This window comes from Phyllobacterium sp. T2-21, assembly GCF_055378485.1.
In genome coordinates this window covers 558,829-616,499 of record NZ_AP027912.1, presented here as the reverse complement: position 1 = coordinate 616,499, position 57,671 = coordinate 558,829, and the positions used below count along the sequence as shown (strand labels likewise).

The following is a 57,671-nucleotide window of genomic DNA, read 5'->3' as shown; positions in this document are numbered from 1 at the left end:
GCATTTGTCAAAGCCAAAACGACGCGAGATTGCCGTTCGGCCGAACTATGCATTTGCGAGATGACCGGACGAACAAGCTGTGTTAGGAACGCCGACGCCTACAGGCTCGAGATGAAACACCAATTTTCCTTGTGATTGATCGTACTCATGTCCCATTCCGCATTGCCCAAGCCCGCCACCGCCCGCCGTTCCAAGGCCCTGTCCGGAGATATCCGGATTCCCGGAGACAAATCGATATCGCATCGCTCCTTCATGTTTGGCGGCCTTGCCTCGGGCGAGACCCGCATCACCGGGCTGCTGGAAGGCGAGGACGTGATCAACACCGGCCGGGCCATGCAGGCCATGGGTGCGAAAATCGCGCGGGAAGGCGATGTGTGGATCATTCAGGGCACCGGCAATGGCTGCCTGCTGCAGCCGGAAGCGCCGCTCGATTTCGGCAATGCCGGCACGGGTGCCCGCCTGACCATGGGGCTTGTCGGCGTCTACGCGATGGAAACCACCTTCATTGGCGATGCCTCCCTGTCCAAGCGCCCCATGGGCCGCGTGCTCAATCCCCTGCGGGAAATGGGCGTTCAGGTGACCGCATCAGACGGCGACCGCATGCCGCTGACACTGCGCGGCCCCAAGGTTGCCGCCCCCATCACCTACCGGGTTCCGATGGCTTCGGCACAGGTCAAATCAGCCGTGTTGCTGGCGGGCCTCAACACACCGGGCATAACGACGGTCATCGAACCGGTCATGACGCGCGACCATACGGAAAAGATGCTGCAGGGGTTTGGCGCCAATCTTTCCGTCGAAACCGACAAGGACAATGTCCGGCACATCCGCATCGAGGGCCAGGGCAAGCTCACCGGCCAGATCATCGACGTGCCCGGCGATCCGTCGTCGACGGCGTTTCCGCTGGTGGCGGCACTGCTCGTGCCCGGTTCCGATATCACCATCCGCAATGTGCTGATGAACCCGACCCGTACAGGCCTCATTCTGACCTTGCAGGACATGGGCGCCAGCATTGAGATCCTCAATGCCCGCCTTGCCGGCGGCGAGGATGTCGCGGACCTGCGCGTGTGCGCCTCCGAGCTGAAAGGCGTGATCGTCCCGGCTGACCGGGCGCCCTCGATGATTGATGAATATCCCGTGCTCGCCGTCGCGGCGGCCTTTGCCACCGGCGAGACCGTGATGAACGGCCTCGAGGAATTGCGGGTCAAGGAATCGGATCGCCTGTCGGCCGTTGCCAACGGCCTCAAGGCCAACGGCGTCGATTGCACGGAAGGCCCGGAAACCCTGAGCGTGCGCGGCCGCCCGGATGGCAAGAACCTCGGCGGCGGCACGGTCGAGACCCATCTCGATCATCGCATTGCCATGAGCTTCCTCGTCATGGGCCTCGTCGCGGAAAAACCCGTTACCGTCGATGACTCCACCATGATTGCCACAAGCTTTCCGGAATTCATGGACATGATGAGCGGCATGGGTGCCGAGATTTCCGTGCAGGAAACACCAGCCTGATACCGATGAGCGCGCTTTTTTCCGCCCTGACGGTTTACGCCCTTTATATGATGTCGAGCGTTCCGTTCGTCGTCTGGGCGGGACGAAGCGCCTATCGCGGCACAATTTCCAGTGGATCATCGCAGCCATGGCCCGGCATTTTGAGTTCGATCATGCGGGTCGTTCTTCCTTTGCTTCTGATCTTCCTCTATGCGTGGAATGTCTCCGATGGTTCCCGGCCGGATGTTTCCGTGCCTGAGACTGCTGGAACAAGCGATTGGATGCCCTATCAGTTTCTGCTTCTGCCGCCCGCGTTCGGATCAATCGTCGGTTATGGCATAGGCTTCCTCATGGGCGCAAAGGCAAGAAACAGAGAGCGATGATCGAACCTGCTGTCCATTTGCAGACTGCGTTGACAACGGCTCCCCTGCAGGCAGGGAGTGCCTGATGTTTTTCCTGCTCACCTCCCTGGTCATTGTTGGCGTTGCCTACGCCATTGAACGGTTTGCGCTGAAAATCCGCTTCGGGCTCTTCGCCCTGCTGTTCTGGCTGTTCGTCTTCCAGTTTGCCCTGATATTCGCCATCGATGCGCTGCTGCAGAACATGTCCGCCTATCTGCCGGCATGGCTTTCCGCACTGGCGACCACGGTCGGCGGGTTCGCGTTCGTCACGATCGGCATCACGCCGCTGATCACGCTCGTCCTTGCCGCGGCTTATCTGCTGTTTGCCCTTGGCAACTGGCTGTTTGACCGCGATGAAAAGGACGATATCCACGCGCCGGCGCCGTCTTTCACCATCGCCATCGACGGACCGGCTGCATCGGGCAAAGGCACGCTGGCCCGGCGGATCGCCGATTATTACGGCTATCATCATCTTGATACCGGGCTGACATACCGCGCGGTTGCCAAGGCGCTGCTCGACCAGAACATGGCGCTCGACGACGAATTTCTGGCGGAAAAGGCGGCACGCGGCATCGATCTGTCGAAACTCGACCGGGCAGCCCTGTCCACGCATGATGTGGGCGAAGCGGCTTCCAAGGTTGCCGTCATGCCCGCGGTCCGGCGGGCGCTGGTTGCCGCCCAGCAGGCGTTTGCCCAGCGCTCCCCCGGCACCGTACTCGACGGGCGCGACATCGGAACGGTGGTCTGCCCGGACGCGCCGGTCAAACTTTACATCACCGCCTCCCCGCAAGCACGGGCGAAGCGGCGGTTTGACGAAATCAAATCCTCGGGCGCGGCTGTCCAGTATGAGGAGATTCTGGCCGATCTTACCCGCCGCGACGCCCGCGATATGGGCCGCACGGACTCGCCATTGAAGCCCGCTGCCGACGCGCACTTGCTAGATACGACGGAAATGGATATAGAGACCGCGTTTCTTGCTGCCAAAAAACTGATTGATCAGGCTTTGGTGGGAAACAGGCATTAAGCCAGCATCTGCTACCAGTCCATGCACCGGATTGCCCGCATAGGGCGGATTGGCCCGCAGATGAACCGCAACACGAACCACCGGTGCTGTGTCCGATGACGATGTCCGGACACACCAGGAGTATTTATGTCTCAAGCCAATCCAACGCGCGAAGATTTCGAAGCTCTTCTCGCCGAGTCCTTTGCCACCAATGACCTTGCTGAAGGTTATGTCGTCAAGGGCCGTATCGTCGCCATCGAAAAAGACATGGCGATCATTGACGCTGGCCTCAAGGTTGAAGGCCGCGTACCGCTCAAGGAATTCGGCGCGAAAGCCAAAGACGGCTCGCTGAAGCCGGGCGATATCGTTGAAGTCTACGTCGAGCGTATCGAAAATGCCCTCGGCGAAGCTGTTCTGTCGCGTGAAAAAGCACGCCGCGAAGAGAGCTGGGTCCGTCTTGAAGAGAAGTTCAACCGCGGCGAGCGCGTCGATGGTGTCATCTTCAATCAGGTCAAGGGTGGTTTCACCGTCGATCTCGACGGCGCCGTCGCCTTCCTGCCGCGTTCGCAGGTCGACATCCGTCCGATCCGCGACGTTACCCCGCTGATGCACAACCCGCAGCCCTTCGAAATCCTCAAGATGGACAAGCGTCGCGGCAACATCGTTGTTTCGCGTCGTACCGTTCTTGAAGAGAGCCGTGCTGAACAGCGCTCTGAAATCGTCCAGAACCTTGAAGAAGGTCAGGTCGTTGAAGGCGTCGTCAAGAACATCACCGACTATGGTGCGTTCGTTGACCTCGGCGGTATCGATGGTCTGCTGCACGTGACCGACATGGCATGGCGCCGCGTCAACCATCCGTCGGAAATCCTGAATATCGGCCAGACGGTCAAGGTTCAGATCATCCGCATCAACCAGGAAACACATCGTATTTCGCTCGGCATGAAGCAGCTCGAAAGCGATCCTTGGGATGGTATCGGTGCAAAGTACCCGATCGGCAAAAAGATCACCGGTACGGTTACGAACATCACCGACTACGGTGCATTCGTCGAAATCGAGCCAGGCATCGAAGGCCTTATCCACGTTTCCGAAATGTCCTGGACAAAGAAGAACGTGCATCCGGGCAAGCTGCTCTCGACCACGCAGGAAGTCGAAGTCGTTGTTCTCGAAGTGGATCCGGTCAAGCGCCGCATCTCGCTGGGCCTCAAGCAGACCCTCGACAACCCATGGACGACCTTCGCAGACAAGTTCCCTGTCGGCACGATCGTCGAAGGCGAAGTCAAGAACAAGACCGAATTCGGCCTGTTCATTGGCCTCGATGGCGATGTGGACGGCATGGTTCACCTCTCCGACCTCGACTGGAACCGTCCGGGCGAACAGGTCATCGAAGAGTACAACAAGGGTGACGTCGTCAAGGCGCAGGTTCTCGATGTTGACGTCGAGAAGGAACGCATCTCGCTCGGCATCAAGCAGCTCACAGGCGACAAGGTCGGTGAAGCAGCAACCTCGGGTGAACTGCGCAAGAACGCCGTTGTAACCGTTGAAGTCACGGGGATCACCGATGGCGGCCTCGAAGTCCGTCTGGTTGACCACGATCTCGACTCGTTCATCCGTCGTGCGGATCTGTCCCGCGATCGTGACGAACAGCGTCCGGAACGCTTCACGGTTGGCCAGAAGGTCGACGCCCGCGTCATCGCCTTCGACAAGAAGACCCGCAAGCTGCAGGTCTCCATCAAGGCGCTGGAAATCGCTGAAGAGAAGGAAGCCGTTGCACAGTACGGTTCGTCCGACTCCGGCGCTTCGCTGGGCGACATCCTCGGTGCCGCTCTGAAGAAGCAGGAAAAGAACTAAGCTTCTCCTGACGTTCTGACTGAAACGAAACCCGCTGGTCCCAGGACCGGCGGGTTTTTCTTTGCCGTTTTCAGATCGTGTCGAACTGGATCAGGATGAAGACGAGCTGACAGACAAGCGCCAGACTGAGGAACAGCCACTGCATCCTCTGCTCGCGCAGATAGGCAGCGGCACCACAGACACTGATCAGGAAAAGATTGCGCAGGGGATAGACAGGCCCAAGCGAATGAAAATGCTCCCGGCCCTTCATCGCCGTGTCGGCGAAATCGACCAGGAAGATCGCCATCAACAGGCCGAAGAACCAGGCACGCCGCGACATGAAGTAGTTTTCGTAGCCGGAATACCCGTCCATGCTGTCGGGAAAAAGCATACCGCAGGCCAGAAAGTGCAGGCTGGCGTAAAAAATGACGAAGAGGTAGGCCTCGAACTTCCACACCAAGGTCTGGTGCAGGTAAAATTCAAACCACCAGAAATGCACCACGGTCAGAAAGGTGAAGAATACCCAGCCAAGATGAATGGGATAAATATTCTTGCGCAACGGATGCTGAATGATGCGGGCGACACCGGTGAGCAGCCGGGAAATACTCAGACCCAGAATGATACCGATGATCACACGCACATGGGTAAAGACTTCCGGGCTCGGAATATTGCCATCCATTGTATGCTCCCCCGCAATTGACCGATTCTGACCGGTCCGGGGGCATGCTATCCAAGTCTTAACCCGAAGCAAACCTCGGGAAGATTTATTCGGCCGAGAATTGTACTTTCATGGTCTGCGGCGTTGCTGCGCCTTTCGCGAGATAGGGAAGAATGTCATCCAGCGGCAGGCGATGGGAGACAAGCCTTGCCATGGTTCCGTTGTCGCGCTGCAATATGGCCAAGGCATCGGGAATATTGCGGTTGAGCGAATGGGAGCCGACGAGACTGATCTGGCGGCGGAACATTTCGAACGGGGCGATCTGAATGCGTGCGTCCGGCGCGCTGACCCCGAAAACCAGCGCCGTTCCGCCATCGGCCGTGTAGGCGATCATCTCTTCCACCACCCTGGCGATACCCGTCGCATCGGCGACAAAATCAAACGCCTTCGCCTGTTTCCCAAGCGCAGCCGAGCCGGATACTATCGGCTTGAGGCCGAGCAATTGGGCAAAGCTCAACCGATCCTCATTGATGTCGGCAACGCTGACATCCTCGACGCCCTCCGCTTGCAGCGACAGGGCCATCAGCAAGCCGATCGGGCCCGCGCCGAAGACAAGGGCGTTTTTGGCACGTACGGCATGGGCATTGCCGAGCCCGTTGAGCACGCAGGCCAGCGGTTCGGCAAGCGCTGCAATGTGAAAAGGCAGATGGCCGATGCCATGCAGGTGCGCGGTGTTGACCGTACTGTACTGCGCGAAGCCGCCGTTGCGCGAGACGCCATAGGCTTCAAGACGGTCGCACAGGTTGGTCAATCCCTTGCGGCAGGACCGGCAGGTGCCGCAGGGAATGTTGGGATCGATGGCCACACGGTCGCCGGGACGCACATCCGTGACATCGTCCGCGACCATCTCGACGATACCGGCATATTCGTGGCCGGGAACAAGCGGAAAGGCGCCGTTGCCGTATCGCCCATGCAGCACGTCGATATCCGTATGGCACAGACCGGATGCCATCACCCGGACCAGCGCATGGCCGGGCGCAAGTTCCGGTTCATCAAGATCGGCCAGACCGGCAATGCCGAGGCCAGTGAATTGAATGGCTTTCATGGCAAATCCATCCTGTTGCAGGGAGCGCTGGCTTGCAGTGTGCCGTGGCCCGCACATCCCATGCGGGCCACGGCGGGAGGCTATTTGATGTAGCCGGCGCGGGTCATGATCTGCTCGACCTGCCGCTGCCCGGAATCCAGCGCCTGGTCGACGGTTTGCGTGCCCGCCAGTGCCGACGATATCAGCTGGCCGACCGTCGTACCGAACGCCTGGAATTCGGGAATGGCCACGAACTGCACGCCGGTATAGGGCACAGGATCTTTCGTCGGCTTTGTCGGGTCGGCCGCCATGATCGATTTCAGAACCGTTGCGGCGAACGGCGCGGCCTTCTGATAGTCCGGATTGTCATAGGTGGATTTGCGTGTTCCCGGCGGAACCGCAACCCAGCCTTCACTGGCGGCAACCCGCTTGACGTACTCCTTCGACGTCGCCCATTTCAGGAAGGATTTCGCCGCGTCGACTTTCTTCGACGTGGCGGGAATGGCCAGGGTCCAGGCCCAGGACCAGCCGGCGCCATTGGGTGTCACCTGAACGGGTGCCCGCGTGAACGCCACCTTGTCCGCCACCTTGCTTTGCTTGGGATCGAAAACACGGCCGGCCGCCGATGTCGCATCGATCCACATGGCGCAGTGGCCTGTGGCAAACAGCGCCTGGTTTTCATTGAAGCCGTTCGAGGTCGCACCGGGCGGGCCGTACTTCTTCATCAGGTCGACATAGGTCGCAATGGCTTCTTTCCACGGCGCCGAGTTGATCTGCGGTTTCCAGTCCATGTCGAACCAGCGCCCGCCATAGGTGTTGATCATAGTTCCGAGGAACGCCATGTTCTCGCCCCACCCGGCCTTGCCGCGCAAGCAGATGCCATATTGCTCTTTCGACGTGTCGGTCAGCTTGGCGGCAAACTGCTTGATCTGGTCATAGGTGGGCTGATCCGGCATGGTCAGGCCCGCCGCATCGAAGAGATCCTTGCGGTAGAGCGTGAACGAGCTTTCCGTATAGAACGGGACCGCATAGAGCTTGCCGTCGACGGTGAGGCCCTTTTTGATCGGATCGAGCAGATCGGCATAATCATAATCGTCGCCGAGGTCATCCACCGATGCCAGCCATCCGGACTTGCCCCAGATCGGCTCCTCATAGCCGCCGATGGTCAGGATATCGAACTGGCCGCTTTTGGTGGCAATATCGGTGGTCACACGCTGACGCAGCACGTTTTCTTCCAGGACCACCCAGTTGAGCTTGTTGCCGGTCGCCTTCTCCCATTCGGGCGACAATTTCTGCATCACGATCATATCGGCATTGTTGACGGTCGCGATGGTCAATTCTTCTGCAGACGCAGTGCTGGCAAGAGCGCCGGTGGCGGCGGTCATGAGCAGCAGGTGCGTTGCCCTCCTCAAGGTAACGCTCATTCTCTCCTCCTCCAAGGTTAAGCCTACGAACTTTACGCACGTAAACTTAAAATAAGTCATACCAAAATATTCGCAGGTCTGTATACAAGAATCTGCAGGGCGCATTTCTGCCGAAGCAGCGACCTTCGCCATGGCCGGCGTGCTTCCACGATCGCCGGCAGGGAACATTGCCGGGTACCGGACGTTACAGGAGCGAAAGTTTGACATGATCCAGAATTGTTGTGGTTCAATCAAAAACTTGACGCATGTGATCGGCTCTGTAAATTTTTGATTGGCCTCGCGGGTTGCGGGTGCCAGGCACGCAAACGGAAAGACCGATGAAATTGTCTCACGACATTTTCTTCACAAGCACGGCGATGTCTCCTAAAACAGGCGAATCGGTCGTGAAAAGGGAATGCACGCGGTGAAAAAGACGATCAGAACAATGGAAGACTTTTCCGCGTTTGTCGGCCTGTCGCGGCCCACCGTGTCGAAATACTTCAACGACCCCAGCTCCGTGCGCAAGAAGACCCGCGACATCATCGAGGCCGCGGTCAAGCAGTCCGGCTTCCGCCCGAATATTTTCGCGGTCAATCTCAATCGCCGCCGCACCAATATTCTCGGCATCATCATCCCGAATTCAACAGATCCGTTCTACACGGCCCTGACCCGCCGAATCGAAGGCATCGCCGAACAGGCGGGTTATCTCGCCTTCGTTCTCAGTTCCGACGGCAAGCCGGAACTGGAAGAGCGCGCCATCGAAACCTTCAAGTCGATGAATGTCGCCGGGTCGATCATCGCGCCGCTCGGCGTACAGTCGCACCAGGAAAAACTGCTGAAACTGGGCGAGTCCATCCCCATGATCTATGTGGACTCACCCCTGGATACGGTTTCGCCCTTCGTCGGCACCAACAACCGGCAGAGCTTCCAGCTTATTGTCGATTATCTCACCCGTTCCGGCGATGCGCCCTGCTATTTCGGCATGCCGCCGGTCAACAGCAACGCATTTGAACGGCGCGAGGCCTATTGCGAGGCGATGGACAGCCTGAAGCTTGAGCCGCGCGTTATCGAAGTGGAGCAGGCCGCCGACTGGGATTTCGAGAAATCCGCGTTCGATGCCACGACCCAGATCCTGCGCGATGGCGGCTTTCCCACCAGAACCGTGCTCTGCGCCAATGACCGTGTGGCTTTCGGCGTGATTGCCGCCGCCTTCCAGGCCGGCGTGAAGGTCGGGCGCGGCGAGGACTGCGACCTGCGTGTTGCCGGCCATGACGATCAGCCCCTGTCGCGCTACATGTGCCCACCCCTGACGACGGTCGCCCAGAACTACAACGAGATCGGCAGGCTGGCGGCGGCGCTGTTGTTCCACAAGCTCGGCGAGCATCAGGACTCGAAATTCGAACTGCCTGCCAATGAACGGATATTGCTGAACGCCGAGATCATGCTGCGCATGTCAGCCTGATGCAAAACTTGTCGCGCGTAAAGATTTATTTGTTGACACGGAAATAATAGAGCTTATCTGTTTGTGCCGAGCGTATTGACGATTCAAGCGCGAGACAACAGGCAGACAGCGACATGACGGTTGACGTGACCCCTTCCTCCCTGGCCCCGGAGAGCCTTGGCCCGACCATTACCGTTGGCGAAATCCTCGTCGAGATCATGGCCACGACGATCGGCAAGGGATTCCTCGACGCCCAGTCGCTGATCGGACCTTTTCCAAGTGGTGCGCCGGCTATCTTTATCGACCAGGTGGCCAAACTCGGCGGACAGGCCGGTATCATTGCCACAGTCGGCAGTGACGATTTCGGGCGCCTGAACGTCGAACGGCTGCGCCGGGACGGTGCCGATGTCTCGGCTATCGCCGTCAGCCCCGATTATCCCACGGGCAGTGCGTTTGTCCGCTATGCCGATGATGGCACGCGCGATTTCGTCTACAATATCGCCCGCAGCGCCGCAGGCAACATCGACCTGAACGACAGCGCCAGAGCCCTGATTGCGCGCGCCGGTCATTTGCATGTCATGGGATCCGCCCTGTCGATCCCGGCGGTTTGGCCGATCATCGACTATGCCCTCCGGGAGATCAAGCAGCGCGGCGGCACGCTCTCGCTCGACCCCAACATGCGCAAGGAACTGGCCGCCGGTGCAGAGACCGGACGCCAGTTCAAAGTCCTCGTGGCGGCGAGCGACCTGCTCCTGCCATCAGGCGACGAGCTTTTCGTGGCCTGCCCGGCGGCCACCGACGACGAAGCGATCAAAGAGCTCCTCGCCTCCGGCATTGCGGAAATCGTGGTGAAGCGCGGCCAGCATGGCTCGGCGCTGTACACCAAGGCGGGCAGTGTCAGCCGCCCGGCATTCCTCGTTGATGAAATCGACCCGACCGGCGCCGGCGACTGCTTCGGCGCCACCTATCTCACCTGCCGCCGTCTCGGCCATGCAGCGGCGCAGGCACTCGATTTTGCCAATGCCGCCGGCGCCCGCAACGTGACCCGCCGCGGCCCCATGGAAGGCACATCGACCTTCCCGGAACTCGACCAGTTCATCGCTGCGACACCAAGGAAGTAAGATGTTCAAGTCCCTCGCCCAGTTGGCCACGGCGCACCGCAATGGTGACAATGCCGGTATCACATCCGTCTGCTCCGCCCATCCCCTTGTCATCAGGGCGGCCCTGCGGCGCGGCAAAAAGCACGGACAGATCGTTCTCATCGAGGCAACGTGCAACCAGGTCAACCAATATGGCGGCTATACCGGCATGACGCCGGTCGATTTCGTCGTCTTCGTCGAAGCGATTGCCCGCGAAGAAGGCTTTGACCGCAACAATCTCATCTTCGGCGGTGATCATCTCGGCCCCAATCCATGGCGCAAGCTGCCGGCGGAAGAGGCCATGGCGAAGGCGGAAGCCATGGTCATCGACTATATCCAGGCCGGCTTCACCAAGATCCATCTGGACGCCAGCATGGGCTGCGCCGGGGAGCCGCCGGCGCTCGATGACGAGGTGACGGCCCAGCGCGCCGCGCGGCTCGCCAAGGCCGCCGAACAGGCGGCGGCGGCAAGCGGCTTTGCTCTGCCCAATTACATCATCGGCACGGAAGTACCGGTTCCGGGCGGCGCGGACCATGAACTGACCGAGGTCACGCCCACCAGCCCGGATGCGGCACGCCACACTATTGCCGTGCACCGAGCGCGCTTTGCCAGCGAAGGACTTCAGGCTGCCTTTGACCGCGTCATCGGTATTGTCGTGCAGCCCGGCGTCGAGTTCGGCAATGAGAATGTCGTCGAATACCGGCCGGATCAGGCCGTGGCGCTGACGAAACTGCTGGCGCATGAACCGCAATTCGTGTTCGAAGCCCATTCCACCGACTACCAGACCGTGCAGTCGCTTTCGGCGCTCGTGCGCGACGGGTTTCCGATTCTCAAAGTCGGCCCGGGCCTGACCTTTGCCCTGCGCGAAGCACTCTACGGGCTCGACCTGATCGCGTCGGAACTGGACAAGGCTTACGGCGAACGCCCGCTCGCCCGCGCCATGGAACGCCTCATGCTGGAAAAGCCGGGGCATTGGGCGTCGCATTACCACAGAGCGGACGATGCCCTGCATGTTCAGCGTCACTACAGCTACAGCGACCGCATCCGCTATTACTGGACCGAGCCGGAAGCCATGCAGGCCGTCAACACGCTCATGGCTGCTCTGGCCGGGCGTGACATTCCCGAAACCCTGCTGCGGCAGTTTTTGCCCGATCTTGCCGTTCATCCCGCGGACCGCAGCAATCCGGAAGCCATCCTGATTGCCGCCGTCGACCGCGTGCTTGCGGATTATTCCGCTGCCTGCGGCTGGTAACCGGCGCCCGGCACAATCCCTTCCGGCCAAGCGCGGCAACGCGCCGCGAGACCTGCTGTCGATCCACCCTTTGCCTTCGCGGCAAAAGGCTTTAAACAGCAGGGGAATATTGGACGATTTCCATAGGAGTGCCAGATGACAATCACGAAGCCAAAACTTGTCACGATTTTCGGGGGTTCGGGTTTTGTCGGTCGTCACGTCGTGCGGGCCCTGACCAAGCGCGGCTATCGTGTTCGCGTCGCCGTGCGCCGGCCCGACCTTGCTTTCCATCTGCAACCCCTCGGCGGTGTCGGCCAGATCCAGGCCGTTCAGGCCAATCTGCGTTACCGCTGGTCGATCGACCGTGCCGTTGCCGGGTCCGATCACGTCATCAATCTCGTCGGGATTGCCTATGAAAGCGGTGCCCAGCGCTTCAGCACCGTGCATGAGTTCGGCGCCCGCGCCGTGGCCGAGGCTGCGCGCGCTGCCGGCGTTCCGCTGACCCACATGTCCGCGCTCGGTGCCGATGCGCACTCGTCCTCGCTTTATGCCAGCACCAAGGGCCGCGCCGAAGCGGCCGTGCGCGAGACATTGCCCGATGCGGTGATCATCCGCCCGTCCATCGTGTTCGGACCGGAAGATGATTTCTTCAACCGCTTTGCCGGCATGGCCCGCATCTCGCCCTTCCTGCCGCTGATCGGCGGCGGCAAGACCCGGTTCCAGCCGGTTTATGTCGGCGATCTCGCGGAGGTGTTTGCCCGCTCCGTCGATGGCGCGCTCAATGCCGGACAGGTGTATGAACTCGGCGGTGCCGAAGTGCTGACATTCCGCCAGTGCCTGCAGGAAACCCTGCGCATCATCGGACGCAAGCGCATCCTGGTCTCCATTCCATGGTGGGTTGCCAAGCTTCAGGGCTCTGTTCTCGGCCTTCTGCCGAAACCGCTTCTGACCAAGGATCAGGTGGTGCTGCTGCACAAGGACTCCGTTGTGTCCGAAGCGGCAAAGAAGGAAAATCGCACGCTGGAAGGCCTCGGCATCCAGCCGCAGACAATCGATACGATCCTGCCGTCCTATCTCTGGCGCTTCCGTGCTCAGGGGCAGTATTCGAGCCAGAAACCCGCCTGATACCGGCGGTACAGTTCCAAACAAAACCCCGGCTTCGACCGGGGTTTTTTGTCTTCCTACTTCGCCAGGATGAGCGCGATCAGGCCGACCGTACCGACGATCACCCGCCAGTAGGCAAACAATGCAAAACCGTGCCGCGAGACATAGTCCAGAAGATACCGCACGACGAAGACGCCCGATATGAAGGCTGCGACAAAGCCGATGGCGATCAGCGATGCATCGTTGAGCGTCAGCACATCGCGGTTCTTGAAGAGATCATAGGCAAAGGCGCCCGCCATGGTCGGCATCGCCAGAAAGAACGAGAACTCGGCCGCCGAGCGCTTGTCTGCGCCGAGCAGGAGCGCACCGACGATGGTCGAGCCGGAACGCGATGTTCCGGGGATCATGGCGAGACACTGGATGAAACCGATCTTCAGGCACAGCGACAACGGATAGTCCATCACATTGGTGTGGCGCGGCTTCAGGTCCAGCCGGTCCACCCAGAGCAGAATGATTCCGCCGACAATCAGCATGATGCAGATCAGCATCGGCGATTCAAACAGCACCGCCTTGATGAACCCATGCGCCAGCACGCCGATGACGACGGCCGGCAGGAACGCGACGAGAATGCCGGCGACGAAACGCCGGGTGCCCGCATCGCCGGGAAGGTCCCGGGCAATTTTCAGCAGGCGGCCGAAATAGACAGTGAGAATGGCCAGGATCGCGCCAAGCTGGATCAGAACCTCGAATGTCTTGCCGTTTGATTCAAAGCCGAGGAAGCGTCCGGCCAGCAGCAGATGCCCTGTGGAGGAGACCGGTATAAACTCTGTTAACCCTTCCAGCAATCCGAGAAAAAGGGCTTCGACAATTGTCTGCGATTCCATGATTATGACTTCCGATGGTGATCCCGGTCAGGATGATCACATGCTGTTTGCTTGTCTCACGCCGCAGTTGCGCCTATAGGTTCGCATAGACTCAAGGGCGGCCGAGCAATACGCTGCCCCCCGATAAAATGCCAGTTCGAAAGATTTATGAAACACCTGCCATGTTGACGCTTTTCCATCATCCGATGTCCACCGGTTCGCGCTATGCCCGGCTTATCCTCAACGAATACGATATTGAAGTTGAGCTGATCGAGGAAAACAGCTGGTCGAGACGCAAGGAGTTTCTGGCGCTCAATCCCGCCGGGACGCTGCCTGTGCTGCTGGCGGAAGGCGATGTTCCCGTTGCCGGCGCCACGGTGATTTCCGAATATATCGATGAGACGCGCGGCGCCCTGAAGCGCAGCCGCCGCCTGTTTCCCGAGGATTCGCTCAACCGCGCCGAAGTGCGCCGTCTCGTCGACTGGTTCCTGATCAAGTTCGAAAACGAAGTGACGCGGCATATGGCGCGCGAGCGCATTTTCAAGCTGCATATGACCGCCGAACAGGGCGGCGGCGCACCGGATTCCACCGCCATCCGGGCCGCCCGCGCCAATATCACCCAGCACATGAAATATATCGACTGGCTGACCGCGACGCGCAACTGGCTGGCCGGCCCAACCCCGAGCTATGCCGACATGGCCGCGGCCGCGTCGATTTCCATCCTCGACTATCTCGGCGAGATCAAGTGGTCGGAATACAAGGCCGCCCGGGACTGGTACACGCGCATGAAATCGCGCCCGTCCTTCCGCCCGTTGCTGTCCGACCGCGTGCGCGGCCTGCCGCCATCATCGCATTACGGCGATCTGGATTTCTGATGCTGCCCGCGGATGCAAAAGCCGCGACACGTTCAGGGCCAAAGGCGCAGCCGCAGCGGCTGAAGCAATTCATCATTGAGGAGGCGCGGGCCGCAGGCTTCGACCTTATCGCGATTACACGGCCGGATGCCATTCCGCTCGCCGAAGAGCGCTTGCGCCACTATCTGGAAAAAGGCCGCCACGCCAGCATGGCCTGGATGGCGGAAACCGCCGAGCGCCGCGCCGACCCCCGGACGCTGTGGCCCGATGTGCGCTCGATCATCGTGCTGGCGATGAACTACGGCCCGGACAGCAATCCCCTGGACATCCTCGCCCGGAAGGACAAGGCGGCCATCTCCGTCTATGCGCAGAACCGTGACTATCACGATATCATCAAGGGCAAGCTGAAGGGCGTCGCCAGCCGGTTTGCTTCGCGGGCCGCCGGCGAAAACGTCAAGGTGTTCGTCGACACGGCACCGGTGATGGAAAAGCCGCTTGCCGAGGCGGCCGGTCTGGGCTGGCAGGGCAAACACACCAATCTTGTCAGCCGCAGCCATGGTTCCTGGCTGTTCCTGGGCACCATCTTCACCACGGCGGAACTCGAGCCGGACGGACGCGAAACCGATCATTGCGGCACCTGTCATGCCTGTCTCGACGTCTGCCCGACCAATGCCTTTCCGGCGCCCTATCAGCTCGACGCCCGGCGCTGCATTTCGTATCTGACCATCGAACACAAGGAGCCCATTGCACCGGAATTCCGCAAGGCCATGGGCAACCGTATCTACGGCTGCGACGATTGCCTCGCGGTCTGCCCGTGGAACAAATTTGCCGGGATGGCGCGGGAAGCCAGGCTGCAGGCGCGCGACGATCTGAAAGCCCCGGACCTGGCAACCTTCCTCACGCTTGACGATGCCGCGTTCCGCACGCTCTTTTCCGGCTCGCCGGTCAAGCGCATCGGCCGGGACCGCTTCCTGCGCAACGTGCTCATTGCCAGCGGCAATTCCGGACAACCCGATCTGGTTGCGCTGGTCGAACGGCATCTCGACGATCCCGCGCCCATCGTGCGCGGTGCCGCCGTCTGGGCGCTCGGGGAGCTTGTCGATGCGGCGCATTTTGCTACGCTGCAAATACGCTATGCTGTGCAGGAAGGCGATGCCAGCGTACTGACCGAATGGCGCAATGCAGGAAAGAAACAATGATGCGGATTTTTCTCTTCGGGGCCGGTTATTCCGCCCGGGCTTTTGCCCGGATCATGGCCGGCACAACGGATTTCATCGGCGGGACGACACGCGACAACGACAAATTCGCAGCGCTGAAACAGGACGGCATCACGCCATTCCTGTTTCAGGGCACCCATGCATCGCAGGAAATCGTCGGCGCCCTGGAACAGGTGACCCACATCGTCATTTCGACGTCGCCGGGGCAGACCGGCGATCCCGTTCATGCGCAGTTCGGGGAGACGATCCGCTCCGGCATGCCGAAACTCCAATGGATCGGCTATCTCTCCACCGTCGGCGTCTATGGCGATTATGGCGGTGCCTGGGTCGATGAAACCACGCCGTGCCATCCGGTGTCGGCGCGCTCCGTCGAACGGGTCGATGCCGAAAATGACTGGCAGAAACTGGCCGATGAACACAAGGTGCCGCTGGCGATCCTGCGGCTCGGCGGCATTTACGGGCCGGGACGCAATGCGTTCGTCAATCTTGCCAATGGCACGGCGCGCCGCCTCAACAAGACGGGACAGGTGTTCAACCGCATCCATGTGGACGATATCGCCAGGGCCCTGCGCTTTCTCGCCGAGCGCAACGAGGGCGGCGTGTTCAACATCACCGACGACGAACCCGCACCGCCACAGGATGTGGTCGCCTATGCCGCCGAGCTGATGGGCATCGAACCGCCGGCCGAAACCCATTTCGAGACCGCGGAACTGACCCCCATGGCGCGCTCCTTCTACGGCGAGAACAAGCGCGTCTCCAATGCACGCATCAAGAAACTGGGTTTCGCCTTCCGCTATCCCGACTATGGAACGGCTTTTTCGATGATGTGGCGCGACGGAAGCTGGCGCTAAAACCGCGTCACAACACTGATGCCGGTTCCCTCGAACCGGTCCATCGCCATCAGGGCCGCCGGCGCTTCATCGAGGGAGATCCGCTTGCCGATCAGCTTTTGCGGGGCAAGTTTTCCCTGCTCCAGCATGTCCATCAGTGCCTTGTAGCGAAAGGCCTGCATGCCATGGCTGCCAAGGATTTCCAGCTCATAGGCGATGACCTTGTCCATCGGGATCGGCGCGCGGGCGTGATCGCCCAGCATCAGGCCGACCTGCACGTGGCGGCCGCGGCGGCGCAGATTGGCGATGGAATTGAAACAGGTCGAGGGATGGCCAAGCGCATCGATGGAGACGTGAGCCCCGCCCTTGGTGATCTCCTTGACGGCCCCGACGATATCCTGCTGCTGCGACCCGTTCACCGTGGCGACGGCGCCCAGTTCACGGGCGAAGGCAAGCTTTTCCGCGGTCAGGTCGACCGCGATCACATTGGCGCCCATGGCCGTCGCGATCATGATCACCGACAGGCCGACACCGCCGCAACCGTGGACAGCCACCCATTCGCCGGGCTTCACCCTGGCCTGATCGACCACCGCCCGGAATGAGGTCACGAACCGGCAGCCGAGGCTCGCCGCCGTGGCGAAATCCAGCGTATCGGGCAGACCGACCAGATTGGTATCGGCAAAATCCACCGCGACATATTCGGCAAAGGAACCCCAGGCGGTGAAGCCGGGCTGGAACTGATGTTCGCACACCTGATGATTGCCGGAGTTGCACTCGAAACAATGGCCGCATCCGCCGACAAACGGTACGGTGACCCGGTCGCCGATCTTCCACTGGGTGACATGGCTGCCGAGAGCCTGAACCGTTCCGGCAAGTTCATGGCCGGGCACGTGCGGCAACTGGATATCGGGGTCGTGACCCATCCAGCCGTGCCAGTCGCTGCGGCACAGTCCCGTTGCTTCGACCTTGATGACAACGCCCGTCGAGGCCGGGACCGGATCGGCCACCGTACGGATTGACGGGGCTTGGCCAAATTGCTCGAAGACGACTGCTTTCATGACATGGCTTCCATTCGAATCAGGTCGAGGCACACACCTCGTTGCCATATTGCGACTTTCGCGCGAATCTGGCCATCATAAAGCCCGGATTCCCGCCGCAAACTTGCGGGAATTGCCTCTCGTTTGGTGGACAGTGGTCATGAAATCAAGAACCCTGATGCGTCTTGCACTAACGGCGCTCCTGTCTTTTTCCGCAGCGACGACCGCTTTTGCCGAGGACGGTCCGGCCAAACAGCTCTTCGGCGCGGTCAGGCTGCCGACGCTCGGCACCGCGCAATCGACGGGATTTTATGCCAAGGGCTGCCTTGCAGGCGGCGTGGCGCTGCCGGTCAACGGCCCGACCTGGCAGGTCATGCGCCTGTCGCGCAACCGCAATTGGGGGCATCCCCGCATGATCGCCCTGCTGGAGCGGCTGTCGCATGACGCCGCCGCCAAGGACGGCTGGCCGGGTCTGCTGGTCGGCGACATCTCGCAGCCGCGCGGCGGCCCGATGCTGACAGGCCACGCCTCGCATCAGGTCGGTCTCGATGCGGATATCTGGCTCACACCCATGCCCAATTACCGCTTCACCAACGACCAGCGCGAAAAGGTGGAAGCGAAGTCCATGCTGAAGGGTGACACGCTTTATGTCGACCCGGACAGATGGACGCCCGCCCATGCGGCGCTTTTGAAACGGGCCGCGAGCTATGACGAAGTGGAGCGCATCTTCGTTCATCCGGGCATCAAGAAAAAACTCTGCGAGACCGTGCAGGGCGATCGCAGCTGGATGGCCAAGATCCGCCCCTATTGGGGACACTTCTATCACTTCCATGTCCGCATCAAATGTCAGCCCGGCTCGCCCAACTGCAAGCCGCAGGAGCCCATCGGCACATCCGACGGTTGTGACAAATCGCTGGCCTGGTGGTTCACCGACGAGCCATGGCGCAGGGCACCCGAACCGGAGAAGCCGGTCAAGCCCAAGATCATGATGCTGTCGGACCTGCCGAAGGCCTGCGCGCAGATCCTGGATGCGCCGGGACCGCAATCGGTGGATCAGGTCACCTATGGGCTCGGGGCAAAAGCCGCGGCGGGCAGCGATGTCCCGGCGGTCGTGCCGGACCAGCCATCGGCCGTACCCCTGCCCAAGCAGCGGATAAAGACGAAATAGACATCCGGACCGCCGCCGGCCGGCATGCAGGCCGGGCGGCGATAGTGGCAAGGCAGCACCGGTTCAGGTCTTTTTTGTCTGCGGTCTTTTCAGGCGGGCGCGAATTGAGTATAGGGTTTCAATCGATTTAAGACTAAGACCAGAGCAGTTCTTGATGCAGCAGCCTTTTCGCCTCGCACTGATCGCCCATGACCAGAAAAAGGATGACATGGTGGCTTTCGCGCGCGCCTATGAGAGCCTGCTCGCGCCCTGCACCATCGTCGCCACCGGAACCACCGGCGGACTGATCATGGAGTCCTGCCCGTCGCTGCAGATCACGCGGGTCAAAAGCGGCCCGCTCGGCGGTGACCAGCAGATCGGTGCGCTCATTGCCGAAGGCCTGATCGATGGTCTGATTTTCTTTGTCGACCCGCTGTCGCCCATGCCGCACGACGTGGACGTGAAGGCGCTGATGCGGCTCGGCATCGTCTATGACATTCCTATGGCCTTGAACCGGGCAACCGCCGAGGTTCTTGTACAAAAGAAGGGTTTGCTGCGCGCCGATTGACGGTTAAGCATGACGCAGCACGATTGAGATTGGGGACGGAATTTATGGTTACTTCTGCAGACACCGATTGCATCATGAAATTTCCGATCCTGGTTGGAGATATCGGTGGCACCAATGCGCGTTTCGCCATTCTTGTCGATGCCTATGCGGAACCGAAAGAGTTCCCCATCATCCAGACGGCTGATTTCGAGACCATCGACGAGGCCATCCAGAACGCCATCCTCGACCATACATCGATCCAGCCGCGCTCCGCGGTCCTGGCCATTGCCGGGCCGGTGGAAGGCGACGAGATCGACCTGACCAACTGCGCCTGGGTGGTCAAGCCGCGCCAGATGATGGAAACGCTCGGTCTTTCCGACATCACCGTGCTCAACGATTTCGAGGCGCAGGCGCTGGCCGTCGTCTCGCTGGAACCCAAGCATCTGGAAAAACTGGGCGGCGGCGCCGGAGACCCGCATGGCAGCCGTGCGGTTCTCGGACCCGGCACCGGCCTTGGCGTTGCCGGCATGGTGCGCTCGCGCAACAGCTGGGTTCCCGTACCGGGTGAAGGCGGCCATGTGGACATCGGCCCGCGCACGGCGCGCGATCTCGAGCTCTTCCCGCACATCGAACACATCGAGGGACGCATTTCCGGCGAACAGCTGTTGTGCGGCCGCGGCCTGCAGAACATTTACCGCGCGATCTGCAGGGTTGCCGGAACGCCGGCCACGCTGCAGAGCCCTGCCGACATCACCGCGGCCGGCCTTTCCGGCGAATCCGCCGAGGCAAAGGAAACCCTGTCGCTGTTCGTCACCTATCTCGGCCGTCTTGCCGGTGACTTTGCGCTGACCTTCATGGCGCGCGGCGGTGTCTATCTCGCCGGCGGCATCGTCCAGAAAATCGTGGAGCCGCTGAAACACCCGTCTTTCCGTGAGGCTTTCGAAGACAAGGCACCGCATCGCCAGATCCTGACCGAGACGCCGGTCTATATCATCACGCATCCGCTTGCGGCACTCAGCGGGCTGTCCGCCTTCTCACGCACGCCGACCCGCTTTGGCGTGGCAACCGAGGGCCGCCGCTGGCGCAAGGATTAGACTTTTCGCGGAGACAGAAGGGCAACACCCGCCCTGTCCGTTCACGACGATGGCCAAAACCGATAGGCAAGGCGGATCAATAAGGTTATAGGGTCAGCTTGAAGAAGGGCGCGACCACTCGAAACCGTTGCCTGAACGCTTGATACGAACGAGTTGCCGTCCGTCATGAATGATCAGACCAAGAAGAAGAAAATCGATCCGAACGAAGCGCGCCGTGTCATCGGGCGTGTTTTGAGCGAAAATCTTCGGGACCACAGATCATCCTATGCCATCGCCCTTGCCGCGATGCTGGCTGTTGCACTCACCACGGCGTTCGTGGCCTATATCTTCAAGGACGTGATCAACAAGATCTACTACGAGCGGCGCGAGGATCTGATCCTCCCGATCAGCTTCGGCATTCTGGCTGCCTTCGTCATCCGTGGTGTCGCGACTTACACCCAGTCGGTCGTCATGGCGAAGATCGGCAACAATATCATCGCGCGCTACCAGCATCGCATTTTCGATCACCTGATGAAGCTCGGCCTCGATTTCTATCACGATACGCGGTCGGCCCAGCTTGCCGCGCGGATCAACCAGAACGTTGCCGGGGTTCGCGAGCTCATGGACATCACCGTGACGACGGTCGGCAAGGACATTCCAACGCTGATTGCCCTGGTGAGCACCATGGTCATCCTCGATCCGCTCCTGTCGCTGTTTGCATTGCTGATCGGACCGCCGGTGATTTTGACCGTGCGCTATCTGGCCAAGCGGCTGCGCAGCATCCATCGTGAATCGGTGCAGGTGAATTCGCATCTCCTCGGCGCCATGCAGGAGGCGACACAGGGCATCGCCATCGTGAAGGCGTTCACGATGGAAGACCAGTTGCGCAACAAGATCAGCCACCTGATCACCCGCGCCGAAGAGCGGGCGAACAAGATTGCGCGCGTTTCCGAGCGCACGACGCCGATTACCGAGCTGATTGCCGGCATCGCCATCGGATCGATGATCATCTACACCGGCTACCGCGCCGTCATCAACATGGAGCCGCCCGGTGCCATGTTCGGTTTCATGACCGCCGTACTATTGGCCTATGACCCCGTTCGGCGCCTGGCGCGCGTTCAGGTAGGTCTGGAGCGATCCCTGGTCAATGCGCGCATGTTCTTCGAGATTCTCGATGTGGAGCCGCGTCAGGCGGACAGCATCGGCGCCGTGCCCATTACCGTCCCGACAGGCGAAGTCCAGTTCGACAATGTGCGCTTCAGCTACGGCAACGACGTGCCCGTGCTGCACGGCATCAGCTTTACCGCCGAAGCCGGCAAGACCACGGCCATCATCGGCGCTTCCGGGGCGGGAAAATCGACCCTGATCGGCCTCATCCAGCGCTTCTACGACATCGACAGCGGCCGCATTCTCATCGACGGGCAGGACATTGCCTATGTCAGCAAGAAATCCCTGCGCCAGTCCATCGCCTATGTCTCGCAGCAGCCCTATCTGTTCGAGGGCACCATTGCCGACAACATCCGCTACGGGCGTCCCGATGCCACCGACGAAGAGGTGATCGAGGCGGCAAAACTTGCCAATGCCGACGAATTCATCCGCCTGCAGCCGCAGAGCTACGGCACCGAGGTCGGCGAAAACGGCGCGACCCTTTCCGGCGGCCAGCGCCAGCGTCTTTCCATTGCCCGCGCCCTTGTCCGCAACGCGTCCATTCTCCTGCTCGACGAGGCCACCTCGGCCCTCGATAATGAATCGGAAAAGCGCGTGCAGCAGGCGCTGGAACACGTGATGCAGGGCCGCACGACCATCGTCATCGCCCATCGCCTGTCGACCATCGTCAATGCCGACCATATCGTCGTCATGGAGGCGGGCCGCATCGTCGAGGAAGGCGTGCACGAAACCCTGCTCGGGGTACCGAACGGCATCTATGCGCGCTTCTATCAGTTGCAGGGCAAGGAAGAGTCGACCATCATCGACGACAATGACATGCAGCCAGCACCAGTGACAGGAACAGCCGAATGAGCGGGACATCGGAAATGAAGCTTGCAGTTGTCGGTGCCGGCGGCCGCATGGGCCAGACGCTGATCCGCGCGATCCAGGCCATCGACGGGGCCGTGCTTGCCGGTGCGATCGAGCGCCCCGGTTCACCGCATATCGGCCTCGATGCGGGCGAACTCGCCGGGGTCGGCCATCTCGGCATCCCCGTCACCGACGACGCGCTGTCGGTCTTTGTCGGGGTTGAAGGCGTGCTTGATTTCACCGCTCCGGCCGCGACGGTCGCCTTTGCCGAACTCGCCGCCCAGGCGCGCATCGTCCACGTGATCGGCACAACAGGCTGTTCGCCTGATGATGATGCCAAGATCCGTGCGGCGGCGCGGCATGCGGCCGTGATCAAATCGGGCAATATGAGCCTCGGCGTCAATCTCCTCGGCGTGCTGGTCAAGCAGGCCGCCAGGGCGCTGGGCGCGGATGATTTCGACATCGAGATTCTGGAAATGCACCACAAGCACAAGGTCGATGCCCCGTCCGGCACGGCATTGCTTTTGGGCGAGGCGGCCGTCGCAGGCCGCAATGTTTCGCTGGCCGATCACAGCGTGCGCGTGCGGGACGGGCATACCGGTCCGCGCGAAGACGGCACGATCGGCTTTGCCTCGCTGCGCGGCGGTTCCGTCGTTGGCGATCATTCGGTCATCCTTGCCGGACCGGGCGAGCGGATCACCCTGTCCCACCACGCGGAAGACCGCACGATTTTTGCCCGCGGCGCCGTCAAGGCGGCGCTCTGGGGCAAGGGCCGCAAGCCGGGCCTCTATTCCATGCTCGACGTGCTTGGCCTCAACACCTGACTTTTCCCGTTCAACAGGAGTATTGCAATGTCCGGAACCCTCGTCCTTGTCCGTCATGGCCAGAGCGAATGGAATTTGAAGAATCTGTTTACCGGCTGGCGCGATCCGGGCCTGACCGAGCTTGGCCACAGCGAAGCCAAGGCCGCGGGCCAGCGGCTGAAGGCGAAGGGCCTGCATTTCGACATCGCCTACACATCCGTTCTGTCGCGCGCCCAGGTGACCCTGCAGCACATCCTTGACGAGGTTGGCCAGCCGGCGCTCGAGACGATCCGCGACCAGGCGCTGAACGAACGCGACTATGGCGACCTTTCCGGCCTCAACAAGGACGATGCGCGCGCCAAGTGGGGCGAGGACCAGGTGCATATCTGGCGCCGCTCCTACGACGTTCCGCCGCCCGGCGGCGAGAGCCTGCGCGATACGGGCGCCCGTGTCTGGCCCTACTACCTGCACGACGTGCAGCCGCATGTGCTGCGCGGCGAGACGGTTCTGGTGGCCGCGCACGGCAATTCGCTGCGCGCCCTCATCATGGCGCTGGAAGGTCTGACCAGCGAAGAGATCATTGCGCAGGAACTGGCGACGGGCGTTCCGATCATCTACAAGCTCAACGCTGATTCGACGGTCGCATCCAAGGAAATCCTGACCGCCTGATCGGCCGCTGTTTCCCCGTGATTCGCATGAACCCGCGCCGGAACACCGGTGCGGGTTTGTTGTTTGTGCTGGTCTTTTCACCCTTATTTGCCGGTCTTTGCCGCAACAAGCGCAACGGAATGAGAATAGGTCGATAAATACCCGACAAATGGATTGACAGAGTTCCGCCCGCCCCTTACATGAGACCCCGCTGCCCAGATGGCGGAATTGGTAGACGCGCACGGTTCAGGTCCGTGTGCCGCAAGGCGTGGAGGTTCGAGTCCTCTTCTGGGCACCATTTCCCATTCGTCCGACGTACGCCAACGTCCATGGATGATCAGAAAAGCCCCGGTTTTCCGGGGTTTTTTCTTGTCTATCGTTCACCTACGTTCATGATGCTTCGGCAACCGCCCTCATCCGCATCACCAAAAGGCCACACATGGCCCTGATAGACGCGGTCTGACAGTGTGAATGGAACCGAAGGGGATAAACATGGCAGTCCGTCGCAACCTATTGAAAGCGGCCGTCGCTATCGGATTCACCGGAATGATCGGCAGAGGCGCAACCATGGCATTTGCCGCCGACAACAGCTGGCACATGCCCGACGAAGGCGATCCGCATAGGGCGACGTGGATGGCGTTTGGGCCCAGTGAAGACGTATGGGGCAAGAAACTCCAGCGCGGCGCGCAGAACAACCTTGCGACGATCGCCAAGGCCATCTCCGCGCACGAACCGGTGAACATGCTTGTGCGGGCGGAAGACCGGGAGACGGCCGAGCGCCTGTGCGGCGATGCGGTGACATTGTTCGTGCAGGAAATCGATGATCTGTGGATGCGCGACACCGGACCGGTGTTCGTCAAGAACAGCGCCGGCCAGCTGGCCGGGGTTGACTTCAACTTCAACGGCTGGGGCAACAAGCAGGAACACGGCGGCGACGCGGAAGTTGCGGAATTTGTCACCGGCAAGACGAAGGTGGAGACACTGCGCACCAGGCTGATACTGGAGGGCGGCGGCATCGAAGTCGATGGCAAGGGCACGGCAATCATCACCGAGAGCTGCGTTTTGAACAAGAACCGCAATCCCGGCGTGAGCAGGGAACAGTGTGAGGAGGAGCTCGGACGCCTTCTCGGACTGAAGAAGATCATCTGGCTACCGGGCATCAAGGGCAAGGACATCACCGATGGCCATACGGATTTTTATGCCCGTTTCGTCAGTCCGGGTGTCGTCGTTGCCGGCCTCGACACTGATCCGATGTCCTATGATCACGCGGTGACCAAGCGGCACCTTGAACTGCTCAAGGAAGCGACCGACAGCTCGGGGCAGAAATTGCAGGTGGTCGTCATTCCCGGCCCCGGCAGCGTGCGGCCGCAGTTCGAGAACAAGGAATTCGCAGCGGGCTATATCAACTTCTACTTGTGCAACGGCGCTGTCATCGCTCCTGAATTCGGCGATGCGAAGGCTGACCGCTTCTGCCGTGACGCGTTGCTGGATGTCCTGCCGGGACGCCAGATCGTGCAGCTCAACATCGATGCGATCGCCGCCGGCGGTGGCGGCATCCACTGCACGACCCAGCAGCAGCCTGCGTGACGGCATTCCGGCGCCCGCAGGCGCACGCTGTATTCCCTGCAAATCTGTTTTCGCAAGATCGCCGGCATGCGGTACACTGGCCGCAAAGGTTTCAGCGGAGTATCAACGCATGATCCGGCTTGTCATCATTCTCGCACTGCTCATTCTCGTCCTGTTCCTGATCTACAGCATCGTCAACAGCATCCGCACGAAGCACATCGACTGGACTGGCATCGGCGTCACGCTCGCCTTGATCATGCTTGCCCTCTATCTGCGCGGCGTGACGGGTATCGGCGGCGTCGGTTTCTGAAAATCGGGTGCTTTGTGGTCACCTTGACACATTGCAACCTCTCGTCCGGCGAATTAATATATCAGTTCACTCAGGAGACTTTTATGGACACGCTTACATCCCCACGCCATCTGCGCCTGCACACCTCCGACAATGTGGTGGTGGCGGTGGATGCCTTTCAGGCCGGACAGCACGTGGAGGACGTGACCGTCAAAGACCGCGTGCCGCGCGGCCATAAACTTGCATCAAAGCCCATTGCGCTGGGGGAACCTGTGCGCAAATTCGGCCAGATCATCGGCTCGGCGTCGAAACCCATTGCCCCGGGCGAATGGGTGCACGAACACAATCTCGATTTCAGCAGCTTTGCCCGCCAGCCGGACAGCAGCCACGAAACCCATGCGGGCGGCATTCTGCCGGTTGAGCAGCAGGCGACATTCCAGGGTTTCCGCCGGGCCAATGGCCGCGCGGGCACCCGCAACTACATCGGCGTTTTGACCTCGGTCAACTGTTCAGCATCGGTCGCCCGCTTCATCGCCGAAGCGGTGCAGCGCTCGGGGATACTCGATGACTACCCGATGATCGACGGCATCATTCCGCTGGTGCATGGCGGCGGTTGTGCGCTCGACGTCAAGGGCGAAGGCTACGAGGTGCTCAAGCGCACCCAGTGGGGCTATGCCACCAACCCGAACATCGCCGCCGTGCTGATGGTCGGCCTTGGCTGCGAAGGATTCCAGATCGGCCGCTGGAAGGAAGCCTACAACATCGTTGAAAGCGATACGTTCCGCAGCCTGACCATTCAGGAAGTGGGCGGCACGCGCAAGACCATGGAAGCGGGCATTGCCGCCGTGCGCGACATGCTGCCGACCGCGGCCAATGTGAAGCGCGAGACCATCCCGGCATCGGAACTGATGCTGGCGCTGCAGTGCGGCGGGTCGGACGGCTATTCCGGCATCACCGCCAATCCGGCACTTGGCGCGGCGGTCGACCTTCTGGTCAAGCAGGGCGGCACCGCCATCCTGTCGGAAACGCCGGAGATCTATGGGGCCGAGCATCTTTTGATCGAACGCGCCTCCAACCCGGAAGCGGTGACGCGGCTGCAATCCATCATTGCCTGGTGGGAGGATTACACCGCCCGCAACAGGATGGAGATGAACAACAATCCCTCCCCCGGCAACAAGGCGGGCGGATTGACCACCATTCTGGAAAAATCGCTGGGTGCGGTCGCCAAGTCGGGCACCACGCCGCTGGAGGCGGTCTATGGCTACGCCGAACCGGTGACGGCGCGCGGCCTCGTGTTCATGGACACACCCGGCTACGATCCCGTCTCCGCCACGGGACAGGTGGCGGGCGGCGCCAACATCCTCTGCTTCACCACCGGGCGCGGTTCGGCCTATGGCTGCAAGCCGACGCCGTCGATCAAGCTTGCCACCAACACCCCGATGTATACCCAGATGATCGAGGACATGGACATCAATTGCGGCGATGTGCTCGACGGCGTGTCGATCGAGGACAAGGGCCGCGAAATCTTCGAGCAGGTGCTGCGGGTGGCCTCGGGCGAGCGCAGCAAGTCCGAACTGCTTGGCTATGGCGACGCGGAATTCGTGCCGTGGCAGATCGGCGCGACGATGTAATCCGAAACGGGAGCCGATGGCTCCCGTTTTCATATTCAGACCATGATCACGCTGCCGATTGCTGCTGCTTGGCCCGGGCGACGATCTGCGTCGGATTGACGAAGCGCAGCGCGATGAGCAGCCAGACCAGCGTCGTCACCATGTAGACCACCGCCATGGCATCGATCGACTGCACGGCGCGCACGCCGGATGCGAAGACCGAATAGTACAGCGCGACGACCAGTGTCTGGCTTGTCGGGCCCGCCGTGAGGAAGGTCAGCTCGAACATCGCCACCGTGCGCACGAGAACCAGCAGCAGCGAGGCGAGAATACCCGGCAGCAGCATCGGCATGAGCACGTGCAGGAACAGACGGAACGTGCCGGCGCCGAAGACACGGGCCGCCGCCTCCACCTTGGGATCGATCTGCTCGATGAACGGAATCATCACCAGGATGACGAAGGGAACCGTCGGCACCAGGTTGGCGAGAACCACGCCCCAGAACGTACCGCCGACCCCCGCCTGATAGAGAACGGTTGCCAGCGGAATGCCGAAGGTGATCGGCGGCACCAGCAGCGGCAGCAGGAACAGCAGCATGATGAGCTTCTTGCCCGGAAATTCGCGCCGCGCCAGCGCATAGGCCGCCGTGACCCCGAGCAGGCCGGACAGGGCGACGACCGTGAAGACGATCTGGAACGTAACGATCAGGACGTCGCTGAGCTGGAATTCGGCCCAGGCGGTAAAATACCATTTCGTCGTCCAGCCGGCCGGCAGCCACGTGCCGAGCCAGCGGGTTCCGAAGGAGGAGATGATCACGGTTGCGATCATCGCCAAGAGGTTGACGATGAAGAAGCCGACCACCACCCAGACGGCGGTGATCCAAAGCTTTGCGCCAATGGTTGTATCGCGGATCATGGTCAGCCCTTTCCGCCGGCGGTCGAGCCGCGATAGAAGAGATTGCGAATGGCAAGGATCGCCACGACGATGGTGAGCTGTACGGTTGCCATGATCATGGCGATGGCCGAGGCCATGGAATAATCATACTGCTCGAAGGCCGCCTGATAGGCGGCGATGGAGATGACGCGGGTCGGGCCAGCCGGAGCGCCGAGCAGCACCGCCGACGGGAACACCGCGAAGGCCTGCACGAAGGACAGGCAGAACGCGATGGCCAAACCCGGTATCAGCAGCGGCAGCAGGACAAAACGGAAGCGCTGCCAGCTCCTAGCGCCGTGCGTCGCCGCCGCCTGTTCCAGCGCCGGATCGATGCCGGTGACGTAGGACAGGGTCAACAGGAAGGTGAAGGGAAAGCCGGTGATGATCAGCGAGGAAAACACACCCCAGTAATTGTTGGTGAGCTTCAACGGCCGGTCGATCATCCCGAACAGCATCAGCGTCCGGCTGAACCAGCCCTGCGGCCCCAGATAGTTGAGAAGCCCTTCGGCAACGAGCACCGTGCCAAGCGTCACGGGGAGAACCAGAATGGTCGTCAGCAGCCGCTGGCGGGTCATCAGGCGCACGCGGAAGGCAATGGGCAGCGCCAGGGCGATGCTGATGACCGTCACGGGAACGGCGAGCCAGAGCGTGGTCAGGATGGTGTCGTAGAGGAAGGGATCGGAGAAGAATTTCTGGTAGTTGGCAAACATCCCGCCTTCCTTCGGCGTGAAGGACAGGACCAGCCCGTAAATGAACGGATAGACAAACACGGCCAGCAGGAACAGCACGGCCGGGAGAACGAGGATCGTCACGCCGTCAATGCCGCGCAGGGCGAGGCGCTGGCGCAGCGACAACCGGTTATAGACGGGGGGAGCGGAGACAGCCATGCCGGGCCTCACGCGGCGAAGGCCAGCGCACGCGCCGGATCGATTGCGAGCCAGATGGAACTGCCGAGCGCCGCCGTCTGCGGCGCGTGGAACACCAGTTCCAGCCCTTCGACGGTGCGGGCCGTGCCGACAAATTCACGGCCGCGATATTCGATGGTCTCGACCACGGCTTCCACCGTGTGTTCCGAGCGCTGGCCTGCTTCCACATCGTCGGCGCGGGCAGCGACGACGGCCGCGTCACCGATTTTCAGACTGTCGCGCGCGGTGCCGCTGAGCGTGGCTTTGCCCACGGAAACGCTGACGCGCGCGCCGTCGACAGAGACAACCTTTCCGGTCAGCAGGTTGCGGTAGCCCATGAACTCGGCGACATCGAGATGATCCGGCCGTTCATAGAGATCGCTCGGCGCCCCCACCTGCCGGATTTCGCCATCGCGCAGGACAACGATACGGTCGGCCAGCGACAGGGCCTCGTCCTGATCGTGGGTGACGTAGATCGTCGTTGCCCCGAGCTGGTTGTGGATGCGGCGGATTTCGGCACGCATCTCCAGCCGCAGTTTGGCATCCAGATTGGACAGGGGCTCATCCATCAGCACCAGCGGCGGCTCGATGACGATGGCACGGGCGATGGCCACACGCTGCTGCTGGCCGCCGGAGAGCTGGCCCGGCAGTTTATGTCCCTGACCCTGCAGGCGCACCAGATTGAGCGCTTCCTCGACCCGTTTGTCGGCTTCAGCTTTGGCGACATTGCGCATCTTCAGGCCGAAGCCGATGTTCTGGCGCACCGTCATGTGCGGAAACAGCGCATAGTTCTGGAACACCATGCCGAAACCGCGATCCTCGGGTTTCAGCGTGTCGATGCGCTTGTCATCGATGAATATGCCGCCGCCCGTCGTGGCGAGCAGGCCGGCGATGCAATTGAGCGCGGTGGATTTGCCGCAGCCGGAAGGGCCGAGCAAAGCGATGAACTCGCCCTTGCGGATGGAAAGCGACACGTCCTTCAACGCATTGTGCGAACCGAAGGCGCGGCTCATGCGGTCAAGACGGATTTCCTGGAATGGCGATGACGCCAGCAGCATTGGATACCTCATAATTGCGCGCCATCCGGGTTCCCCCGGATGGCGCTATTGTATGGATCGATCAGGACTTCTTGCCGGCGACTTCTTCGTCCCAGCGGCGGAAGGCGACAACCATGGCGGCGGGATCGAGCGGAACCTCGATCGGGTTGTTGGCAATCCAGTCGGCATATTCCTTGCGGCCGAATTCGGCCAAGGCATCCTGGCTTTCCTTCGGCGCCATGGAAAGCGGCACATCCTTGACTGCGGGGCCCGGGTAGAAATAGCCCTGATCGTAGGTATAGGCCTGCTGTTCCGGCGTGAGCAGGAAGCTCATGAGGTCGAGCAGCACGGCGAGCTTTTCCTCGGCAATGCCCTTCGGTACGCACATGTAATGCGCATCGGCAACCCAATGGAAACCCTTCAGCGGTGCGACGGCAGCTTCCTTCGGCACCACGCCGAGCACGCGCGGATTGATATCCCAGCCGGTGGTGGAGACCGTCATGTCACGCGTGCCTTCGCCGAGTTCCTTCATCAGCGCGCCGGTGCCGGTCGGGTAATACTCGATATATTTGTGCAGTTCCTTCAGATACGCCCAGGTCTTGTCCCAGCCCTTGACCGGATCGTGCGGATTGCTGTCACCGAGCAGATAGGGCAGCCCCATCAGGAAAGTCCGCCCCGGACCGGAATTGGCCGGACGGGCATAGAGGAACTTGTTCGGATTTTCCTTGGCCCAGGCCAGAAGCTCCTCGACGGTCGTCGGGACCTTCTTCACCCGGTCCGGCATGTATTCAAGCAGCGGCCCGGAGGGATAATAGGTGACGACGACGCCGTGATCCTTGCCCAGCGCCAGCATGCGGTGCGCCGGCTCCTGATAGATGGCCTTCAGATCGGGCAGCGACGCGGAATGATCCGGCAGCAGCTTGACCCACAGATCCTGCTCCAGTCCGGCGGACAGGGCGTCGGTTCCGGTCAGCACCAGATCGATATCGAGCCGGTTGGCCGCCTGCTGCGCCTTCAGCTTCCCCGGAAGTTCCGGCGCAGGCGCCTTGGTAAAGGTGATCTTGGAAACGAGGTTGGGCTTGGCAGCCGCATAGTTCTCGATGGCCTTCTGCGTCAGGGCGAGATTGCCCGCGACGTCGGCAACATTGAGCGTCACCGGGGATGTCGGCAAAGCCAGTTTCCCCTGTGCAAAGAGACGTGTTGCCGGTAGCGTTGCCAGAACGGCCAAACCGCCAATGGCTTGCCTGCGCGTGATGCGGATCATTGTCTTCCTCCCAATTGTTCCCGGTTTAGCGATCGGTGGCCATCCTCCAGCCACTCATTTTGTCACTTGATATATTAATCTATCAGTTTCAGATAGCAAGCGCTTTCGCCCCGCCGCAAAACCCGGCCACCGTCCGGGCTGCGCCCTCATCCATCAATTCCGTCAAAGCCTTGCCGACGGCTTGGCAAAACGCCGTGCTTTCGGGCAGATCGCTGCCGAAAATCTGCTCCATGCCGAGATAGGCCTGCAAAAGAGCCGGTGCCGATGTCTTGCCGGCGGTACGGGCCCTGAATTCACCGGCCAGCGGGTCGCGCACATCGATCGGATTGCCCCGTTCATCGGTTCCCGTCGCATAGCGCATCCAGCCGGCAACACCCAGCGCCAGCCGGTCAAAGGGGGCATTCTCCCGCAGCCGTACGCGAATGGTGTTGAGCAGCCGCTGCGGCAGCTTTTGCGACCCGTCCATGGCGATCTGCCATGTCCGGTGCCGCAGCGCCGGATTGCGGAAGCGCTCGCGCAGCTGCTTCTTGTAGGCGTCAAGGTCGAAGCCGGGCAGCCCCGGCAGCGTCGGGGTGATCTCCTCATCCATCATTTGTTCGATCAGCGCGGCAAAACCTTCTCCCGCCATGGCGTCGGACACGGTTTCATGGCCGGCGAGATAGCCGAGATAGGCCAGCGTCGAATGGCTGCCATTGAGCAGGCGCAGTTTCATCAGTTCGAACGCGTCGACATCGGCGACGAAGGTGACACCCGCCTTTTCCCAGGCCGGGCGCCCGGATGGAAAATGATCTTCCACCACCCATTGGCTGAACGGCTCCGTCATGATCGGCCAGCGGTCGGCAAGCCCGGTATCCCGGGCAACGGCATCGCGGTCCGCATCGGTCGTGGCGGGCACGATCCGGTCGACCATCGTCGAGGGAAAGGCCACGCTGTCCCCAATGAAGGCGCCGAGCTCCGCATCCCGCAATGCGGCGAAGCGCGTGACCACCCGCTTCAGCGTCTGTCCGTTGGCCGGAAGGTTGTCGCAGGACAGAAGCGTGAAGGGTGCGGTGCCGCTGGCGCGGCGCCGGGCCAGGGCCTCGACGATAAAGCCGATGGCCGAGCGAGGCGTTGCAGGATTGGCCAAGTCATAGACGATATCCGGATGATTTTCATCGAGCGAGGCGGAGGCGGGGGAATAGCAATAGCCCTTTTCCGTGATCGTCAGCGAGACGATCCGCACCGCCGGACTGCTCATGGCGTCCAGCAGGGCCTGCGGATTTTCCGGCGCGACCAGCACATCCCCGATGCTGCCGATCACACGATAGCTGCTGCCGCCGCCATCGCGCACGGCCACCGTATAGAGCCCGCCCTGGGGCCGCAGCGCGTCGCGCGTATCGGCGCTGCGCAGCGATGCACCCAGAATGCCCCACCGGGTATCGCCCGATGCAAGCACGCTGTCCGTATAGACGGCCTGATGGGCACGGTGAAAGGCACCGATGCCCAGATGCACAATACCGGTTTCAACCGTGCTGCGCTCATAGGCCGGGGTTGCAACGCCGCCGGCAAGCTGCGGCAGGCTGGTGGGGGAAAGATAGGTCTGGTCGGCGTGAGCCATTGGGCAATCTCGTCTGTTCTGTTTCAAAGACGGTAGGCTTGTTTGGCCAGCCGGTAGCTCAGGTCGTGGGCAATCGTGTGCGCCTCATCCTCGTCCAGCCGGTGATCGGCGACAAGCCGCGCGAGATAAGCGCAATCCACCCGGCGAGCCATGTCGTGCCGGGCGGGAATCGAAAGATAGGCCCGCGTGTCATCGTTGAACCCGACGGTGTTGTAGAACCCGGCCGTCTCGGTGGTCAGCTCGCGGAAACGGCGCATGCCTTCGGGACTGTCATGGAACCACCATGCCGGTCCGAGCCGCAGGGCGGGATAGTGCCCGGCAAGCGGCGCCAGTTCGCGGCTGTAGCTGGTCTCATCCAGCGTGAACAGAATGAGGGTCAGTTGCGGATTGTTGCCGACCGCGTCGAGCAGTGGTTTCAGCTCTTCGACATAGCCGGTCGAGCGCGGAATATCCGCCCCCTTGTCGGGACCGAAACCGGCGAAAACCCTGGCATTGTGGTTGCGGAAGGAGCCCGGATGCAGCTGCATGACCAGCCCGTCATCAATGCTCATGCGCGCCATTTCGGTCAGCATCTGGGCACGGAACAGATCGGCATCCGCATTGGAAACATCGGGCCGCAGGACCCGCTCGAACAGTGCTGCGGCGTCATTGACGGGCAGATCGGCGGTGCGCGCGCTGGGATGGCCGTGATCGCTTGAGGTGGCGCCCCGCGCCTTGAAATAGGCACGCCGGTTGCGGTGCGCATCGAGATACCCCTTGTAGTTCAGCGACGTGCCGGCAAGGGCAATGAGCCTTTCCACATTCGCGCGGAAATCCGCCCGCGACGCATCGATCACGGCGTCGGGCCGGTAGGCGGGAATGACACGCCCATCCCAGCCCGACTTTCGGATGATGTCGTGGGCCGCGAGGTCATCCGTCGCCGCATCGGTCGTCGAGATCACCTCGATGCCGAACTGCTTATAGAGTGCGCGCGGGCGCATCGCGGGATCGCCGAGCTTGTCGGCAATACGGTCATAGAGCAGGTCGGCATTGCCTTCGTTCAACCGCTCCGTGATGCCGAAAACCGTTTCCATGGCATGCTCGAACCACAGGCGCGACGGCGTGCCGCGAAACAGGTACCAGTGTTTGGCAAACAGCCGCCAGATCGTGCGACCGTCGGTTTCGACAGGCCCGCCATCGTGACGCGGCACACCCAGATCCTCGAGCTTGACACCTTGAGAATACAGCATGCGGAAAATATAATGGTCGGGCTTGACGAAGAGACTGGCCGGATCGGGGAAAGCCTCGTCATGGGCGTACCACAGCGGGTCCGTGTGGCCATGCGGCGAGATGATGGGCAGGCGCTCGACGTCCGAAAAAAGCCGCCGCGCGATGGAACGGGCATCGGCTTCGATGGGGAAAAGTCGATCTGGGTGGAGAGGCATCGTCGGTCCTTGCTGTCATCTTCCGCACCGGCCGATACACCATACGCTGCATGTACCGGAGCCGAAGCCGTGAAATTGCCCCTGTCGAGGCGCTTTTCGCATCGCGCGAGCCGCCTTGGATGTCTTGTGAACATTCGGCTTTTGCGATCTTGGCGAAGAGTAAATAATAATATATTAGTATGTCAACTGGATCGATGTGCCTTGAAATCGTTTCCTTCGCGGCTTTGGCACTATGATTTCGCGCGGAATTCTACCATTCATGACGGTGGATTCATCCGCGACACAGGAAATGGAGCGCTGGAATGGCAGCACAGAACCGGGGAGAAAAAAGTTTGGCCGTGGCGACACCGGCTGAACCCATCGCCTCAGCACGAGACAAAGCGACGCGTTTCGCCAAATCCGGCACGCGCGGCGCCCCAGCCGGACGCATGACGACAGCCACGGCGATTTACCGCGAACTGCATGCTGCCATCGTTTCCATGCAGATGACCCCCGGCACCGCTCTCAACGAAAAAGTTTTGACGGAACGCTTTGGCGTCAGCCGCACCCCGGTTCGCGAAGCGCTGATCCGGCTGGTGGAAGACGGGCTGGTCGATGTCTTTCCGCAGTCGGGCACCTTTGTTGCCCGCATCCCGGTTGCGCTGATCCCGGAGGCCGTGGTCATCCGGCAGGCGCTGGAAGGCGCGACCGTCGAGCGGGCTGCGGCGGTTGCCAGCGCCAAGGATGTGGAATGGCTGGACGAGATTCTGGCGCGCCAGCAGTTTTTTGCCGACCGGCAGAACATGAGTGCCTTCCACGAAGCCGACGAGGCCTTTCACGAGGCGATTGCCGGCATCGCCGGCCATCCCGGCATCTGGCACTATCTGAAGCCGGTGAAAGTGCAGATCGACCGTGCCCGCCGCATGACGCTGCCAGCCCTCGGCCGCATGGAGAACGTGCTTGCCGAGCACAGGATCATCCGCAATGCCATCGAAATTCATGACGTACCGGCCGCCTGCGCGGCAATGAAGCAGCATTTGAATGCTGTCATTCCCGATATTGATGAACTGAGAAAAAGCCACCCGGGCTCATTCGTCTGAACCCGGCGATTACACGAAATGACGGAGGACTGAATGCGTCAGGCATGGAGATGGTTTGGGCCAAAAGCCGGTGTCACGCTGGACAATGTGCGCCAGGCCGGGGCGACCGATATCGTATCGGCGCTGCACGAGGTACCGATCGGTCAGGCCTGGACCGAAAAACAGGTGCATGAACGCAAGTCGCTCATCGAAACCACCCCCGCCGGGCGTATTCCCCTGACCTGGTCGGTGGTCGAGAGCATTCCGATTCCCGATGCGGTCAAACGCCTCGGTGGTGCGGCGAAGCACGAAATCGCCGCCTGGATTGCCAGCATGGAAGCGCTCGCAGCCAATGACATCCGTGTCATCTGCTACAATTTCATGCCCGTTGTCGACTGGTGCCGCACCGACCTCGATTATGTCACGCCGACCGGTTCGACCGCGATGCGCTTCGACCACAACACCTTTGCCGTGTTCGACCTGCACATCCTGCAGCGCACGAATGCGGAAGCGGCCTATTCGCCGGAGGACCGCGCTATCGCGGCGGCGCTCTACGCCGGGATGAGCGGACAGGAAATCGCCGACCTCACCCGCAATATTGCCAGCGCGCTGCCGGGTTCGACAACCGAGCCGCTGACCATCCCCGCCTTCCGCGACAAGCTCGAAGCCTATTCCGGCATCGACGCCGGCAGACTGCGCCAGCATCTGATCGAATTCCTCGAAGCCGTCACGCCCGTGGCTGACGATCTCGGCGTCAAGCTGACACTGCATCCGGATGATCCGCCCCGTCCGCTTTTCGGCCTGCCGCGCATTGCCTCGACGGAGGCCGATTATGCCGCCCTGTTCGACGCCGTTCCATCCCCAGCCAACGGCATGTGCTTCTGCACGGGAAGCCTTGGCGTTCGGGCCGACAATGATCTGCCTGCAATCGCCCGCCGCTTTGCCTCGCGCATCCACTTCTCCCACCTGCGCGCCACCACCCGGGAAGGCGACGGCCGCAGCTTCCATGAGGCGGCGCATCTGGAAGGCGATGTGGACATGGTCGCCGTGCTGAAGGAATTGCTGGCCGAAGACCGCAAACGCGACCGGTCGGGCAGCATCATCTTCCGCTCCGATCACGGTCACCGCATGCTGGACGACCTGACGAAAGAGGTCACGCCGGGTTATCCCGCCATCGGCCGCCTGCGCGGCCTGGCCGAACTGCGCGGTATCATCCACGCGCTGGATGCCGGGGCCCTCGCCTGAATTCCGATCAAGCGCCGATATCGAGGCAAACCCCGGCACGCACGTGCCGGGGTTTTTCATTTTCAATCGTTAATTCCGCTTAACACATTTGGCCCGAAACCGGGGATTTCAGAGTCTTCGTTTAGGCTTTCGTTCAGTATTGATCACATTACCGCCATATTTCAAAGGGAACCGCGGCAATAGTTCCATGGATGCAAGCATCCTTGATCACGTTTTGAGTCATAATAAGACAAATTTTTTGAATGACTTGGCTGATCTTGCGGGATTTGCTCACCGATATTTCCCTTTCGGGCCACCTCGAGGACACATTTACCCAAAATAGAATGGATCACTCACTCACGTGATGATCTACTTGCCCATGATCATTCTTATGCGTGCGTCTTCAGTCTGGCAGTACCTGCCGCGGGCCGTTTTAAAGTGCGAATTTCAATATGGTCTCCATTGCAAGTATCCGTAAGGTACTTACTGCAACCATGCTTCTTCTGATGTTTGGTATCGTTTCGGCGAACGCCGGTTCTGCCTGTGGCGGTGCCTCCTGGTACGCGCTTCATTCCAAGACGGCTTCCGGCGAGCGCATGAACCCCTCCGCTCTCACGGCCGCGCACCGCACCCTGCCTTTCGGTTCCAAGGTGAAGGTTACCAACCAGCGCAACGGCAAGTCGATCGTCGTGCGCATCAACGACCGCGGCCCGTTCATCAAGGGCCGTGTGCTCGATCTTTCCAAGGGCGCTGCAAACCGTCTGGGTTTCGTTGGCGCGGGCCATACCAATATCTGCATGGCCAAGCTCTGATAGACCTTCCCGCGCATCCCCGCCGGAAGGCAGGGATGCGGCCTCTTCGCGCTATTCTGCCCTCTACAATATCTTGATCGCGGTGCAGGATTGACCTTGACCATCGAACGTGACATCGCCATGTCAGCACTCCTAATCCTGTCGGGGGACGTTCCATGGCATTGAAAGTCGCGGTCCAGATGGACCATATCAATTCGATCCGCATCGCAGGCGATACGAGCTTTGCCCTGTGCCTCGAGGCGCAAGCCCGCGGCCACGCGCTCTATCACTACACGCCGGACCGGCTCAGCATGCGCGACGGCATCGTTCGCGCGCGGGTGGAAGAACTGCAGGTCCGCGATGTGGAAGGCGACCACTTCACCCTGAGTGAACCGGTTTCCCGCGACCTGTCCGAGATGGATGTGGTGCTGCTCCGGCAGGACCCGCCCTTTGATATGAACTATATCACGACGACGCATCTGCTCGAGCGCATCCATCCGAAAACGCTTGTCGTCAACGATCCGGCCTGGGTGCGCAACAGCCCGGAAAAAATCTTCGTCACCGAATTCCCCGACCTCATGCCCGATACGCTGATCACCAAGGATCCGCAGGAGATCGTGGCCTTCCGCAAGGAGTTCGGCGACATCATCCTCAAGCCGCTCTACGGCAACGGCGGCGCCGGCGTGTTCCATCTTGCCGATGGCGACCGCAACCTGACATCGCTGCTGGAAATGTTCGGCCAGATGTTCCGCGAGCCGATCATTGCGCAGCGCTATCTCAAGGATGTGCGGGCTGGTGACAAGCGCATCATCCTGATCGACGGTGAGCCGGTCGGCGCGATCAACCGCGTGCCGTCGGAAAGCGATGCGCGCTCCAACATGCATGTGGGCGGCCGGGCCGAGAAGACCGAACTGACGGAACGCGAGCGCGAGATCTGCGCGCGCATCGGCCCGTCCCTGCGGGAGCGCGGCTTCATTCTCGTCGGCATCGATGTCATCGGCGACTACATGACCGAAATCAACGTGACCTCACCGACGGGCATACGCGAAGTCAAGCGCTTCGGCGGCGCCGATATCGCCGCGCTGTTCTGGGACGCTGTCGAGGCCAAGCGGCGCTAACTGCGCCGTTCACGTTCCATCGCCTCAAGGATATCGACAAAGGCGCGCACGCGCGCCGGCCTGTATTTGGCCGGCGGATAGACCGCGTGAATGCCGCCCGCCGGCAATGACCAGCCGGGCAGCAGGCGCACGAGCCGGCCGGCCGCAATATCCTGCACCACCTGGTAGTCCGGCATGACGGCGAGCCCGATACCGGCGAGGACGCAGACATAGCTTGCCTCGGTGCCATTGGCGCTGACAACGGACTTGCCCGTCACAACCACCTTTTCATCGCCTTTTGCAAACAGCCAGCGCAACGGTTCCTTCAGCGCCCCGTTGGCGATCCATTTCGCCGCTTCGAGCGCGCCGGGATGCGCAACGCGACCGATCTGCCCGGCATAGGCGGGCGAACAGACAAGATGCTGCTCGAACGTGCCGATCCGCCGGGCCTGCGCGCTGGAATCCTCCAGCCAGCCGACGCGGATGGAGAGATCAAGCTCATTGTCGACCAGATCGAATTTGACATCGGTGAAGGTGAGATCGGCTTGCATCTGCGGATGGCGCTGCAGATAAAGCGCCAGAGCCGGCGCCACGACCTTTGCGCCATAATCCAGCGGCGCTGTCAGCATCAGGGTCCCGACAGGTGTTCCGGTCTCGGACGACACCTCCTCGATCGCGTTTTCAGCCTCGCGCAGGACGACGATGCAACGTTCGTAGAAACGTCGCCCCGCCTCCGTCGTCCGCAGCCGCCGTGTCGTGCGGATCAGGAGCGCCGAGCCAAGTTCCTCCTCCAGTTTCGACACCTGATGGCTGACGACGGCCTTGGCGACACCCAGCCGGTCGGCGGCGGCGGTGAACGATCCCATATCCACCACGGTGACGAAATAGATGAACCTGTTGAAACTGACCGCGGGCATGACGCGCCTTATTATGCGAAATAATCATACAGTCTGTCATTTTGATCGGGATTTTTCAAGAAACCCGTCCATGTCACTATACGCGCCACAGTGAGAAACCGAGCGAGGACCGAGACGTGCGAACCCTTCTGACACGACGCGATACGATGAAATCCCTTCTGGCAGCCGGTGCCGTGGCGGCCCTGCAGCCGCTGGGCGCCATTGCGGCCAGGGCCGCTCCCACGCTGGCATGGACCTATTTCCAGGCGGATGAGAACGGTTTTCGCCGCACCCCCGTGCTCCTGACCGGCGAGAAGGAAGCGATCCTGCTCGATGGCGGGTTTACACTTTCCGATGGACGCGCGGTTGCAGATGCGATCAAGGCGACTGGCAAGACCCTGACAACGATTTACATCAGCTGCAGCGACCCCGATTACTATTTTGGCCTGCGTCCCATCGTCGATGCCTTCCCCAAGGCAAAAGTCCTTGCGGCGCACGCCACCGTGGACGCCATCAAGGGCAACGTACAGGGCAAGCTCGACGTCTGGGGGCCGCAGCTCAAGGACAATGGACCGAAGGTGCTGGCGGATGTCGTCATTCCGGAAGCCTCAGACCTGTCTTCGCTCGACCTGGAAGGAAACAGAATCGAGATCGTCACCATCAAGGATATGAAGGATCGCCGCTATCTCTGGGTGCCCGGGCTTGAAGCGGTTTTCGGCGGTGTGCTGGTTTCCTCCGGCGTCCATGTCTGGGTTGCAGACGAACCGGCCGTGGAAGACCGGAAGAAGTGGATTGCCGCGCTTGACGAAATGGCGGCGCGCAATCCGCGGATCGTCGTGCCGTCGCATCAGGTTGCCGGCGCCCCGCAGGGACCGGCGGCGGTAAAATTCACCCGGAACTATCTCGAGACGTTCAACACGGAAGCCGGGAAAGCCAAGACCAGCGGCGAACTGATCTCCGCCATGAAGGCGCATTACCCCGACCTGCTCGATGTCTCATCGCTTGAACTGGGCGCCAAGGTCGCCAAGGGCGAGATGAAATGGGGCTGATGGCCCCCCGCTGAACCGCATCGCGCCGAATTCCATCCCCGGCGCGATCCCGCCGTTCTCCTAACGTTCTTGTCATGCCGCACAAATTATGATGAGGTGCCGTTATTGGCACTGTTCATTTTTTAGATGCGGTATTTTAGGGAACGATTGATGGTCACCCGCGCGCGCACCGTCGCATTTCAGGGCATTGAGGCCCAGCCTGTCGATGTGCAGGTGATGATCGCCCCCGGCAAGATGGGAATCCATATTGTGGGCCTGCCCGACAAGGCCGTGGCTGAAAGCCGCGAGCGCGTGCAGGCGGCGCTGCATGCCTCCGGCCTGTCCCTGCCGCCCAAGAAGGTCACCGTCAATCTCGCACCGGCGGACCTGCCCAAGGAAGGCAGCCATTACGACCTGCCGATCGCCATGGGCCTGATGGCGGGGCTCGGCGCCATTCCCGCCGATGTGCTGGAGGCCTATGTCGTTCTCGGCGAACTGTCGCTCGATGGCACGATCACCCATGTGGCCGGGGTTCTTCCTGCCGCGATCTCCGCCAACCGGCAGGAGCGCGGCCTGATCTGCCCCGCCCCCTGCGGACCCGAGGCTGCCTGGGCGGGCGCGCAGATCGATATTCTGGCGCCGCGCAGCCTGATCAGCCTCGCCAATCATTTTCGCGGCCATCAGGTGCTGTCGCGCCCTGAACCGTGCCTGCAGACCAATGCAACCGATCTGCCCGATCTGAGCGATATCAGAGGACAGGAAGGCGCCCGGCGTGCATTGGAGATTGCCGCCGCGGGCGGCCACAACCTCCTCATATTGTGGACAAAAGACCCAATAGTCGCTATCAAACTTAAATGACCCAAACCAAAACCCAAAAAGCCTACTCCTATATTCGATTTTCCACGCCCGACCAGATGAAGGGGGATAGTTTCCGTCGGCAGTATACCATGGCGCAGGGCTACGCTGCTAAGACAGGGCTTATACTGGACGATGGTTTGTCACTGAGCGACATGGGCGTGTCCGCCTTTCGCGGTCAGAACGCAAAGGTAGGCGCACTCAGCTTCTTCCTTGAACACGTAAAGTCGGGTGATGTGCCGAAGGGTTCCTACCTCCTGATTGAAGCACTCGACCGCTTATCACGTCAGTCCCCTTTGGACGCCTTAGATACACTCAGGGATATCATGCGTGAAGGTATCACCGTGGTCACGCTTGACAATGAAACAGTCTACACCACTGAGACCATCAATAGTAATTTCACGAACCTCATTGTAACCCTGATGCTCTTCTCTCGCGCCAATGAGGAGAGCGCTACCAAGTCTCGTCGGCTGAAGCAGGCGTGGGAAGGCAAGCGCCTAAAGGCAGCGGCAAAACCCCTTACCGCCATATGTCCGGCGTGGCTCAAGCTGAGCGACGATAGGACCCAATACGAAGTGCTGACCGAACGTGCCAACATTGTTCGAAGCGTCTTCGACATGTGTCTGGAGGGGTTGGGACAACACGCGATTGCCGCCCGGCTTAATGGGATGGGTCTCGGCACCTTCAAAGGTTCGGAGATGTGGCACCGATCATACGTTAAAAAGCTACTCGACAACCCAGCTGTGATTGGGCGCTTTACGCCGCACACGTTGGACGTGGTTGGAGGGCGGAAGGTGCGGACCCCTCTTGAAGCCGTGGAAGATTACTATCCAGCCATTGTTAGCACCGATACATTTGAGAAGGTTGCCGCGATGAGCAGCCGACGCGGGTTAAACCAGCCACGCACGGCCCCCAAAGCTACGCCAATGGAGACCGCAGCAAGACCGGCGTTGGCCAATGTCCTCTCAGGTCTTGCGAAGTGTCCCGCATGTGGCTCCACGATGACCCGAGTTAACAAGGGTGGCGGTCCTAAGGGTGGCAAGCCGTATCTTGTATGCACGAAGGCGAAGGCCGGTGTTGGTTGCCAGTACAGACAGGTTAGGCTCGACCTAGTCGAGGACGCCGTCATAAATGTTGGCAGCTATCTCCACAGCCTAACACCCTCACCAAATGACGAACTGGAATGGAAATACCGAGACGCATTACTCCAAAAGGAAGTCGTGGGTGGCGAGATACAGAACCTTGTCGAGGCCATATCGCAGGGAGACACCTCCAAGGCGGTCAGGGACGCGCTTGCTGCACGGGAAGCCTTGATGGATCAAATCGGTAGGGACCTAGAAGAGGTTGGCAGACTTGCTGCCGACACCATGACTAATCGGATCGACAATGCTGTGGAAGAGCTGCGCATACTGACTGGGGAAGAAGCCGGGGGTGCTGATATAGCCAAGATCAACGCAACCCTGAGGCAGCTATTCAATAAGGCGGTCGTGGATTATGACACAGGGTATCTCAGACTGCACTGGAGGCACACCGAACAAAGCCCTGTTGAAGCTCTCTACACCTCTGTGGCCGCCAAGTTGTCGCAGACCTAATAGAAAACCCTACAACAATACGTTTGAGAACCTCTCGGTTTCTGCAATCGCGCCAACGGTATCAGGCATTATAAGCTGATCGCTAAAGAACATCACTTCAGAGCCCTGACGGGCTGAACGGGCACTATAGCCAATGTCGTAAATTATCTTCGATTGCGAACCATAAAGCTCATTAATTGGTCCCACATTGTCATATGAGACGATCCATTTTTGCTTCACTACGGTGCCCATTATGTCCGCGATCTGCTCATGGTCTTCTTTTTCGTAGAAGTGGAAGTAGAGTTCTCTGCCCTTAACGTAATAAGGGGGGTCACAATAGATCAAAGTCTTTTCTGGCCAAGTCTTTTGTCCCTTCGAGAGAAACTCAACGGCGTCCATATTTGTCAGACTGATACGCTCTTTTAGCCGAGCTACGGCTTGTATTCGCTTGATAAGTTCTTCAGCATTGTATCGCGCATCAATTTTCCATTGACCCGTTTGCGCCTTGCCTCCGATGATACCGCCATTCAGAATACCCGACCGATTTGTGCGGTTTAGAAAAAAGAAAGCAAAACCCAATGAAAGGGTGTCTTCAGTTAACCCAGCTTTGAATATAGCTTTTTGCTTGCCCCACTCCTCAACTGTACGCGGCGTATCCCGAACCAACCGACACAGCTCTTCTGTTTGCCCTAAGACGCTCGACCAGAAGGCATAGACCGATTGGCTCAAATCATTGATGTGGACGCGGGTGACATACTCGTGGAATAGGAGTTCCAATGCGATGGCCGCACCGCCAGCAAACGGTTCAACATACTCGCCATCAAGCAGATCGTTACTCTTCAGAATTTTTTTGACGTAAGGCGCAAGCTTAGCCTTACCGCCTGGGTAGCGGAGAGGGGTGAAGTGTATTAGTCGGTCCGAACTATCCGTTGTCATTTCCAGATCGTTTCAAAGAAAGGCCGCGCATTATCGAAGGCCACTGACAAATCACTCTCCATTGGCGAGTAAAATTCGTTGTGCACGTAGTCGTGGAGCGTATCTATATAAAGAGCATTCTTTGGATTGTTGATGCCTTTGGATACGCCATCCAAGTGTTTTTCTGGAACGCCAGATACCACCATTTCCTTAACGGCGTCCTGCACTTTGACCTTCAACGACTTGTCCTTCTTGTGTCCTCCCTTGTCGGTAACTGTTAGGTCGACGCCTTTTCCTCTCAAATAGACGTCCACTGATATTTCAAGGAAAACACGGAACAACACCGCTATTGCGTGTCGATTGGTGGACAATTGGAGCGACCGCAGTTCCTTTTCAATCTCAATAGTTTTGGGGTTGGTTACGTTAAGCACGCAATCTCTTGTGATAAGCGTTTTTCTGATCGACGGACGTGTAGCTTTAGGCGGCTTCGTTGCTGGTTCCGATTGTTTGTCATCACTTGCGTCAGCACTGGCATTGCCACTTCGCGTCGATCCACCTGACGCGTTACCAGCCTTAAACTCTGAAAACGTTCCCTCAGTCCATTCTTCGACTCTCTCCCAATTACCTGTTTGTGTAGTCAGGTCAGGAAGGTCTTTCCCAAGGGTTTTGGCATAGGCAATCTGATCTGTTTTTAACTTAATCTTTGTAACATTAACGACTCCCTCAGAGAGGTCTTTAACAATGCGTTTGAGTATTCGTAATGCTGCCTTGGGAGGCAAATCTGTCACAAGCTTGGATTGCTTGACATCAAATCCTATGTGTTGACGAAAGGGCACCGAGGACAGCAATCTATCCAAGTTTGTAATTGGAAAGCCGCTCTCTAGTTCCTCTTGTTGGCCAGCGTCCAAGCCGGTAAAGCGTAAAACAGCTTCCAGTGCTTGCAATGCCGGGTCACTCCCGCGAAAGCGAGCCGTGGCAAGACCATTCCACCTTACGATACCGGTTCCCAGATTCTCGCCTGTGTGGCGCTGTTGAAGCCAAAGTGCCCCTTCGGAACGGCTTGATATCACAAAGCAGTCAATCTTGCCGACTGTCTTTGGATCGAAGTTTTTGGCTAGGGACTCAAATTTGCGACGCAAAGGCGCTGCGACTTCTAAATCTCCCAAAACTGCCGGGTTATTTAGGATTTTCAATGCAGCAAGACGACGATTTCCCTCGTAAACAATAAACTTTCCGCTCTGTCCATCTTTCAAGACAAGCCAACGATCCATGGGGTTCAACCCATTCTGGCTAATAATATTTCCAGCGAGTCGTGCTAATGCGCCCTTCTGGTCATCAAGAATACGTTGGAGAGCTTCTCTTTGGCTGCTTGCTTTTGTTATCCTAGGGTTTTCCAAGTCCAACAATAGATTACTTACGCTAATCGTTTTGTTGACCAAGGCAGACCTCCGAATCAGTTGTCGGTGAGAGCAAAATTCTATTTAGGCTATCGTGTCCACCTGTTTTTGAACAGGCAGATGAAGCCGACATTTTTAAGTAATTCAGGAGTTTGCGATACTATTTTTACTATAATCTTCGCAAATACCTCCGGTTACCCCCCATTCCGGGAAGCTTTACGGTGCAAAAGTTCGAAGTGGCATCATGAGAAGGAGTGAACGCGAATTACCCCCGTGGGGGTGTTGATCCCTATGGGCTTGCCTTGCAACTCCGCTCAGCGTGGTCGGTCCACTCATTGTGATCCGCGCCCCATACAGATACGCTCACTAGAAGAAGCGCCTACCGGTTGCCAAGGTGTAGATAACAACAACACCCAAAACGATCAGCCCCGGTATGATGCGGCGATATAGAACCGACTTAAGTGCAAACCTAATGCCCATTGGTCTGTATTGCATATGAATTATCCCCCAATGTCCCAGCGACATACGAGAGTTGTAGATAAAGCAATTTGAAGTCAATCGACAAACTTTACGATAACCAGATGGTCCGTTTAGCGTACACCCTGAGCGGACTTGACTGGCAGGGCTATTTCGTTGAGCGGGCGTCGATGGGTTGACTAATCTAAACGGACCATTTACGCGTGTACCAATCTAAACGGACTTTAGAGGATAACGGCATGACAATGATTAGGACCTACCTTCGAGCTTCCACAAAAGAGCAGGACGCTTCGCGTGCACGTGCTGACCTCAAAGCCTTCGTTGACCAGCGTGGCCTTAAGATTGCTGCGGAGTACATAGAGAACGAGAGTGGCGCTTCGCTACGTCGGCCGGAACTCTTCAAGCTCATTGATCAAAGCCATGAGGGAGACATCCTACTCATTGAACAGGTGGATAGGCTCTCACGTCTCAATGATGCGGATTGGCAGACTCTCAGGGCGCTACTGGCAACGAAGCGGATCAAGGTTGTTGCGCTGGACCTTCCGACATCTCACATGCTGGTTAATGCCGATGAGTTTACCGGGCGGATGTTCGATGCTCTCAATACAATGATGCTTGACATGTTGGCTGCGATTGCCCGGAAGGACTACACAGACAGGCGTAGACGGCAGGCGCAGGGAATTGCCAATGTCATGTCAGACCCCGAAAAGAGAGCGTCCAAGTTCAAGGGCAAGCCCGAGGACGTCAAGCGCCACGAGAAGATAGCCAAGCTGTTGCATGCTAAAATGGGTTGGACCGATGTCATGGCTACGGTTGGATGTAGCAGGACCACGGTGGCTAAGGTGGCCAAACGAATTAGAGAACAGGAGAAGGCGTGAGGGGTACAACAATATGAGCTGGCAAGCCAAGAAGAAGGCGTTCGCTATCAAGAAGCGCAAGGAGGACGAAGCGAGACCGGGTAGCAGGTACACGCTCAAAGAATTTCAACAGTGGTATCCGTACATCGCGTTCTTTGGTGTTGCCATTGAGAAGCCCGATTTCTGGAAGGAGCGGGCGTCGTTCGAGATGCGAGAGAACAGGCGCATGTGGTACGACCGTGAGGTTCATCGCAGCCATGCCGGGGAGGCCGCCGGTCACCTTCTCTCAATCTTGCACTCCGGGGTATGGCGGGGAGATGTAGAGAAAGGCGATTTCACTCCACCAATCTTTCCGCCGAGAACGTGGGAAGAGTTCGCTCTCGCCTATTCGTGGCGCAACTTCAAGGAAGTTTACAAGCGCGTTCCCGTCGCTGACCTGAGGCACACCATGGAACAACTTCACTTGGTGTTCGAGATCGCGGGGACAGATGAGGCGTCTATTGAAGCGGTGTTCGAGGTCAACAAAGGGCCGGTATGGCAACGGCGGCGCTACGATGAGGATAGTCGTCAAAGGGAGCGAAGGACTGCTTAATGGGGAGTGTATTGTTAGCAACAACAAGCATAAAGATTTATGACATAGAACAGATATAGTCAAAATATGGAATCGTCGGTATAACTTGCATCTTGATTGGCTGTCTGTCATGAATTATAATTGTTGAATTCTGTTGAATTACTTAAGTTGTTGGACAATCAATACTTTAAAGCCTAACGCACCCTATTGGTGATGAAGTGCCTCATTCGCTGTAGTATTTCTTCTTATACTTACTTATCCCCTAGGACACCTTGGCCCACTCCGGTGGGCTTAGGACCTAACATGCACCACTAGCACTTCACATCCGCAAATCTGGTGTGCTCCGAAGTCGAACCCATGGGCTCCTACGTGGGTGGATGGTTTCGTTGAGAGCCATAGATTTGCGAAGGCTGAGCTCAGAGAGGCCGCGTAGGGGGCGATATCCCTGCCGACGTCTATTTGCCTATCTGTGTGTTTGGAGGCTGAGCACAGCGACAACCAGAAACCCCAGCCAACCAAAGGAGACGAAAGCCACATGAAGATCACCAAGGCCCTGTCACGGGGTCAAATAAGAAATGCGGTGCACCCCGACATCGCCAATCCGTGGGCCGTATGCCCCGCAGACATGAAGATCATGGAACGCGAAAGAAAGCGTGACAAGGCCCGTGCTGAGAACCCTGTCTACCTCGCCCGTGTTCAGGAGCTTAGGGGCCGCCAAGAGAGCATGGAGCGCCACATGGCAAACCAGCGGGTGGCGGTGGCGATCATTGCTGAACAGGAGTTGACGGGTGCCGAGTATGTGTCCGTATCTTTATCGAAGAGCAAATCTTCTGAAGAATGGGCTGCTGCCTTTTCCGATCTAACGCCCAAGCCTGAATGGACAGGGGTGAATGCTGTGGTCGTTGAGAACCACGTTGCCATTGCCAAGACCATTGGCCATGCCACCCCTGCATACAGATTGATGAAGGACAGGCAGTCGTTTCGTGACCACAAGATGCAGCACTACTGGCCATCGCTTCCCGGTGATGAGTTGGTAACCCCTGTGACGGGCGAAGTCACCATTGTTCCTGAGTACGCTGAAGGCGAGTACACGAACGGCAGTTCTCTAAGCATTGCTAACATGGCTCACGTCCTTGGTATTGGACGGAGGAAAATAAGGGAAACCCTCGTGGGCATTGGCCTCATGCATGTTGAGCTGGAACCGCGTTATTGCAAAATGAACTGTGACCCCAATGACTTCCGCACGGAATACGATGGTACTCACAGGTTGTCCGAGTGGGCCATTAAGATGCGCTATGGCCGCCGTGTGTTCTCACCAACCGGCTATGAGTTCGACCTAATCACCCCTGCCGGTATCCACTACGTGAAGGAAATGCTGGAACTGGAGAAGGCAATGGCCGAACCGGAGCAGCCTAAGAAGCTCAAAGCGTTCGATCAGATCAAGGTACTGCTGAAATCCGAACCAACCCTGAGACAGATCGACCTCATCAAGAGAACCGGCCTGACGAAGATGACGGTGCATCGGGCATTGTCTGACCTGAAAAGGTAACATCCGAAGGTCCTTCCGCTTTATATAACCACGGTGGACTTAGGTGCGGGAAACAACTTCCCAGCAATAAACTGAACAACTTCCAACGATGGATGACCGGACATAGCCGAGACATTCCAAAATCCAAGATACCTCGAACATCTCCGATAATTTATCGTAACGATGTCCTGAGTTGAACGGCCCGGAACGGCCCCATAATCCCTTCCATTAAAATCCACCAAGGCTACCTTACAGCACCTTAAGCGTGTGGTCTCCGAGTACGAAGGACGCCTTGTTTTCCTTCAGATGGGGCTGCGCCCTGATGGGTTCGGGGTCTCGGGGATTACGCCTCTCGCAGATACGAGATATCCGCCTTAGTCCCACTCTTTCGAGTTGGATAAGGGCCGCTCTCGTTCCACTTATCCCGCCAAGAAAATCTATCATTAACGACAGAACCGAGGCTCCAGCAATGGGGCCTTTCCTACAGCTATGGAGCAAGAACCCCACCGATGACACCACTACTCACCCGCCTGCGGCAGCAGTTCGACCTAAAGACCTCCGAAAACATCCAATCCATGACCGAGTTCGAGTTCGTCCAGCGAACGAAAGAACTGACCAGCGCAAGAGCCGAGGATATTTATCACATCTGGCTACGTGGCCCGAACGGCAAGGCATACGCCAGCCAATTCAGCACAAAACCATACTTCAAGCGAGGACTACTGTAATGAGAGCCGACACACGAACAGGCAATTCGACACCGACCAAGCGCATCCAGCCAAGCTGGGACTTGGAATGCGTCAAGGTGGGCATCCCCTACGCCATGTTACCCGCACCATTGGCACCCGACGCCAACTACGCAGACAAGATCAAACGCACGTGGAAACTCCGTGCCCTTTGGTCCAAGAAGACAGGCCGACAGATTGAGCGACTTACACCTGAGGGTTACAGCGACAAGGCTCACGCTCAGCGCAAGGCTCGGAAGCCTGTCATCCCGTCAGGTGTAGCAATCGTTGACGCGATCCTTGCTGAGGCCAATTCTACCCGACCGGCCCGACAACGGCCCAACGTCATCCACGTGGATAACCAGATCGAAGGCGAAGAGAAGAGCATCGCAGCCGAACTACGCCACGGATCGCCCTGGACGAATATTGACACCCGCGTAGGTGCCGAAGGTGCTGACAGGCTGTCTGGGGTCTCCTCTACGGTGAAGCCGGGATATCACTGGGTCCGTGATGAGGCACTTCCAGCAGAGAAGGTCGAAACACGTAACTCTTCGGTCACCGAGGCGGTTCATAAGACAGCCCGTCGGTTGCCCAGCGGCACGGTGTATTCGCAAGCACAGGCTCTTGCCGAGCAATCCGCATGAGCAGCAGCCATCGCCAAGACAGCGGAACAGGCATCCGAGGAGTATGACGCTTGGGAAGCAGCCCAGACCGAGTGGTAGCGACCATGGCGGGCACTGACCCAGCATGAACGACCGAGCTTACATACGGCTCAGACAGTGGCGGGTCTCACGCGAACGCACCACGGCCAACGGGATCAGAGATGCAATCCTTCTCCTTCGCTCCGGCCAGTACAAGACCATTGAACATCTAGCAGCTGTCATGCGGCTCACCGTTCCTCAAACGCGCTGGCGCCTCCGGGAAGGCGTAGTGCGTGGCCTCATCACGCGCGGCTTCTACGACCGCTTCAAGATCACCAGCACTCATCAACAGAAAGAACCACCCAACCAATGACTGACGCACTATCAATCATCAAAGGCTTCGAAGGCCACATTAACAACGCCAAATGGGACGTTAACGCCTTCCGAGCTGGCTACGGTTCCGACACCACAACTCTCGAGGACGGCACGGTCCAGCGGATCACCAAAGACAGCGTAGTGACCCGAGAAGACAGCGACCGGGACCTATCCCGCCGTGCGAACATCTTCGCAGAAGCCGCCGCTGACAAGGTTGGCCGGGACAAGTGGCAAGCTCTGCCAGCACCAACCCAAGCCGCTCTTACATCCACCGCGTATAACTACGGCTCGATCCCCAGTGACATCGTTTCAGCCGCCCAGACAGGTAACATTAACGCTATCGCAGACGCGGTTGTCGCACGGGGATCAGACAATGGCGGGATCAACCGCAATCGCCGCAACAAGGAAGCTGAGATTATCCGTGGTGGCGGCCCAGCCGGTACGGTGTCTCCCGGCGTTGCCTACACCGCAGAAACCGAAGTTCCACTTATGCCGAATCAGGCTGTCTCGGGTGTAGCTCGGGCTGCCGATCCTGAACCTGGGCCTTCCCTGTGGCAGACGCAGAAGGATGCCTACAACCAGAACAGCACACTAGCTCTGATCCTCAACAGCAATCCGTACAAGGATGACCCGTCGTGGATTAAGCCAGACGAGAAGCAGCTTACAGCAGACCTTGAGACAGCAAACCTTGACCCAGAGCACTACGCCAAATTCCTAGGTGGCTCAACGTCCAAGCTAGGTTACCACAAGGCAATTCAGGACGCTCAGAACGACCGTGACCGGCTAGGTAGGCTGGCTGAAGCAGGCTTTACAGGAACCGCACTAAACTTCGTCAACCAAGCACTTGACCCTGTGAATCTTGCGGCTGACATTGCTGTTTCCTCAGTGGCACCCGAGTTGACCCTTGGCAAGTATGGTCTGCGTATCGGAAGGGTCCTCCGCTCAGCCCTCATCGGCGGTGCATCGGGTCTGGCAACTACCGCAGTCAACTACGGCTTCAACCCGAATGCTACCAAGGCCGACCTTATGATGGGCACGGTGATTGGCTTCGGTCTCGGGGCTGTTGTAGGTCGCCTCAGTGGTAACCCCGCAACATCTACAGAAGGCCAGCAGTTGCAGGACTTAGGCCATCAGGTCGTTGCTGGCCACGAAGGTGTTCCCTATGTGCACCGTGGTAATCCGGGTTCCGTAGGTGCCAAGGGTATCAATAGCGGCTCCTTGCTCGATCCTGACAATGCCATGAACTTCCTTGAGCACGACGACATTGCCCATTCGGCCTTTGCTGGTGTCCGTGGCGATCTATCTGCAATGGGCGACAAATCGCTCAATCCCGCCGCACGTCTAACAATGAGTGGCTTGGTTCAAGACGGTACTGGCAAGATCGGCGGGGCTCTGAATGGCCGTGCAGCTTCCGAAAGTAAGGAAATGCTGAAGCAGGAGTTTAATGGTGCTTTCCAGCGCGTTTGGGTTCCCCAGAAAGCGGCTTTCCTCAAAGCTGGTGGCACTGAGGAACAGTTTGATACTGCGGTCTTCAAGTATGTGGAGGACACCCGTTTCAACAAGGCAGATTTGTACCCAAAGGAAGTGAAGCTTGCCGGTGATAATTGGGCATCGATCCGCAAGGAGCAATTAAAGCTTCAACAGAACCCACTTGCCCGCGAGGGCAAAACGGCTAGGCCTGTGCAGGGCTCAGACAAAATCGGACCAAATGACAACTACATGGTGCACGAATGGCACAATGAGAAGGTTCACCTGTTCGATGAGCATTTCGAGGCTGGCACTGTGCAGAACATCATCAAAGGTGGAATGCGCAAGTCAAACCAGTACCTCACGGAACCTCAGCTAGATAAACTGTCCGGTGCTTTCCTCAGGTCTATCAAGGAACGCGGTGCCGGTGTGGATCGGAATGACTTCCTCGCCCGGGTCTCCGGAGACAACGTAGAGGACGCCCTGTCCGCTTTGGTTGAAACAAATTCGATCAGCCGTATGGAAGCTGACGATTTCCTCAAGGGTTGGCAGAAGCCTGAACGCGGTGCCCCTGACGCTGGCAACGCGAAGCCATTCAAGCAACGTGCCTTGATCGACACTGAGTATGTCCTACCCTACAGGCCAATCGCTCGGGGAACTGGTGCGGCCCATGATGCTGAAGTTGGCGTTAAGGACCTCTTGAACACCAACATTGAGTACCTGAACCAGAAGTACACAGACCGTGCCACGGGCAACATTGCCTTGGGACAAATGCAGCTAGTCAATCCCAAGACCGGTGAGACAATCTTGAACGGCCTCACGTCGGAGAAGGAAATCACCGACTACCTCAATGACGTTGGCCGCGCTGGCGCACAGGCAGGCCAGACACCGAATCAGATTGCTCAGGATCGTAAGCGGATGCAGTTCGCCATCGACATGATCAAGGGGACCAAACAGTACGAAATCAACAACACTTCGTTCGGCACTGGCCTTCGTATGCTACGCAAGTTCAACTTCATCCGCATGATGAACCAAGTGGGTCTCGCCCAGCTACCTGAGTTGGGGAATATTGTTGGCAGTGTGGGTCTTCGAGCATCCATGGCTCAACTTCCCACATTTCGCCGCATGGTGGGTCGTGACGGTGCGATGCACCTCAAGGACAACTTTGCTGATGATATTGAACATATCTTTGGCGCTGGTATGGAGAAATGGACCCGTAACCCGGAAGAGCGCTTCGATACCATGCTTGATATGGTCAAGGGTGGCAAAGGTGCATTAGGCGACAAGATCAATGCACTTCTCGAAAGGGGCCAGCGTATCACCTCAACTATCTCGGGGATGGATGGTATCGACACCATGTCCAAGCGTTGGGCTTATCGTGGCGTTGTCCAGAAGTTTGCCAATGTTGCCGCAGGACGTGGAAAATTCTCCGATAAGCGTCTGGCTGACCTTGGGATCGATAGGGAGATGTTCTCGCGTGTGAAGGCGGAACTTGTGGACCCTAAGAATGTCCAGATGAACGGCAAGCGTGTCGCCGGTCTCAAACTGGACACATGGAAGGACAAGGAAGCAGCCGAAGCTTTCCGCCGTGCCGTGTACCGGAAGTCCAGTGAGATCATCCAGAAGAACGATCTGGGCAACATGATCATGTGGATGGGCCACCCAGTCGCGCAGACGCTCACACAGTTCCGCACCTATATGGCTGCATCATACGTGAAGCAAACGATGAAGGCATTGCATATGCGAGACCCTGAGGCTGCAATCAATGCCGCTATGGCAATGGTCATCGGCGCTGGTGTTTATGAAGTGCAGACCCGGGCGCAAGCTGTTGGCCGATCCGATCACGACAAGTTCCTTGAGGACAGGTTGAAGTGGGACAAGATCGTATCGGCAGGCTTCTCGAAAGCTGGTGTTGCTTCAATCATACCAATGCTGGTTGACACCGCCCTTCCACGTTTCGGCTTCAAGCAGCAATTCGCCTACTCCCGCACAACCGGCCAGCCATCTGACTTGATCATGGGTAACCCTGGAACGGCCGCCTACGATGATCTATTGGGCATGGCGGGAGCAGCCCGTGGCATCTTCGCAGGGAATGTGTCTCAGGAAGAGGCACGGACCATGAATAGGCTTATGCCGTTCAACAACGCCTTTGGTTACCTACAGGGCTTCAATCTGGCCATCTCTGGTTTTCAGGAGCGGACGCCTAAGGACAGGAAGAAGCAAATCGGCCTAGCTGACTACTTCTCCCAATAGAACAACGGGTGGGGCGAGCGAAATAAGCCCCATTCTTTCCACCGTCGCAATTAATGCACTAAACCATATGTTTTTCAATGTGTTGACTGAGTTTTAAGGATCGAAGATACAAGGCCTGTCGCTGATATTTTATCTGACGGCTTCACCGAAGGGATCACCAGCATGCTTATCAATACCCGTCGCTTTGAGATCGAGATCAACCGCGACAGCCTGTACCTACGTATCACAGTCTTTGGTCGCACCCTTGCGACTTTCAGGGATTTTACAGGAGCGGGCTTAAGCGCGACTGATTGGAAATAGTCCAATATCTTAGGGTCTTTTGTAAATAATATGCTCATGATCGGGCCGCCCGGCGCGGGAAAATCCATGCTCGCGCAGCGGCTTCCGTCCATCCTGCCGCCGCTGCTGCCGCACGAACTGCTCGAGGTGTCGATGATTGCTTCGGTCGCTGGCGAATTGCCGGGCGGCAGGCTCACCGACCGGCGGCCGTTCCGGGCACCGCACCATTCCGCCTCCATGGCGGCGATGGTCGGCGGCGGCATGCGCGCCCGCCCCGGTGAAGTCTCCCTCGCCCATCGCGGCGTGCTGTTTCTGGATGAATTTCCCGAATTCGCGCCCCAGGTGCTCGACTCCCTGCGACAGCCGCTGGAAAGCGGAGAATGCGTGATCGCCCGCGCCAATCACCGTATTTCCTATCCGGCGCAAATCCAGCTCGTTGCCGCCATGAACCCTTGTCGCTGCGGCATGGCCGGAGAACCGGGACACCGCTGCGCCCGGGGGCCACGCTGCCGCCATGATTACCAGGCCCGCATTTCGGGGCCGCTGCTTGACCGCATCGACCTTCGCATCGACGTTCCCGCCGTCAGCGCCGCCGATCTCATCCGCCGTCCCGTTGCCGAAAGCAGCGCATCGGTCGCACTGCGCGTTGCCCGCGCCCGGGACCTGCAGAGACGCCGCTACGAACAAATGGGATCGGCCGCCGTGACCGTGAACGCCCATTGCCCCGCGGCGTTGATCGAGGAGGTTTCCCGGCCAGACAAGCCGGGGCAGGCACTGCTGCAGCAGGCTGCCGAACAGATGCGCTTTTCCGCGCGCGGCTATCACCGGATTCTCAAGGTGGCGCGGACATTGGCCGACCTTGACGGGGCCGAAGCCGTCGGGCGCATTCACGTGGCTGAGGCCATTTCCTACCGGATGGCACAGGACGCGGCCAACGAGGCGGCGTGAAGTGTACAAAAGCAAATGCCGGACCTTGGTGGTCCGGCATGTCTTGATTGCCTTGGCAGTGGTTTAGTGAACCGAGCCGACCAGGATATTGCTTGGGGCTTCGATGCTGACCCAGCGGCCAGTATTGTTCGTCGCCTGGCGCTTCAGGTAGGTGTACTCGGTTTCCGACCAGTTCTTGACGCTGTCGGCAAGGTTGTCGAGGATGAAATCGCCGGTATCGGTGCGCACCGTCAGAACCGCATGGCCTTCGCCATCGGGCTTGCGCACAACGGTGATCAGCAGATCGGCCGGGGAAACGCCCGCCTGCATCAATTCACGGCGCTTTTCCAGGACATAGTCTTCGCAATCGCCGACATTGCCGACCTTGTCGGGATAGCCCCAGTATTCCTCGACGCCGTAAATTTCCATGTCCGTCAATGGCTTGACCGTCTGGTTCACATGGCTGTTGACGTTGACGATCAGCTCCCAGAAATCACGCGTCATCTTGGCCGGCGCAACATTGCGGCTGCGGATCGAGCACTCATCCGGCAGGCGCTTGCAGAATTCATAATGACCGATCGGCTGGGACGTCAGACCGCCGGTCTGCATGAAAGCTTCGGCTGCGGAGGCGGAATTTGCGATGAGTGCGCCAGCGAAAAGTGCCGCCGCGACCCCCATCGACCTCAAAATCTTCACCGCTCCGAACATGCTTTACTCCGAACCCAACCAGCCTTCGTTAACAAAACGTTAATGGCCGGGAGGGATATGAGTCAATCACAATGGCGCCACGATCCCGCCATTGTTAATATATGGTTAAAATTTGAACTTCCTAGATTTTGACGAAAATTTGAAGGTTGTACGCGGCAGCAGCTCACAACCGCAGGACGATGACGCCCTTGTTGACCGCCTGCGGGAGGTACGCGGCCATGTCAGTAGCGATTTGATTTCATTGTGTTTTATTGAAGCGCAAAAGAAACCTGCCGGAAGATTCAGTCTTCCGGCATGGCTGTCCGATAATCGGAAGGCGTGTTCAGCTGCGTGCGCGTTTACCGATCGGGGTGACATTGCTCTTGCGGTTGGCCTGAGCATGGTCGTTAACGAATTGGACGATACGTGGTGCAATTTCAGCACGGAAACGCGATCCGTTGAACACGCCGTAATGGCCGACCTTGGCCTGCAGATGATGCATGCGCATGGCGTCAGGGATGTTCACACACAGCGTTTGGGCGGCTTTGGTCTGCCCGACACCGGAAATGTCATCGTTCTCGCCCTCGACCGTCAGCAGCGCGACGGTGCGGATCGACGCGGGATCGACCAGCTTGCCCCGGTGGGTCATCTCACCCTTGGGCAGGGCGTGGCGGACAAAAACCGTATCGACCGTCTGCAGGTAGAATTCCGCAGTCAGATCCATCACCGCCAGATATTCGTCGTAGAACTCGCGGTGCTTGTCGGCGGAATCGCCATCTTCCTTGACCAGGTGCATGAAGAATTCCTTGTGCGCCGTGATGTGGCGGTCAAGATTCATGCTCATGAAGCCGGAAAGCTGCAGGAAGCCGGGATAGACGTCGCGCATGAAGCCGGCATGCGGCCATGGCACCGACATGATGACATTGTCGCGGAACCAGTCGATGCCCTTCTCCTCGGCCAGGATATTGACCGCGGTCGGGTTCTTGCGTGTATCGATCGGTCCGCCCATCAGCGTCATGCTGGACGGCGCAAACCGGTCGCCATTGGCTTCCATGACCGACACGGCGGCGAGAACCGGGACCGATGGCTGGCAGACCGCCACCACATGGGTGTCTTCGCCCAGCGCGTGGAACATGTCGATGACATAATCGATGTAATCATCCAGATCGAAACGGCCGGCGGTCAGCGGCACGGTGCGCGCATCGACCCAATCGGTGATGTAGACGTCCGCATGGGGCAGCAGGGCTTCGACGGTGCCGCGCAGCAGCGTGGCATAGTGGCCGGACATGGGCGCAACCACCAGAATCTTCGGGTCCGCAGCGCGCTTTGACGACAGCGCGCGCTTGAAGTGGATCACGTTGCAGAACGGCTTTGACCAGACGATCTTTTCGCGGATTTCCACTTCCTCGCCGTCCACGACGGTCGTTGGAAGATTGAAAACCGGCTTGCCGTAGGTGCGCGTGGTTCGCTCGAACAGCTCGCAGCCCGCCGTAATGGACCGGCCGATTATCGTCTGCGAAAAGGGATTGAGCGGATTGTCGTAGAACAGCTTGGTTGCATCCGCCAGGGCCCGGTAGGGCTGGAGAGCGGCATGATTGAGTTCATAAAGCTGGTAAAACATTCC

48 protein-coding genes, 1 tRNA gene and 2 pseudogenes are annotated in these 57,671 nt (G+C 59.2%); 35 read left to right on the top strand and 16 right to left on the bottom strand.

The window, feature by feature from the left end; genetic code table 11:
- Positions 1-147 precede the first annotated feature (147 nt).
- The 4 genes from aroA (at position 148) to rpsA (ending at position 4,734) form a co-directional block, all read left to right on the top strand.
- Positions 148-1,503 (top strand): 3-phosphoshikimate 1-carboxyvinyltransferase, encoded by a 1,356-nt coding sequence (gene aroA, locus ACZ5FP_RS03090; RefSeq protein WP_464662075.1) that lies wholly within the window; start codon positions 148-150, stop codon positions 1,501-1,503.
- A gap of 5 nt (positions 1,504-1,508) precedes the next feature.
- Complete coding sequence (locus ACZ5FP_RS03085; protein ID WP_464662073.1) at positions 1,509-1,865, top strand: hypothetical protein; 357 nt, start codon at positions 1,509-1,511, stop codon at positions 1,863-1,865.
- 385 nt (positions 1,866-2,250) lie between these two features.
- Entirely contained in the window at positions 2,251-2,907 is a 657-nt protein-coding gene (cmk, locus tag ACZ5FP_RS03080; RefSeq protein WP_464663154.1) for a (d)CMP kinase, read from the top strand.
- A 126-nt stretch (positions 2,908-3,033) separates the two neighbouring features.
- Positions 3,034-4,734, top strand: a complete 1,701-nt coding sequence (gene rpsA / locus ACZ5FP_RS03075) for a 30S ribosomal protein S1 (protein ID WP_091879198.1) — start codon at positions 3,034-3,036, stop codon at positions 4,732-4,734.
- A gap of 70 nt (positions 4,735-4,804) precedes the next feature.
- On the opposite strand, the gene ACZ5FP_RS03070 is transcribed toward rpsA, so the two are convergent.
- The 3 genes from ACZ5FP_RS03070 to ACZ5FP_RS03060 all read right to left on the bottom strand — a co-directional run bounded on the left by ACZ5FP_RS03070 (position 4,805) and on the right by ACZ5FP_RS03060 (position 7,840).
- Positions 4,805-5,392, bottom strand: coding sequence for a hypothetical protein (locus tag ACZ5FP_RS03070; protein WP_346306129.1), 588 nt, complete (start codon positions 5,390-5,392; stop codon positions 4,805-4,807).
- Positions 5,393-5,477: 85 nt separating this feature from the next.
- A complete protein-coding gene (locus ACZ5FP_RS03065; RefSeq protein WP_464662070.1) occupies positions 5,478-6,476 on the bottom strand; it encodes a zinc-dependent alcohol dehydrogenase family protein in 999 nt (332 codons plus the stop codon).
- Positions 6,477-6,556: 80 nt separating this feature from the next.
- A complete protein-coding gene (locus ACZ5FP_RS03060) occupies positions 6,557-7,840 on the bottom strand; it encodes an ABC transporter substrate-binding protein (RefSeq protein ID WP_464663153.1) in 1,284 nt (427 codons plus the stop codon).
- A 463-nt stretch (positions 7,841-8,303) separates the two neighbouring features.
- Between ACZ5FP_RS03060 and ACZ5FP_RS03055 the strand changes: the two genes are divergently transcribed.
- From ACZ5FP_RS03055 to ACZ5FP_RS03040, 4 genes are all read left to right on the top strand, one after another.
- A complete protein-coding gene (locus ACZ5FP_RS03055) occupies positions 8,304-9,320 on the top strand; it encodes a LacI family DNA-binding transcriptional regulator (RefSeq protein WP_464663152.1) in 1,017 nt (338 codons plus the stop codon).
- Between the two features lie 113 nt (positions 9,321-9,433).
- On the top strand, positions 9,434-10,420 hold the full coding sequence (locus ACZ5FP_RS03050) for a tagatose kinase (RefSeq protein ID WP_464662069.1): 987 nt from the start codon (positions 9,434-9,436) through the stop codon (positions 10,418-10,420).
- A gap of 1 nt (position 10,421) precedes the next feature.
- Entirely contained in the window at positions 10,422-11,690 is a 1,269-nt protein-coding gene (locus ACZ5FP_RS03045) for a D-tagatose-bisphosphate aldolase, class II, non-catalytic subunit (protein WP_464662068.1), read from the top strand.
- 135 nt (positions 11,691-11,825) lie between these two features.
- Positions 11,826-12,794, top strand: coding sequence for a complex I NDUFA9 subunit family protein (locus tag ACZ5FP_RS03040; protein WP_464662066.1), 969 nt, complete (start codon positions 11,826-11,828; stop codon positions 12,792-12,794).
- A gap of 56 nt (positions 12,795-12,850) precedes the next feature.
- Here the strand turns inward: ACZ5FP_RS03040 and ACZ5FP_RS03035 are convergent, their stop codons facing one another.
- On the bottom strand, positions 12,851-13,657 hold the full coding sequence (locus ACZ5FP_RS03035; RefSeq protein ID WP_464662064.1) for an undecaprenyl-diphosphate phosphatase: 807 nt from the start codon (positions 13,655-13,657) through the stop codon (positions 12,851-12,853).
- A gap of 161 nt (positions 13,658-13,818) precedes the next feature.
- Between ACZ5FP_RS03035 and ACZ5FP_RS03030 the strand changes: the two genes are divergently transcribed.
- Genes ACZ5FP_RS03030 through ACZ5FP_RS03020 form a run of 3 tightly spaced genes read left to right on the top strand, consistent with a single transcriptional unit; the run spans position 13,819 to position 16,558 of the window.
- Positions 13,819-14,511, top strand: a complete 693-nt coding sequence (locus ACZ5FP_RS03030) for a glutathione S-transferase family protein (RefSeq protein ID WP_223614022.1) — start codon at positions 13,819-13,821, stop codon at positions 14,509-14,511.
- Positions 14,511-15,689, top strand: a complete 1,179-nt coding sequence (gene queG, locus ACZ5FP_RS03025; protein WP_464662062.1) for a tRNA epoxyqueuosine(34) reductase QueG — start codon at positions 14,511-14,513, stop codon at positions 15,687-15,689. The genes ACZ5FP_RS03030 and queG overlap by 1 nt, the downstream gene beginning before the upstream one ends.
- Positions 15,689-16,558, top strand: coding sequence for an SDR family oxidoreductase (locus ACZ5FP_RS03020; protein WP_464663151.1), 870 nt, complete (start codon positions 15,689-15,691; stop codon positions 16,556-16,558). The genes queG and ACZ5FP_RS03020 overlap by 1 nt, the downstream gene beginning before the upstream one ends.
- Here the strand turns inward: ACZ5FP_RS03020 and ACZ5FP_RS03015 are convergent.
- Positions 16,555-17,595 (bottom strand): zinc-dependent alcohol dehydrogenase family protein, encoded by a 1,041-nt coding sequence (locus ACZ5FP_RS03015; protein ID WP_464662060.1) that lies wholly within the window; start codon positions 17,593-17,595, stop codon positions 16,555-16,557. The genes ACZ5FP_RS03020 and ACZ5FP_RS03015 overlap by 4 nt on opposite strands.
- A gap of 157 nt (positions 17,596-17,752) precedes the next feature.
- Here ACZ5FP_RS03015 and mepA point away from each other — a divergent pair, with 157 nt between their 5' ends.
- The 10 genes from mepA to ACZ5FP_RS02965 all read left to right on the top strand — a co-directional run bounded on the left by mepA (position 17,753) and on the right by ACZ5FP_RS02965 (position 27,294).
- The gene (mepA, locus tag ACZ5FP_RS03010) at positions 17,753-18,742 is read left to right on the top strand and encodes a penicillin-insensitive murein endopeptidase (protein WP_464663150.1); all 990 of its coding nucleotides are present in this window, start codon (positions 17,753-17,755) and stop codon (positions 18,740-18,742) included.
- Positions 18,743-18,896: 154 nt separating this feature from the next.
- Positions 18,897-19,289 (top strand): methylglyoxal synthase, encoded by a 393-nt coding sequence (locus ACZ5FP_RS03005; protein WP_464662058.1) that lies wholly within the window; start codon positions 18,897-18,899, stop codon positions 19,287-19,289.
- Positions 19,290-19,333: 44 nt separating this feature from the next.
- On the top strand, positions 19,334-20,362 hold the full coding sequence (locus tag ACZ5FP_RS03000; RefSeq protein ID WP_464662056.1) for a glucokinase: 1,029 nt from the start codon (positions 19,334-19,336) through the stop codon (positions 20,360-20,362).
- Between the two features lie 165 nt (positions 20,363-20,527).
- Positions 20,528-22,360: an ABC transporter ATP-binding protein gene (locus ACZ5FP_RS02995; RefSeq protein ID WP_464662054.1), complete on the top strand. Its 1,833-nt coding sequence runs from the start codon at positions 20,528-20,530 to the stop codon at positions 22,358-22,360.
- Complete coding sequence (gene dapB / locus ACZ5FP_RS02990; RefSeq protein ID WP_464662053.1) at positions 22,357-23,181, top strand: 4-hydroxy-tetrahydrodipicolinate reductase; 825 nt, start codon at positions 22,357-22,359, stop codon at positions 23,179-23,181. Before ACZ5FP_RS02995 ends, dapB begins: the two co-directional genes overlap by 4 nt.
- Positions 23,182-23,208: 27 nt before the next feature.
- Entirely contained in the window at positions 23,209-23,829 is a 621-nt protein-coding gene (locus tag ACZ5FP_RS02985) for a 2,3-bisphosphoglycerate-dependent phosphoglycerate mutase (RefSeq protein WP_223614016.1), read from the top strand.
- Positions 23,830-24,021: 192 nt separating this feature from the next.
- A tRNA-Leu gene (locus tag ACZ5FP_RS02980) sits at positions 24,022-24,106 on the top strand.
- 194 nt (positions 24,107-24,300) lie between these two features.
- The gene (locus tag ACZ5FP_RS02975) at positions 24,301-25,395 is read left to right on the top strand and encodes an agmatine deiminase family protein (protein WP_464662051.1); all 1,095 of its coding nucleotides are present in this window, start codon (positions 24,301-24,303) and stop codon (positions 25,393-25,395) included.
- 109 nt (positions 25,396-25,504) lie between these two features.
- Positions 25,505-25,684 (top strand): hypothetical protein, encoded by a 180-nt coding sequence (locus ACZ5FP_RS02970; RefSeq protein ID WP_288191847.1) that lies wholly within the window; start codon positions 25,505-25,507, stop codon positions 25,682-25,684.
- 83 nt (positions 25,685-25,767) lie between these two features.
- Positions 25,768-27,294 carry a UxaA family hydrolase gene (locus ACZ5FP_RS02965; protein WP_464662049.1) on the top strand — a complete coding sequence of 509 codons (1,527 nt, stop codon included), beginning with the start codon at positions 25,768-25,770 and terminating at the stop codon, positions 27,292-27,294.
- A 46-nt stretch (positions 27,295-27,340) separates the two neighbouring features.
- Here the strand turns inward: ACZ5FP_RS02965 and ACZ5FP_RS02960 are convergent, their stop codons facing one another.
- From ACZ5FP_RS02960 to uxaC, 6 genes are all read right to left on the bottom strand, one after another.
- Positions 27,341-28,186: an ABC transporter permease gene (locus ACZ5FP_RS02960; RefSeq protein WP_464662047.1), complete on the bottom strand. Its 846-nt coding sequence runs from the start codon at positions 28,184-28,186 to the stop codon at positions 27,341-27,343.
- 2 nt (positions 28,187-28,188) lie between these two features.
- Positions 28,189-29,091, bottom strand: coding sequence for an ABC transporter permease (locus ACZ5FP_RS02955; protein ID WP_464662045.1), 903 nt, complete (start codon positions 29,089-29,091; stop codon positions 28,189-28,191).
- 8 nt (positions 29,092-29,099) lie between these two features.
- A complete protein-coding gene (locus tag ACZ5FP_RS02950) occupies positions 29,100-30,167 on the bottom strand; it encodes an ABC transporter ATP-binding protein (protein ID WP_464662043.1) in 1,068 nt (355 codons plus the stop codon).
- 61 nt (positions 30,168-30,228) lie between these two features.
- On the bottom strand, positions 30,229-31,407 hold the full coding sequence (locus ACZ5FP_RS02945) for an ABC transporter substrate-binding protein (RefSeq protein WP_223614147.1): 1,179 nt from the start codon (positions 31,405-31,407) through the stop codon (positions 30,229-30,231).
- Between the two features lie 91 nt (positions 31,408-31,498).
- On the bottom strand, positions 31,499-33,007 hold the full coding sequence (locus ACZ5FP_RS02940; protein WP_464662041.1) for a mannitol dehydrogenase family protein: 1,509 nt from the start codon (positions 33,005-33,007) through the stop codon (positions 31,499-31,501).
- 23 nt (positions 33,008-33,030) lie between these two features.
- On the bottom strand, positions 33,031-34,431 hold the full coding sequence (gene uxaC, locus ACZ5FP_RS02935; RefSeq protein ID WP_464662040.1) for a glucuronate isomerase: 1,401 nt from the start codon (positions 34,429-34,431) through the stop codon (positions 33,031-33,033).
- A 302-nt stretch (positions 34,432-34,733) separates the two neighbouring features.
- Here uxaC and ACZ5FP_RS02930 point away from each other — a divergent pair, with 302 nt between their 5' ends.
- From ACZ5FP_RS02930 to gshB, 4 genes are all read left to right on the top strand, one after another.
- A complete protein-coding gene (locus ACZ5FP_RS02930) occupies positions 34,734-35,510 on the top strand; it encodes a GntR family transcriptional regulator (RefSeq protein WP_464662039.1) in 777 nt (258 codons plus the stop codon).
- 33 nt (positions 35,511-35,543) lie between these two features.
- Positions 35,544-36,734 carry a mannonate dehydratase gene (uxuA, locus tag ACZ5FP_RS02925; RefSeq protein ID WP_464662037.1) on the top strand — a complete coding sequence of 397 codons (1,191 nt, stop codon included), beginning with the start codon at positions 35,544-35,546 and terminating at the stop codon, positions 36,732-36,734.
- A gap of 473 nt (positions 36,735-37,207) precedes the next feature.
- Positions 37,208-37,525, top strand: a complete 318-nt coding sequence (locus ACZ5FP_RS02920; protein ID WP_199537995.1) for a septal ring lytic transglycosylase RlpA family protein — start codon at positions 37,208-37,210, stop codon at positions 37,523-37,525.
- Positions 37,526-37,680: 155 nt separating this feature from the next.
- Complete coding sequence (gene gshB / locus ACZ5FP_RS02915; protein ID WP_464662034.1) at positions 37,681-38,622, top strand: glutathione synthase; 942 nt, start codon at positions 37,681-37,683, stop codon at positions 38,620-38,622.
- Here the strand turns inward: gshB and ACZ5FP_RS02910 are convergent.
- Positions 38,619-39,518, bottom strand: a complete 900-nt coding sequence (locus ACZ5FP_RS02910) for a LysR family transcriptional regulator (protein ID WP_464662033.1) — start codon at positions 39,516-39,518, stop codon at positions 38,619-38,621. The two genes, gshB and ACZ5FP_RS02910, sit on opposite strands and share 4 nt — an antisense overlap.
- 146 nt (positions 39,519-39,664) lie before the next feature.
- On the opposite strand from ACZ5FP_RS02910, the gene ACZ5FP_RS02905 reads away from it, so the two are divergent.
- From ACZ5FP_RS02905 to ACZ5FP_RS02895, 3 genes and pseudogenes are all read left to right on the top strand, one after another.
- Positions 39,665-40,546: an MBL fold metallo-hydrolase gene (locus tag ACZ5FP_RS02905; RefSeq protein ID WP_464663149.1), complete on the top strand. Its 882-nt coding sequence runs from the start codon at positions 39,665-39,667 to the stop codon at positions 40,544-40,546.
- A gap of 150 nt (positions 40,547-40,696) precedes the next feature.
- A pseudogene (locus ACZ5FP_RS02900) lies at positions 40,697-41,344 on the top strand (magnesium chelatase domain-containing protein); the annotation flags it as partial.
- Between the two features lie 35 nt (positions 41,345-41,379).
- A complete protein-coding gene (locus ACZ5FP_RS02895; protein WP_464662031.1) occupies positions 41,380-42,972 on the top strand; it encodes a recombinase family protein in 1,593 nt (530 codons plus the stop codon).
- Positions 42,973-42,981: 9 nt separating this feature from the next.
- Here ACZ5FP_RS02895 and ACZ5FP_RS02890 read toward each other — a convergent pair whose 3' ends face one another.
- Together ACZ5FP_RS02890 and ACZ5FP_RS02885 are read right to left on the bottom strand one after the other, a co-directional pair.
- The gene (locus ACZ5FP_RS02890) at positions 42,982-43,887 is read right to left on the bottom strand and encodes a DNA adenine methylase (protein WP_464662029.1); all 906 of its coding nucleotides are present in this window, start codon (positions 43,885-43,887) and stop codon (positions 42,982-42,984) included.
- The gene (locus ACZ5FP_RS02885; protein ID WP_464662027.1) at positions 43,884-45,305 is read right to left on the bottom strand and encodes a hypothetical protein; all 1,422 of its coding nucleotides are present in this window, start codon (positions 45,303-45,305) and stop codon (positions 43,884-43,886) included. Before ACZ5FP_RS02885 ends, ACZ5FP_RS02890 begins: the two co-directional genes overlap by 4 nt.
- A 674-nt stretch (positions 45,306-45,979) precedes the next feature.
- Between ACZ5FP_RS02885 and ACZ5FP_RS02880 the strand changes: the two genes are divergently transcribed.
- From ACZ5FP_RS02880 to ACZ5FP_RS02850, 7 genes and pseudogenes are all read left to right on the top strand, one after another.
- Positions 45,980-46,618 (top strand): recombinase family protein, encoded by a 639-nt coding sequence (locus tag ACZ5FP_RS02880; protein WP_464662025.1) that lies wholly within the window; start codon positions 45,980-45,982, stop codon positions 46,616-46,618.
- Between the two features lie 13 nt (positions 46,619-46,631).
- The gene (locus ACZ5FP_RS02875; RefSeq protein WP_464662023.1) at positions 46,632-47,189 is read left to right on the top strand and encodes a hypothetical protein; all 558 of its coding nucleotides are present in this window, start codon (positions 46,632-46,634) and stop codon (positions 47,187-47,189) included.
- Positions 47,190-47,703: 514 nt separating this feature from the next.
- Positions 47,704-48,717, top strand: coding sequence for a hypothetical protein (locus tag ACZ5FP_RS02870; protein WP_464662021.1), 1,014 nt, complete (start codon positions 47,704-47,706; stop codon positions 48,715-48,717).
- A 488-nt stretch (positions 48,718-49,205) separates the two neighbouring features.
- Positions 49,206-49,421 (top strand): hypothetical protein, encoded by a 216-nt coding sequence (locus ACZ5FP_RS02865; RefSeq protein ID WP_464662020.1) that lies wholly within the window; start codon positions 49,206-49,208, stop codon positions 49,419-49,421.
- The gene (locus ACZ5FP_RS02860; protein ID WP_464662018.1) at positions 49,421-50,062 is read left to right on the top strand and encodes a hypothetical protein; all 642 of its coding nucleotides are present in this window, start codon (positions 49,421-49,423) and stop codon (positions 50,060-50,062) included. Before ACZ5FP_RS02865 ends, ACZ5FP_RS02860 begins: the two co-directional genes overlap by 1 nt.
- Positions 50,063-50,428: 366 nt before the next feature.
- On the top strand, positions 50,429-54,154 hold the full coding sequence (locus ACZ5FP_RS02855; protein ID WP_464662016.1) for a hypothetical protein: 3,726 nt from the start codon (positions 50,429-50,431) through the stop codon (positions 54,152-54,154).
- Positions 54,155-54,478: 324 nt separating this feature from the next.
- A pseudogene (locus tag ACZ5FP_RS02850) lies at positions 54,479-55,381 on the top strand (YifB family Mg chelatase-like AAA ATPase); the annotation flags it as partial.
- Between the two features lie 63 nt (positions 55,382-55,444).
- On the opposite strand, the gene ACZ5FP_RS02845 reads toward ACZ5FP_RS02850, so the two are convergent.
- Both ACZ5FP_RS02845 and ACZ5FP_RS02840 read right to left on the bottom strand, forming a co-directional pair.
- Positions 55,445-56,068, bottom strand: coding sequence for a transglutaminase-like cysteine peptidase (locus ACZ5FP_RS02845; protein ID WP_346307878.1), 624 nt, complete (start codon positions 56,066-56,068; stop codon positions 55,445-55,447).
- A gap of 322 nt (positions 56,069-56,390) precedes the next feature.
- On the bottom strand, positions 56,391-57,668 hold the full coding sequence (locus tag ACZ5FP_RS02840) for a polyhydroxyalkanoate depolymerase (RefSeq protein WP_346307879.1): 1,278 nt from the start codon (positions 57,666-57,668) through the stop codon (positions 56,391-56,393).
- Positions 57,669-57,671 lie beyond the last annotated feature (3 nt).

What these genes read in the sequence shown, in the direction of transcription:
- aroA (WP_464662075.1), top strand. Translation starts at nt 148, where the DNA reads ATGTCCCATTCCGCATTGCCCAAGCCCGCCACCGCCCGCCGTTCCAAG.
- ACZ5FP_RS03015 (WP_464662060.1), bottom strand. Translation starts at nt 17,595, where the DNA reads ATGAAAGCAGTCGTCTTCGAGCAATTTGGCCAAGCCCCGTCAATCCGT.
- ACZ5FP_RS02865 (WP_464662020.1), top strand. Translation starts at nt 49,206, where the DNA reads ATGACACCACTACTCACCCGCCTGCGGCAGCAGTTCGACCTAAAGACC.
- ACZ5FP_RS03020 (WP_464663151.1), top strand. Translation starts at nt 15,689, where the DNA reads ATGCGGATTTTTCTCTTCGGGGCCGGTTATTCCGCCCGGGCTTTTGCC.
- ACZ5FP_RS03065 (WP_464662070.1), bottom strand. Translation starts at nt 6,476, where the DNA reads ATGAAAGCCATTCAATTCACTGGCCTCGGCATTGCCGGTCTGGCCGAT.
- ACZ5FP_RS02920 (WP_199537995.1), top strand. Translation starts at nt 37,208, where the DNA reads ATGCTTCTTCTGATGTTTGGTATCGTTTCGGCGAACGCCGGTTCTGCC.
- ACZ5FP_RS03055 (WP_464663152.1), top strand. Translation starts at nt 8,304, where the DNA reads ATGGAAGACTTTTCCGCGTTTGTCGGCCTGTCGCGGCCCACCGTGTCG.
- dapB (WP_464662053.1), top strand. Translation starts at nt 22,357, where the DNA reads ATGAGCGGGACATCGGAAATGAAGCTTGCAGTTGTCGGTGCCGGCGGC.
- ACZ5FP_RS03085 (WP_464662073.1), top strand. Translation starts at nt 1,509, where the DNA reads ATGAGCGCGCTTTTTTCCGCCCTGACGGTTTACGCCCTTTATATGATG.
- ACZ5FP_RS02880 (WP_464662025.1), top strand. Translation starts at nt 45,980, where the DNA reads ATGACAATGATTAGGACCTACCTTCGAGCTTCCACAAAAGAGCAGGAC.
- ACZ5FP_RS03005 (WP_464662058.1), top strand. Translation starts at nt 18,897, where the DNA reads ATGCAGCAGCCTTTTCGCCTCGCACTGATCGCCCATGACCAGAAAAAG.
- ACZ5FP_RS02895 (WP_464662031.1), top strand. Translation starts at nt 41,380, where the DNA reads ATGACCCAAACCAAAACCCAAAAAGCCTACTCCTATATTCGATTTTCC.
- uxaC (WP_464662040.1), bottom strand. Translation starts at nt 34,431, where the DNA reads ATGCCTCTCCACCCAGATCGACTTTTCCCCATCGAAGCCGATGCCCGT.
- ACZ5FP_RS03070 (WP_346306129.1), bottom strand. Translation starts at nt 5,392, where the DNA reads ATGGATGGCAATATTCCGAGCCCGGAAGTCTTTACCCATGTGCGTGTG.
- ACZ5FP_RS03000 (WP_464662056.1), top strand. Translation starts at nt 19,334, where the DNA reads ATGGTTACTTCTGCAGACACCGATTGCATCATGAAATTTCCGATCCTG.
- queG (WP_464662062.1), top strand. Translation starts at nt 14,511, where the DNA reads ATGCTGCCCGCGGATGCAAAAGCCGCGACACGTTCAGGGCCAAAGGCG.
- ACZ5FP_RS03040 (WP_464662066.1), top strand. Translation starts at nt 11,826, where the DNA reads ATGACAATCACGAAGCCAAAACTTGTCACGATTTTCGGGGGTTCGGGT.
- ACZ5FP_RS03035 (WP_464662064.1), bottom strand. Translation starts at nt 13,657, where the DNA reads ATGGAATCGCAGACAATTGTCGAAGCCCTTTTTCTCGGATTGCTGGAA.
- ACZ5FP_RS02995 (WP_464662054.1), top strand. Translation starts at nt 20,528, where the DNA reads ATGAATGATCAGACCAAGAAGAAGAAAATCGATCCGAACGAAGCGCGC.
- ACZ5FP_RS03045 (WP_464662068.1), top strand. Translation starts at nt 10,422, where the DNA reads ATGTTCAAGTCCCTCGCCCAGTTGGCCACGGCGCACCGCAATGGTGAC.
- gshB (WP_464662034.1), top strand. Translation starts at nt 37,681, where the DNA reads ATGGCATTGAAAGTCGCGGTCCAGATGGACCATATCAATTCGATCCGC.
- ACZ5FP_RS02930 (WP_464662039.1), top strand. Translation starts at nt 34,734, where the DNA reads ATGGCAGCACAGAACCGGGGAGAAAAAAGTTTGGCCGTGGCGACACCG.
- ACZ5FP_RS03030 (WP_223614022.1), top strand. Translation starts at nt 13,819, where the DNA reads ATGTTGACGCTTTTCCATCATCCGATGTCCACCGGTTCGCGCTATGCC.
- uxuA (WP_464662037.1), top strand. Translation starts at nt 35,544, where the DNA reads ATGCGTCAGGCATGGAGATGGTTTGGGCCAAAAGCCGGTGTCACGCTG.
- ACZ5FP_RS02955 (WP_464662045.1), bottom strand. Translation starts at nt 29,091, where the DNA reads ATGGCTGTCTCCGCTCCCCCCGTCTATAACCGGTTGTCGCTGCGCCAG.
- ACZ5FP_RS02875 (WP_464662023.1), top strand. Translation starts at nt 46,632, where the DNA reads ATGAGCTGGCAAGCCAAGAAGAAGGCGTTCGCTATCAAGAAGCGCAAG.
- ACZ5FP_RS02840 (WP_346307879.1), bottom strand. Translation starts at nt 57,668, where the DNA reads ATGTTTTACCAGCTTTATGAACTCAATCATGCCGCTCTCCAGCCCTAC.
- ACZ5FP_RS02890 (WP_464662029.1), bottom strand. Translation starts at nt 43,887, where the DNA reads ATGACAACGGATAGTTCGGACCGACTAATACACTTCACCCCTCTCCGC.
- ACZ5FP_RS02860 (WP_464662018.1), top strand. Translation starts at nt 49,421, where the DNA reads ATGAGAGCCGACACACGAACAGGCAATTCGACACCGACCAAGCGCATC.
- ACZ5FP_RS02940 (WP_464662041.1), bottom strand. Translation starts at nt 33,007, where the DNA reads ATGGCTCACGCCGACCAGACCTATCTTTCCCCCACCAGCCTGCCGCAG.
- ACZ5FP_RS02965 (WP_464662049.1), top strand. Translation starts at nt 25,768, where the DNA reads ATGGACACGCTTACATCCCCACGCCATCTGCGCCTGCACACCTCCGAC.
- ACZ5FP_RS02845 (WP_346307878.1), bottom strand. Translation starts at nt 56,068, where the DNA reads ATGTTCGGAGCGGTGAAGATTTTGAGGTCGATGGGGGTCGCGGCGGCA.
- ACZ5FP_RS02950 (WP_464662043.1), bottom strand. Translation starts at nt 30,167, where the DNA reads ATGCTGCTGGCGTCATCGCCATTCCAGGAAATCCGTCTTGACCGCATG.
- rpsA (WP_091879198.1), top strand. Translation starts at nt 3,034, where the DNA reads ATGTCTCAAGCCAATCCAACGCGCGAAGATTTCGAAGCTCTTCTCGCC.
- ACZ5FP_RS02910 (WP_464662033.1), bottom strand. Translation starts at nt 39,518, where the DNA reads ATGCCCGCGGTCAGTTTCAACAGGTTCATCTATTTCGTCACCGTGGTG.
- ACZ5FP_RS02970 (WP_288191847.1), top strand. Translation starts at nt 25,505, where the DNA reads ATGATCCGGCTTGTCATCATTCTCGCACTGCTCATTCTCGTCCTGTTC.
- ACZ5FP_RS02975 (WP_464662051.1), top strand. Translation starts at nt 24,301, where the DNA reads ATGGCAGTCCGTCGCAACCTATTGAAAGCGGCCGTCGCTATCGGATTC.
- ACZ5FP_RS02985 (WP_223614016.1), top strand. Translation starts at nt 23,209, where the DNA reads ATGTCCGGAACCCTCGTCCTTGTCCGTCATGGCCAGAGCGAATGGAAT.
- ACZ5FP_RS02870 (WP_464662021.1), top strand. Translation starts at nt 47,704, where the DNA reads ATGAAGATCACCAAGGCCCTGTCACGGGGTCAAATAAGAAATGCGGTG.
- ACZ5FP_RS02905 (WP_464663149.1), top strand. Translation starts at nt 39,665, where the DNA reads ATGAAATCCCTTCTGGCAGCCGGTGCCGTGGCGGCCCTGCAGCCGCTG.
- ACZ5FP_RS03060 (WP_464663153.1), bottom strand. Translation starts at nt 7,840, where the DNA reads ATGACCGCCGCCACCGGCGCTCTTGCCAGCACTGCGTCTGCAGAAGAA.
- mepA (WP_464663150.1), top strand. Translation starts at nt 17,753, where the DNA reads ATGCGTCTTGCACTAACGGCGCTCCTGTCTTTTTCCGCAGCGACGACC.
- ACZ5FP_RS03050 (WP_464662069.1), top strand. Translation starts at nt 9,434, where the DNA reads ATGACGGTTGACGTGACCCCTTCCTCCCTGGCCCCGGAGAGCCTTGGC.
- ACZ5FP_RS02855 (WP_464662016.1), top strand. Translation starts at nt 50,429, where the DNA reads ATGACTGACGCACTATCAATCATCAAAGGCTTCGAAGGCCACATTAAC.
- ACZ5FP_RS02960 (WP_464662047.1), bottom strand. Translation starts at nt 28,186, where the DNA reads ATGATCCGCGATACAACCATTGGCGCAAAGCTTTGGATCACCGCCGTC.